The organism is Streptomyces sp. NPDC015220, from assembly GCF_043079345.1.
Taxonomy (GTDB): Bacteria; Actinomycetota; Actinomycetes; order Streptomycetales; family Streptomycetaceae; genus Streptomyces.
Genome location: NZ_JBIBUK010000012.1, coordinates 1 through 55,888, shown reverse-complemented (window position 1 = coordinate 55,888; position 55,888 = coordinate 1). Strand labels below are relative to the sequence as shown.

Sequence of the window (55,888 nt, the reverse complement as noted above, 5' to 3'; positions counted from 1 at the left end):
TCACCCGGCACGGACTGACCACGGCCCTGCCCACCGCGCTGGACCGCGGTGAGTTCTTCATCGAGTACCAGCCGCTGGTGCGTCTCGGCGACGGCAGCGTGCGCGGCGCCGAGGCGCTGGTGCGCTGGCTGCACCCGCAGCACGGCGTGCTCGGCCCCGACCGGTTCATCCCGCTCGCCGAGCACACCGGACTGATCGTTCCGCTGGGCCGCTGGGTCATGGAGCAGTCGGTGCGCCAGGCCCGCCGCTGGCGGGAACTGCACGGCGACGGGGCCGCGGGGCCGCTGCGCATCAACGTCAACCTCTCGCCGTGCCAGCTCCACCACCCCGGTCTCGTCCAGGACACCGTCGAGATTCTGGAACGCTCGGGCGTGACACCCGACGCGCTGTGCCTGGAGGTGACCGAGTCGGCGCTGATCGGCGCGGACGACGACCTCCTCAAACCGCTGCGCCGGCTGGCCGAGATGGGCGTCGACATCGCCCTGGACGACTTCGGCACCGGATACTCCAACCTGGCCAATCTGCGCCGGCTGCCGGTGAGCGTGCTGAAGCTGGACCGTTCCTTCACCCAGGGCATGCAGCAGTTCCCGGCCGACCCGGTCGACCTCAAGATCGTCGAGGGGATCGTGGCGCTGGCCCACAGCCTCGACCTCGCGGTCACCGTGGAGGGCGTGGAGACCGGCGCCCAGGCCGAGCAACTGCGCATCCTGGGCTGCGACACGGCCCAGGGCTGGTACTACGCCCGCCCGGGCCCCCCGGAGCGCCTGCACGAACTGGCCCTGGCGGACGCGACGGGCTGAGCCTCCCGGCCCCACGCCCCGCCCCCGGCAAGGTGCGCCCGCGCGCCCCTTGCCCGGCCGCGCCTTGCACGCCCGCGCGTTGCCTGCCCGCGTCTCGCCCGCCGCGGGCTCCTCGCCCGCGCGTGTCCTGCCCGGCCGTGTCCTGCCCGGCCGTGTCCTGCCCGGCAGTGTCCTGCCCGGCCGGGTCCGTCAGGGGGCGGCCGCCGAGGTCGTACCGGCCGCGGCCTTGCCGTCCGCCTGTTCGCGCAAGCTCTCGGCCACCCGGGCGGCGGCCCGGACGAGCGCTGCCGTGGCCGTCGAGCGGGACTGCTGCGGCCAGGCGATCGCCAGGACGGCGGGCGGCGCGTCGGCGACGGAGCGGTAGACGACGCCGGGGCGCGGATAGCGGTCGGCGACCGAGGCCGGGAGCAGGCTGACCGCGTCGCCCAGCGCGACGAGGGTCAGCAGCTGGGCGAGGTCCCGGCCGGCCGCGCGGGACGGCCCGCCACGGAGGCGGTGGAGCTCTCCCGGAGGCAGCGGGAGGTCGTCCAGCGCGAGTCGGTCGCGAGCGGCGAGCGGGTCGTCGGCGGCCAGGGCGGCCACGCGCGGCTCGACGGTCAGCGTCTCGCTGTCCAGGCCGGTGCGGTCGAACGGCTCGTGCACCAGGGCCGCGTCGGCCTCGCCCCGGCGCAGCAGCCGCGGCTGCTCCTGCCAGCCGCACAGGCGGACCGAGACCGGGACGTGGGCGGGTTCGGCCGCGTAACGCGCCAGGATCGGTTCCAGCAGCCCGGCGTCGCCGTCGGCCTTCACCGCCAGCACCAGTCGCGGCCGCGCGGCGGCCGCGCGCCGCGTCCGGTGCCCGGCCGCCGCCAGGGCGTCCAGCGCGATCCGCGCCTCCCCGAGCAGGACCTCACCGGCCGGGGTCAGGGTCACGCTGTGGGTGGTCCGCTCGAACAGGGTCACACCGAGGTCCGACTCCAGTTGGCGGATCGCGCGGGACAGCGGCGGCGGGGACATGCCCAGCCGCCCGGCGGCCCGGGCGAAGTTGAGCTCCTCGGCGACGGCGACGAAGTAACGCAGCGGACGGGACTCCATGGCTTCCCCCTCCCATCGGTATTGCCGTCAAGGTAACAACCGTGAGCGGACCGGTCCTTCAGTCGGGCGGACCGGAGCGGCAGGATCGATGACGCGCCGGGGGTCCGGGTCCCCGCCCCGGCGCCTCTCGCCGACAAGGCGTCCCACCGCTTTCGCTCCTGGAGTATCACGTGATCGTTGTGACCACGCCGACCGGTCAGATCGGCCGGCAGCTTCTCGACCGCCTCCTCGACGCCCCCGGGGCCGCGGGGCGGATCCGCGTCATCGTCCGCGACCCGGCGCGCCTGACCCCTCGGGCACGGGAGGCCGCGGAGGTGTTCCGGGGCTCGCACGCCGACCCCGGCGTCCTGGCCGCGGCCTGCGAGGGCGCCGACCGCGTGTTCTGGCTGGTCCCCCCGGCGTTCCGCGCCGACAGCGTCGAGGGACACTTCGCCGCCTTCACCGACCCGTTGTGCGAGGTGATCGCCTCCCGGGGCGTGCGGCGCGTGGTCGCCGTCTCCACCCTGGGCCGGGGCGTGGCCAAGGACGCGGGGCAGATCTCGGCGTCGCTGGCCATGGACGACCGGATCGCGGCCACGGGCGTGCACTACCGCGCGCTGTGCCCGCCCTTCCTGATGGAGAACCTGCTCAGGCAGCTCGCGTCCATCCGTGACCGGGGAGAAATCTCCCTGGCCGTCACCGAGGACCGGGTCCTGCGCACCTGCGCGACCAGTGACATCGCCGCCACGGCCGCCCGGCTGCTCCTCGACGGCTCCTGGACCGGGCAGGGCGACGTGCCCGTGGTGGGACCCGACGAGCTGAGCACCGAGGGGATGGCGAAGGTCCTCTCCGAGGTGCTGGGGCGCACCGTCCGGGTGCGGCGGACCGGCGTCGCGGAGTACGCGGCGGCCATGCGCGCAGCCGGGGCGTCCGAGGCCTCGGCGCAGGGCCTGGCCGACATGGTGCGGGCGCTGGACGAGCAGGGCTTCTACGGCATCGACGCGCAGAGCACCCCGGACACCGCGCCCACCGGGTTCCGCCAGTGGTGCGAGGAGGTACTGAAGCCGGCCGCTCTGGCCGGCTGACCAGGAAGCCGCATCCTCCGCGTCCCTCGGGGGCGTGGGGAACCCCGCACCCAGCCCCACGGTGAACCCGCACGCCCACCTCCAGGGGTGCCGGGATCCGCGGGGCCGGTCACGGTGAACCCGCACTCGAAAACGTCGCGAAGCCTCCCCTCGGGGGCGCTGGGGACCGCACGCCCGGCCGGAGCGAACCCGCATCCGACCGCGACCACACCCCCGGGAGGGCCACCGGGCCCTCCGGGAGGGCCACCGGGTCCTCCGGGAGGGCCACCGGGTCCTCCGGGAGGGCCACCGGGTCCTCCGGGAGACCCACCGGGTCCTCCGGGAGAACCTCCGGGGCCCACCCGGAGCCCCCCGGAGGGCCCCTCAGCGCTCCAGCAGCATCCGCTGGAGCTCCCTGGCCGCCCGCGGCGGCGCCACGTCGCTGCGGTGGGCCAGGGCGATGGTGCGGTGCAGACCGGGGCGGGCCAGCGCGGTGACGCGCAGGCCGTGGCCGGAGCGGGTGGCGACCATGCGCGGGACGACCGCGACGCCGAGGCCCGCCCGGACGAACCCGAGGACCGCGTCCATCTCGCCGCCCTCGACCGCGAGATCCGGCTCGAAACCCTCGGCGCGGCAGGCGGCGACCGTCAGCTCCCTGAGGTCGTAGCCGTGCCGGAACATCACCAGCCGCTCGCCCTCCAGGTCCGCGACGGACACCGCGTGCCGCCCCGGACCGCCGGGCGCGGGCGCCTCCGGCGAGGAGACCACCACCAGGTCCTCGCGCAGCAGCTCCACCGTGGTCAGCGCGGGGGAGGGGGTGGGCAGCGGCAGCACCACCAGGGCGAGGTCGAGGGCGCCGCGCGCCAGCTCCCGCACGAGGTCGTGCGAGCCGCCCTCCTCGACCAGCAGCCGGATGCCGGGATAGCGGTCGTGGAAGGCGCGCAGCACGTCCGGCAGCAGACCGGTGCACAGGCTCGGGGTCGCTCCGAGCCGCACCCGGCCCCGGCGGAGCTGCGCCAGCTCCTGCACCTCGTGCCGGGCGGTGTCGGCGTCGGCGAGGATCCGCCGGGCCAGCGGGAGCAGCGCCTCCCCGGCGTCGGTGAGCGTGATGTTGCCACGCGCCCGCTGGAACAGATCCGCGCCCAGCTCCCGCTCCAGCGCCTTGATCTGCTGGGACAGCGACGGCTGCGCCACATGGACCAGATCGGCGGCCCGGGTGAAGTGCCGGGTCTCGGCGACCGCCACGAAGTACTGGAGCTGCTGGAACTGCATGGGCCCCATGATAGGCAGTCCCTATCGAAACAAGGCAGACCATGTCTTGGACCGATCGGGCCGTTCGGCCCTAGCGTCATCGGCATGGCTCTGGCAACGCGGACGGACCGACGGCCGTCCATGGCGCGTACCGTGTGGCACTCGACCGTCGGCAAGAAGACCGTGATGGCGGTCAGCGGTGTGATCATGCTGCTGTACCTGGTCGCCCACATGATCGGAAACCTGAAGATCTACTTCGGGGCGGGCGAGTTCAACCACTACGCCCACTGGCTGCGCACCGTGGGCGAGCCGTTCATGCACTACGAGTGGACGCTCTGGATCGTCCGGGTCGTCCTCGTGGTCGCCGTGGTCGCGCACGCCGTCTCCGCGTACCAGCTCAGCCGCCGCGACATCCGGGCGCGTCCGACCAGGTACGTGCACTCCCGGCCGCGGGCGACCTACGCGACCCGCACCATGCGCTGGGGCGGGATCATCCTCGGCCTGTTCGTCGTCTGGCACATCCTGGACCTGACCACCGGCACCGTGCACTCCGGCGGGTTCCAGGAGGGCCACCCGTACCAGAACGTGGTGGACACCTTCTCCACCTGGTACGGCGACGTGATCTACATCGTCGCGATGCTCGCGCTCGGCCTGCACATCCGGCACGGCTTCTGGAGCGCCGCCCAGACCCTCGGCGTCGGCAGCCGCACCCGCGACCGCGCCCTGAAGACCGTCGCCAACGTCCTCGCAGTGCTGCTCACGGCCGGCTTCATCGCCGTGCCGGTGGGCGTCATGACCGGAGTGGTGAGCTGACATGACCTCCTACGCCGCATACACGACCGGTGACCCGGTCGCCGACACCAAGGCGCCGGCCGGCCCGATCAACGAGCGCTGGGACAAGCGCCGCTTCGAGGCCAAGCTGGTCAACCCGGCCAACCGCCGCAAGCAGACGGTCATCGTCGTGGGCACCGGACTGGCCGGCGGCTCCGCGGGCGCGACCCTCGCCGAACAGGGCTACCGCGTGGTGCAGTTCTGCTACCAGGACTCCCCGCGCCGCGCCCACTCCATCGCCGCGCAGGGCGGCATCAACGCGGCCAAGAACTACCGCAACGACGGCGACTCGATCCACCGGCTGTTCTACGACACGGTCAAGGGCGGCGACTTCCGCTCCCGCGAGTCCAACGTCCGCCGCCTGGCGCAGATCTCCGTGGAGATCATCGACCAGTGCGTGGCGCAGGGCGTGCCGTTCGCCCGCGAGTACGGCGGCCTGCTCGACACCCGCTCCTTCGGCGGCGTCCAGGTCTCCCGCACCTTCTACGCCCGCGGCCAGACGGGCCAGCAGCTCCTGCTCGGCGCCTACCAGGCGCTGTCCCGGCAGATCGCCGCCGGCAACATCGAGATGCACCCGCGCACCGAGATGCTCGACCTGATCGTCGTCGACGGCCGGGCCCGCGGCATCGTGGCCCGCGACCTGATCACCGGCAGGATCGACACGTACTTCGCCGACGCCGTCGTCCTCGCCTCCGGCGGCTACGGCAACGTCTTCTACCTGTCGACCAACGCCATGAACTCCAACGCGACCGCCGTGTGGCGGGCGCACCGGCGCGGCGCCCACTTCGCCAACCCCTGCTTCACCCAGATCCACCCCACCTGCATCCCGCGCACCGGCGACCACCAGTCCAAGCTGACCCTGATGAGCGAGTCGCTGCGCAACGACGGCCGCATCTGGGTGCCGAAGGCCAAGGGCGACACCCGCCCGCCGAACGAGATCCCCGAGGACGAGCGCGACTACTACCTGGAGCGCATCTACCCCTCCTTCGGCAACCTCGTCCCGCGCGACATCGCCTCCCGTGCCGCGAAGAACGTCTGCGACGAGGGCCGCGGCGTCGGCCCCGGCGGCCAGGGCGTCTACCTCGACTTCGCCGACGCCATCGCGCGGATGGGCCGGAAGAAGGTCGAGGAGAAGTACGGCAACCTCTTCGACATGTACGAGCGGATCACCGCGGAGAACCCCTACGAGGTGCCCATGCGGATCTACCCCGCCGTGCACTACACGATGGGCGGACTGTGGGTCGACTACGACCTCCAGACCACCGTCCCCGGCCTGTTCGCGATCGGCGAGGCCAACTTCTCCGACCACGGCGCCAACCGCCTCGGCGCCTCGGCGCTGATGCAGGGCCTGGCCGACGGCTACTTCGTCCTCCCGGCCACCATCAACGACTACCTGGCCCGCAACCCGCACAAGTCCCCCGACGACGACCTCACCGCCGGCCACCCGGCCGTGCAGGAGGTGCTCGCCGAGACCGAGGACCGCCTCAACCTGCTGCTGGCCGTCGACGGCGACCGCACCCCGGACTCCTTCCACCGCGAACTGGGCGAACTCATGTGGGAGTTCTGCGGCATGGCCCGCACCGAGACCGGACTGCGCAAGGCGCTGGAGCGCATCCCGCAGATCCGCGAGGAGTTCTGGCGGCGCATCAAGGTCCCCGGCACCGGCGAGGAGTTCAACCAGTCGCTGGAGAAGGCCAACCGCGTCGTCGACTACCTGGAGCTCGCCGAGCTCATGTGCCTCGACGCGCTGCACCGCGCCGAGTCCTGCGGCGGCCACTTCCGCGAGGAGTCCCAGACCCCCGACGGCGAGGCGGCCCGCAAGGACGACGAGTTCGGCTACACGGCCGCCTGGGAGTTCACGGGCACGGGGGAGGCCCCCACCCTGCACAAGGAAGACCTGGTCTTCGAGTACGTCCACCCCACCCAGCGGAGCTACGCATGAAGCTCACCCTGCGCGTCTGGCGGCAGAAGAACGCCGACGCCGACGGCGCCATGTCCACCTACGAGGTGGACGGCATCTCGCCCGACATGTCCTTCCTGGAGATGCTGGACGTCCTCAACGAACAGCTCATCCTCTCCGGCGAGGACCCCGTCGCCTTCGACCACGACTGCCGCGAGGGCATCTGCGGCGCGTGCAGCCTGGTCATCAACGGCGACGCGCACGGCCCCGAGCGCACCACCACCTGCCAGCTGCACATGCGGTCCTTCCGGGACGGCGACACCATCGACGTCGAGCCGTGGCGGGCGGCGGCCTTCCCGGTGGTCAAGGACCTGGTGGTGGACCGCTCGGCGTTCGACCGGATCATCCAGGCCGGCGGCTACATCACCGCCCCCACCGGCTCCGCGCCCGAGGCCCACGCCACCCCCGTGCCCAAGCCGGACGCAGACTTCGCCTTCGAGCACGCCGAGTGCATCGGCTGCGGCGCGTGCGTGGCGGCCTGCCCCAACGGCGCGGCGATGCTCTTCACCTCCGCCAAGATCAACCACCTCAACGTGCTGCCGCAGGGCGCGCCCGAGCGCGAGACCCGCGTCCTGGACATGGTGGCCCGGATGGACGAGGAGGGCTTCGGCGGCTGCACCCTGACCGGCGAGTGCGCCACCGCCTGCCCCAAGGGCATCCCCCTCGTCTCGATCACCAGCATGAACAAGGAGTGGCTGCGCGCGACCCGGAAGGCGGCCAAGCGGTAGCCGCGCCGTCCGTGCGATGGACGTTCGCCGAGACGGCGGACGGGCGGGGCCGGGAGTGGTGCTCATTCCCCGGCCCCGCCTCGTACTTCCTCCAGACGACGGCCGCTGCCGTACCCCGGCGGCCTTCGCGCCTGATCTTCGGGCGCGAAGGGAAGGGCGAGGTTCTCCGGCGCCGGCCTCCGGGCCGCCGTTCCCGAGCAGGGCGCCGACCGGCCGCGGCGGAGCGCCCGGCGGCGGCGGTGCCTGTCGCGGCACCAGCCCGCCGGCCCGGGCCGCGGGCGGCCGGCCGGCCCGCGGCCCGCGCCGTTCAACAACCCCACATCCGCTCTCCCGGCACCGGTCACGCGGACGCCAACCGGCCTCGGAAGAACAGGGACGACGGGCCGCGCCCGCCGCCCGTTCGCCTCTTCCGCAACCGGCCCATGACCAGGAGAGAGCCATGACCGGCGCCACCACCCTCGAAAGCCCCCCGCTGCCCACCGCACCCACCCGCTACACCGTCGGCCTGGCCCGCGACGAGGCGGACGTACGGGCCGCGCAGCGGCTGCGGCACGACGTGTTCGCCGGCGAGATGGGAGCCCTGCTGGCCGGCCCGGAGCCGGGGTACGACATCGACGCCTTCGACGCGTACTGCGACCACCTGCTCGTGCGCGACACCGTCACCGGGCAGGTCGTCGGCACCTACCGGCTGCTGCCGCCGCAGCGCGCCGCCGTCGCCGGACGCCTCTACGCGGAGAGCGAGTTCGACCTCACCGCCCTGGACGCCATCCGGCCCGGCCTGGTCGAGGTCGGCCGCTCCTGCGTGCACCCCGACCACCGCGACGGCACGGTGATCGGACTGATCTGGGCCGGCATAGCGCGCTACATGGTGGCGGGCGGCCACGAATGGCTGGCCGGCTGCTGCTCGATCCCGCTCGCCGACGGCGGCGCCCTCGCCTCCGCCGCCTGGGAGCGGGTCGGCGCCAAGCACCTGGCGCCGCCGGAGTACCGCGTGCGGCCGCTGCTGCCGTGGATCCCGCGGGCCGCCCCCGCCGTCCCGGCCCCGCCCGCCGCCCGCTCCGAACTGCCCGCCCTGCTGCGCGGCTACCTCCGCCTGGGCGCCTGGGTGTGCGGCGAACCCGCCCACGACCCGGACTTCGGCGTCGCCGACCTGTACGTGCTGCTGTCGATGCGCCGGGTCAACCCGCGCTATCTGCGGCACTTCCTCTCGCTCGTCCCGGCCTGATGAGCGCCTGGCTGCCCAGCGCGCCCTGCACCCCGGGGACGTGCGTGCGGGCGACGGCGTCGGCGGCCGCCGTGCCGCGCGCCGTGCTGCGGCTCACGGCGGTCACGGCCCTGCTGCTCGCCGGCATCGTCCTCGTACCGCTCGGCCGGGGGTGCTCCCGCTCACGCGGGAGGATCCCCGCCGCCTGGGTCGCGCGCTGGTGCCGGGCGCTCGTACGGGCCTGCGGGGTGCGGGTCCGGATCACCGGCGCCGCCGCGCCCACCGGCGGGGTGCTGCTGGTGGCCAACCACGTCTCCTGGCTCGACGTACCCCTGCTGGCCGCGGTGCGCCCGGCCCGGATGCTCGCCAAGACCGAGATCCGCCGGTGGCCGGTGGCGGGCGCGCTCGCGGCCCGCGGGGGCGTGCTCTTCATCGAACGGGACCGGCTGCGCGCCCTGCCGCGGACCGTCGCGCGGATCGCCGCGGCGCTGCGGGCCGGCACCGCGGTCGCCGCCTTCCCCGAGGGCAGCACCTGGTGCGGCCGGGCCCAGGGGCGCTTCCGCCGGGCGGTCTTCCAGGCCGCCCTGGACGCCGGCGTACCGGTCCAGCCGGTCCGCATCCGCTACCGCCTGGCCGACGGCGCGGCGGACGGCACCGCCGCGGCCTTCGTCGGCGACGACTCCCTGCTCGCCTCGCTGTGGCGGGTGGCGTCGGCACGCGGCCTGACGGCCCAGGTGGACGTACTGCCCGCCATCGGACCGGGCGCCCACCCGGACCGCCGCGCCCTGGCCCGCGCCGCCCAGCCGGACGGCGCGGGCGGACCGGTCCGGACGCACCCGGTCCCGCCGGGGCGGCCCCGGCCGCCGAGGGATTCCCGGCGGCCGCGGGCTTCCCGGCGGCCGGGGAGGGACGGCGTCTCAGACGCGGCGCACGGTGTGCAGCGACTTGGCGTAGGTGCCCGTGCCGTCCAGGAGGGAGGCGCCGCCCAGGTCGGACATGGTGGGTCCGTCGACCGTCTTGCGGCTGGACAGGAAGCGCCGCTTGCCGGCCGCGTCCGGCCCCAGGTAGATCCCGACGTGATCGACCGTGACGGTCGTGGTGTCGTCCCCGGAGTCGGCGTTGAACAGCACCAGGTCCCCGGGCTGGAGCAGCGCCGCGGCCGGCGGGTTGACGCCGTCGGTGCGGTCGATCAGCACACCGGGCGCGTAGTTCGCGATGTCCCGTGACTTGCGCGGTATCCGCTCCCCGGTGGTGTCAGCGCCCGCCGCCATCGGCACGCCCATGTGGTAGCCGTAGACCATGCGGGTGTAGCCCGAGCAGTCGAGGTTGCCGACCTGCTTGCTGGACGGCCCGGTGTACAGGCCGTCGTCGAAGGTCCAGCCGACGTTCATGTACTCGTGGAAGTCTGCGCCCTCGTAGCGGTAGCCGTGCGGGTCCAGGTAGCCGTACCCGGCCTCGCCCAGCACCTGCCTGCCCTGCGCCGGTCCGGCCCCGGCGGTGACGGCGGGGGCGCCGGCGAGGAACATCGCCGCGAAGGCGAGCACGTCCGGCACGGTGGAGCCGGCCCAGCCGCGGATCGTCTGCTCCAGCTCCGTCGTCCAGGTGCCGTCGAAGGGCCTGGGCAGCACGCGCACCCAGTCGCCGTGGGTGACGCTCGGCGGCGTCTCCCAGTTGGCGGCGTCCACCTCGAAGCGGCTCACCGACAGCTTGACCGGCAGGTTGGTGCAGCCCTTGTTGGCGAGGGCGCGCAGCCCCACCCGGCCCGCGCCGAAGGTCGGGTCGCTCACGTCCACCGCCCACGCCGACGGCTCGGCCGAGGCCGAGCGCCAGGCCTTCGCCCGGATCCGGGCGCCCTCGCGGCGCACCCGGATCGTCCAGTCGGTGCCGGCCGCGTTGGCCGTGGCCAGGGTGAGCGCCGGGGCGAGCTGGGTGACCGTGTCGTCGACCTCCTTCTCCACGCGCAGTTCGACCGCGCCGGTGGTCAGGAAGGACAGCCGGGCCCGGTAGTTGTTGTGGGTGTCCTGGTAGCCGAAGGACAGCGCGTGGGAACAGGCCTGGCCGGCGGGCACCTTGTCGAAACGGGCCACGCAGCGCACGTCGACGTCGGTGATCGCGCCGTCGCGCAGACTCGCGTGCCGGCTGGCGTAGTCGGTGCTCAGCGTGATGACCCCGGCGCCGGGCACGACCGAGTAGTCGGTGTCGTCCGGGCCGAGCGTGGACCAGCTCCCGCCGCCCGGGGACGTTCCCCAGTAGGCGCGGTCGGCGGCTGGCAGCGAGGTGTCCGGCAGCGTGCGCCCGAAGTCGTCCACGAAGGGCCGCTTGTTCTCGGCGAACGTTCTTCGCGGGCCCGGCAGCAGCACGGTGCGCGCGCCGTGGGTGAGCAGCGCCACCCGTCTGCCGCCGGAGGTGACCTCCGTACGGGCCGGAGTGCCGGGCAGCACGGTGGCGGTGAGCGGGGCGGTCAGCGTCACCGGCGTGAAGTAGGAGGCGTCCAGCGCGGGCAGGGTCACCGAGGAACGGGCCGAGGTCAGTCCGGACGGCGCCGGCAGGGGATCCACGGTCACGGGGGCGGCGTCGGCGGCCCGGGCCGGGGCCGCGGCCAGGCCCCCGAGCGACGCGGAGGCGGCGGAGGCGGCGAAGGCGGCCAGCAGGCCGCGACGAGAGGTACGCATCATGGCAGCCATGATCCAGTGCCGCCCGGCGGGGCGGGGTGGCGGGCCGTCAGAACTCGCCGACCACCGGGGCGGACGCGGGCCCCGCACCCCGACGCGGTCCCGGACACCCTCGCAACACCGTTGCACGGCATGGCCGTTGGGAAGCGCATCCCGGCACGCCCGCCGGGACGGCGTGGCCCGCGCGGTCGGACCGGTCGGCCGGTTGGTCCGGTCAGTCCGGTCAGTCCGATACGGGCCCCGTGCCGTCCGGCCGGACCGCCCGGGCCAGATAGGGCGCCGTGGCGCTCCCCTCCGTCCGCGCCACCTCGGCCGGAGTGCCCGCGGCCACGATCCGGCCTCCCGCGTCACCGCCGCCCGGCCCCAGGTCGATCACCCAGTCGGCTCCCGCGACGACGGACATGTCGTGCTCGACGACGACCACGGTGTGCCCGGCGTCGACCAGCCCGTGCAACTGCCGCATCAGCACCTCGACATCGGCCGGGTGCAGACCGGTCGTCGGCTCGTCCAGGAGGTAGAGCGTGTGGCCGCGCCGCCCGCGCTGGAGCTCACTGGCCAGCTTGATGCGCTGCGCCTCACCGCCGGACAGCTCCGTCGCCGGCTGCCCCAGACGGAGGTAGCCGAGGCCCACCTCCAGAAGGGCGCCCAGGCTGCGGGCCACGGGCGGGGTGTCCGCGAAGAACTCCGCCGCGCCCTCCACGGTCAGGTCGAGCACCTGGGCGATGTTGCGCCCGCGGTAGGTCACTTCCAGCGTCTCGGGGTTGTACCGGGCGCCGCCGCACTCCGGGCACGGGGCGTAGGTGCTCGGCAGGAACAGCAGCTCCACGCTCACGAACCCCTCGCCCTGACAGGTCTCGCACCGCCCCCCGGCCACGTTGAAGGAGAACCGGCCGACGCCGTACCCGCGGGCGCGCGCCTCGTCCGTGTCCGCGAACACCTTCCGCACGGTGTCGAACAGGCCGGTGTAGGTGGCCAGGTTGGAGCGCGGGGTGCGGCCGATCGGCCTCTGGTCGACGGAGACCAGCCGCCCGACCCCCGGCAGGACCCCGGTGATCTCACCGATCAGCGTCGACTTGCCCGAACCCGACACGCCCGTGACCGCGGTGAGCACACCGAGCGGGAACCGCGCCGTCACCCCGCGCAGGTTGTGCCGGGTCACCGGCCCGACCGTCACCTCCCCGCGGGCCCGCCGGACCTCGCGCACCGGTCCGGCCGCCCGGCCGAACAGGAACCGGGCCGTGGCCGACCCGGCGACCTCGGCCAGCTCGGCGACGGGCCCGCTGTGCAGCACCCGGCCCCCGTGCTCCCCGGCGTGCGGGCCCACGTCCACGACCCAGTCGGCGCCGCGTACGACGTCCAGGTGGTGCTCCACCACGAACACGGAGTTGCCGGCCGCCTTCAGCCGCCGCAGCATCGTCAGCAGAGCCTCGGTGTCCGCCGGGTGCAGCCCCGCCGACGGCTCGTCCAGGACGTACACCACCCCGAACAGCCCGGACCGCAGCTGGGTGGCGAGCCGCAGCCGCTGGAGCTCACCGGCCGACAGGGTGGGCGCGGCCCGGTCCAGGCTCAGATAGCCGAGTCCGAGCTCCACGACGGGCGCGATACGGGACCTCAGATCGTCGGTGAGGACGCGGGCGGCCTCGGACGTGCCCGGCGGGCACGCGGCCAGTTCGCTCAGCGGCAGCGCGGCCAGTTCGGCGATGGTGCGCCCGGCGAAGGTGACGGCCAGCGCCTCGGGCCGCAGCCTGCCGCCGCCGCAGAGCGGGCACGGCTCGGCGGTCAGGAACCCCTCGGCCCTGGCCCGCAGGGCCGGGCTCTTCGAATCGGCGAACGTCTTCATCACGTACCGCCGGGCGCTCATGTACGTTCCCTGGTAGGGCCGTTGGATCCGGTCGGCGTCCCGCACCGGGTGCACGGTCACCACCGGCTGCTCGTCCGTGAACAGGATCCACTCCCGCTGCCCGGCGGGCAGTTCGCGCCAGGGCCGGTCGACGTCGTGACCGAGAGCGTCGAGGATGTCCCGCAGGTTCTTGCCCTGCCAGGCGCCCGGCCACGCGGCGATCGCGCCCTCGCGGATCGACAGCGAGGGATCGGGCACCAGCAGTTCCTCGCTCGTGCGGTGCACCCGCCCCAGCCCGTGGCACTCCGGGCAGGCCCCGGCCGCCGTGTTCGGCGAGAAGGCGTCCGAGTCGAGCCGTTCGGCGCCCGGCGGGTAGTCCCCGGCCCGGGAGAACAGCATCCGCAGCGAGTTGGACAGGTTCGTCACCGTCCCGACGGACGACCGGGCCGTCGGCGCCGCCCGCCGCTGCTGGAGCGAGACCGCGGGCGGCAACCCGCTGATCTCCCCGACCTTCGGCGCCCCCACCTGGTGGATCAGCCTCCGGGCGTACGGCGCCACCGACTCGAAGTACCGCCGCTGCGCCTCCGCGTAGACCGTCCCGAACGCCAGCGACGACTTCCCCGACCCCGACACCCCCGTGAACACGACCAGCGCGTCCCGCGGGATGTCCACGTCCACCCCGCGAAGGTTGTGCTCGCGGGCACCGCGGACACGGACGTACGGGTCGTGGGGGGTGTGCATGGCGTGACTCCGGGACGGGAGGGGCTCGGACGGGCGGGCAGGACGCGGACACGAGGACGGGCAAACCCCGCGATTCTACGCGAACACCGCTTCGGTCAGCCGGTCAGCCCACCCGCGGCGAGCCGGTCGCTCGGATACGGCGTGCGTCGAGCCGGTGTTCCGAGCCGACGGCATGACAGCGGGCTCGCTCACATCACCCCAAGTGACGTGAGCGAGCCCGTTGTGCCGCTCGGAAGCCGTGCGCGGCCCTACTCCACCGTGAGCGCCACGAACGCCGCCCACTCGTCCCGGCCGACCCGCAGCACCGGTCCACCGCCCGCGCCCTTCGTGTCCCGTACGTACACGGCGTCCAGGCCGGCGGCCACCTCGACGCAGTCGCCACCGTTCGTCCCGCTGTAGCTGCTCTTGAACCAGTCCAGTTCAGCGGTCCGAGAGGTGTACCGATCGGTGCTCATAGCTGCCCTGCCATGCGCTCGATGAGACGAGAGGACTCCTCGGCGTTGAGGGCCTGCGCGCGCAGCATCCCATACCGCCTCGGTCTGCAACAGCCCAGAGATGAGCAGGGGATCGTAGGAGAACCTGCTCAGCGCCTCGGCCAGCTGGGCGGTGCCGGACTGCCAGTGAATCCACTCTGTAGCCCCGCCCTTGGCGGTGATCTTCCCGCGCTTGTGGTCTGCCGCAGTGAATCCGGTATTTACTGCGATGAAGCCCCGGAAGGGTGGGCGTCACAGATTGCATCGGTGATTACCGACAGTTGCTTGTCGGGGGTGACGGCTCATGGCGAACAACAGAGCCGATCCGGCTGCCTGATGGCACCACCCTCCCTTTCCCCTCGCGGATTGAGTGGAAGAGTTCGCCCAGGTCGCCGCGAGTGCGACGTCGGGTGTCGGCCTTCTACGGCCGAGTGCGTGGGCGAGCTCCGTTCAGTACGGAGTCGAGCAGGCCGGGGAACAACGCGTCCAGGTCGTCACGACGAAGCCGCACCAGCCGGGATCGGCCCTTGACGGTGGTCCAGGTGACCCCCGCCTCGCGCAGCACCCGGTAGTGGTGGGACAGCGTCGTCTGGTGAACGTCCAGGTCGCCGCCGATGGCGTTGCAGCTCTCCTCACCGGTCACGGCGAGACGCTGGATGATCTCCAGTCGCACCGGATCGGCCAGCGCACGCAGCACCTCCACCATCCGGATCGCCTCGGTCGCCGGCTGGGACACCTCACGCATCGCTTCCCTCCATCCGTGCCAGGACCTGAGCTTATCCACTCATTGATTCATGGACAAGCATCCATGTATTGCTTACAGTGCCGATCACCTACCTACGCGGCACCCCGGAAAGGCGGAACGATCCTTGTTGAAACGACTCCTTCCCCTGGCCCTGGCGACGTTCGCCGTCGGCACCGACGGCTACGTCATCGCGGGCTTGCTCCCTTCCATCGCTGCCGACCTTGCAGTGTCCACCCCGGCGGCCGGTCAGCTGGTGACGGTCTTCGCCTTGACGCTGGCGTTGTCGGCGCCGGTGATGGGAGCGCTCACCAGTGCCCTGGATCGGCGGTCGGCATTGCTGATTGCATTGGGTGTGTTCGTGATCGGCAACGCTGTCACCGCCTTGGGCACCAGTTACGAGGTGGTGATGGCGGCCCGGATCGTCACCGCCGTGGGAGCGGGCATCATCATCTCCGCTGCCTCCAGCACCGCGGCGGCCATCGCTCCGCCGGAACGCCGTGGCCGGGCCCTGGCCTTCGTGTTGGGCGGCCTGACCTCGGCGACCGCGCTGGGACTGCCGCTCGGCACGCTGATCGGCCGCACCGACTGGCACATCACCCTGTGGGCCGTCGCCGGGATCGGCCTGCTGGCGATCGTCGGCATCATCGTCGGCCTCCCCAGCGTGATGCTCCCCGCCGCCTCGCTGCCTGACCGCCTGCGTCCGCTCCAGCAGGGCCGCGTACTGGCACTGCTGGCGGTCACCTCCCTCGCTTTCCTCGGTGCCTACACCCTCTACACCTACATCGCCCCGGCGCTGCGGGACGCCACCGGCGGCAACGAGTCGCTACTGACCCTGATCCTGCTGGCCTGGGGCGTCGGCACCCTGGCCGGGAACATCACCGCCGGACGCCTGGTCGACCGTCACGACTCCGCCCGCGTCCTCACCGGCTCCCTCGCCCTCGCGGCTCTCGCCCTGGCACTGACCCCGCTGGCGACACGCGCCCTCGCGCCCACCCTGGTCTGGGCGGCGGTCTGGGGCGTGAGTGTCGGCGTCATCGTCGTCCCGCAGCAGCACCGGCTCATCGCCCTCAGCCCCGCCGCCGCGCCGGTCCTGCTCGGTCTCAACTCCTCCGCGCTCTACATCGGCGTCGCCCTCGGCGGCGGTTTCGGCGGGCTGGCACAGGAGTCGTTCGGGCTTGCCCCGGCAAAACTTGGGCCAGTGGCTGCCGGCGTCACCGTCCTCACCCTCCTCTGGCACCTCGGGACCACGCGTCGCCCCGTCGCGCCCGTCCCCGTGACGCCAGCGCCGACCTCGGCCGGCCCGGAGAGGTCCAAGGCGTGACCGGTCCCTCCTCATGGTGCCCCGTCCTCGGGGGCGATCTCCCAACACTCCTCCAGGAGCTGGCGGACGATTTCGGCGATGTCCAGGGCGTTGTGGAAGATCACCGCGTTCGCGAGCAGAGAGCTGAACTTCACCGCCTTCTCCTGCTCGACCAGCCCGCCGGACAGGATCACCCCCGCCCGCGTCCGCCGGGACTTTCGGCACATCCGTCCAGCGACCGCCTGCCCGGCCCAGGCACCGAAACCCTCCCGGCCCGGCCCCGGACGACCACCGGGCCGAAGGAACACCCTGCCCGCACCCCGCCACGACGTGCACACACCCCGCAAAACACAGCGGGCGCAACGGCGAACGAAGAAGTCGACTACTCCACGCCCCCGCCGCACAGGTTGAAGATCAAGCTAGGGCGTGTATCGAAAGTTCTGGTCACCGGCGTGACACCGCCTAAAATGGCATGCGCTCTTCGTCCGGTCGTGCTGGGATCAATCGCTATGAATGATCATTTCTTTGACGAAGCCGACTTGACGAACAGGATGGAACGGAACCTGGCGGAACACGCCTGTCATCTGCACCGGAGTATGTCTGGCGCGATCGTCACGGAGGCTGGTGACCTCCTGGTCGCGGACAGTGGCCTGGACGACGACACGTTCAACATCGTTGCCACGGCCCGCTTCACCGCCGCCAGCGCCGCGGCCCGCATCACCGAGACCGCCGGGACGCTGGCCGGCACCGGCCGTCGTTTCTCCTGGTGGGTGGGGCCTGCCTCGACGCCGCTGGACCTCACCGCCCGCCTGACGGCGGCCGGTCTGCCGGTGTCCGAACGCGAGACGGCGATGTGGGCCGAACTGGACGACACCCTGCCGCCTCCCGCAGTCCCGGGACTGGACATCCGGAAGGTGACCACACCCAAGCAGCTCGCCGACTACGCCACGGTCCTCGCCGCGAACTGGAACCCGCCCGCCGAAACCGTCCGCGACTTCTTCGCTCGAGCCGCCCCGCAGGCACTGGCCGCGGCCTGCCCGGCCCGATACCTGGTGGGCTACGTGGAAAACCGTCCGGTCTGCTCCGCCGAGGTGTTCCACCACGCGGGAGTCGCCGGCATCTACAACATCTCCACCCTGGCCGCCCACCGCCGGCGCGGCTACGGCGGTGCCATCACGCTCGCGGCACTCAGCACGGCCCGCGAGCGAGACCACCGCATCGCGGTCTTGCAGGCGTCGGCCGACGGCGAGCCCGTCTACCGCCGCCTGGGGTTCCGCTCCTGCGGCCAGTTCGTCGAACATGCCATCAACACCTGAACCGCCAAGACGCCACAAGCTGTCCGTCCGCCATCCCTGAATGGGCCGGTCACAGCCACTCATTGATGGCCGCTGGCGTTGTCGAAGCGCCGCAGGTAAGCCTGCCAGAGCCGGTCAGCGTCGGCGGGAGTTGCGTCGACGCCTGACCACCACAGCCAGACCGCAGGGGCACGGTGGCCAGGGCCCGTCGCAGCCGGTCCGCATCCACCCGGCCGCGGGCCAACGCCGCGTAAAGCCCTCCGTGGCCACGGCGGTGTTCGCCCACCAGTGACAGCTCGGCCAGTGACCTGACCGGCCCGTCGCTGCGTAGAACAGCATCAGTCAGCTCGAACAACACGTCCGAACGAGCGGCGAGACAGGAGTAGAACTCGCGTCGAGAGCACGACAGTTGCGTCAAGGCCTCTTGCCGGTTGTCGCGGTGTAGCAGACTCGTCCTCACGGCCTTCGTGCTGGACGTGTGTGTTCCTTGGTCGGAGCACATGTTCAGACGAAGGCCGCTTCCGCGTCCGCCCGATACCGAACCGAGTGATCAAGTTCGAGCCGCCATTCGACGCCGGACGTTAAAGATCAGGTTAGTGAACGCCCTGGCCAATCAGTCTCGTTGAGGGGGCAGGACTGAAGTCACGGACGTAGCCGGTCTCATTTCGGGCCGCCCCGGGACGCGCGTCGTCTGGAGATGCTGACCTTCGAGGAAGCCCACGATCTGTTCCGCCTGCTCCAGCTCATCGCGGGCGAGGGCCTGGAGGAGCTGTCTGCGGAAGCGGAGATCGCCGCGCGCATTCCTTCGGAGAACTGACTTGGTCTGCTGGCGACGGCTACTGTCACGTCGTCAGATGCCGCCAAGGCCAGGAAGGTCCGTGCGCCGACATGCAGGTTGAATCAGCCAAGCTTTGGCGCAGCGTCTGGAACCGCTGACACACGCGCAGCGTTCTTCACATACTGACATGGTGAGCAGGTGACGCCGGGGGGACATATGGGCACTACAGCGAACGCCGATCCACCTGCCCAGCCCCCGAGTGGGGACGGAACACCTGCCCCCGCTGGTCGTCGGCTGGGCGAGGTCGCCGCAGCGGTGTCAGCGGTCGCAGCGGTGCTCGGTGTCGTTGTGGGCTTTCTCGGGTTACCTGCCGTGCTTCGGTCGCCGACTTCGAAGGAGCCGGTGATTGTGAAGGTCACCGTGACGGCTACGGCTACCGCCTCGGCTGAGGGGGATTCTGCTGAGACAGCGCCTGCGCCGTCGGGCAAAGCCGGCCCATCGGGCACGGGTTCACCCTCGCCCAGCTCGGCGGAATCGGCTGAGTTCGACCTGGTCCAGGGGTATGGCTTCGACCTCGATGCCTCTCCCATCCGTCCGGCAAAGCTGGAGGCCGGTAAGGGTTACGACTTCTACTGGAGCGATGACCAGGCTGTGCTGGTGGCCCGCGATGGCCAGATGATCGACGCTGGTGAGAGCACGCTCAAAGGGTGTCTTGGTTCCACCAGGTACAGCATGTTCCTGGATACTTACGCTGTCGCTGTCGGACAGACAGTATGCGTGATCACCGGCAGTCGTGTCGGGCTCATCGAGTTCACGAAGATCGATGCCGCAGAGCCCACCTACATCTCGATGAAAGTCACAGCCTGGCCCAAGCCCTGACTATCAGAGGCGACATTGTCAAGCCGACGGGCTGGGGGCAGTCCTGGGTCTGGCCGGACGCGCCGTCTCAGGCTCTCCGCATGATGGAGCAAGCCCAAGCCCTGGACCTCGCCCTCACGTTCATGGAGCAGAGCCAGCGCGAGGACGAACCATCTCTCGCCGTGGATACCGGGCGAGTCCGCGAGCAACGGCTTGCTGATCGTGCCCTACAACTCCGTTCAGTACCTTGCCTCGCGGGATGTGCGGGACCAGTTGCTGGACTGCTGGCCGATCCTGGTCGACCTCAACACCGGAGACGTCCGGTTCGACGCCGATACCCGTCTTGTCGTCGTGGTCGGACGGCCGCTCGCCGGGAACCGCAACGACTGCAAGGCATGGGAGGAGTCCGGCACCAAGGCCGCCGTCGGCAACACCCTCACCATCGCCGACGGCGGCTACCCGGGCACCGGACTCGTCATCCCTCACCGCCGCAAGCACGGCCAGAGCGAACTCCCGGACTGGAAAGAGGAACACAACAAGTCCCACAAGCAGGTCCGGGCCCGCGTCGAGCACGTCTTCGCCCGCATGTAGACCTGGAAGATCCTCCGCGACTGCCGCCTCGAAGGCGACGGCGTCCACCACGCCATGCTCGGCATCGCCCGGATGCACGACCTCGCCGTCGCCGGATAGGTAAGCGTGCCGCACGGCGGCCCGCTTGCCCGAGGCGACTTCAAGATCTTTGCGGGACAGCCCTTAGTCGTCCAGCCGGACCGGCATCAGCAGCGAGAACGCATGCTCGTCGTCGGGGCGGCGGATCACGAGGGGCGCGGTGGGGGCGCCGAACTCCAGGAGCAGTTCCTCCCGGGCGCCCGCCTCGAGTGCCTGGAGCAGGAACTCGCGGTTGAAGGCCATGCGGGTCCCCTCGTCGTCGCCGTCCTCGCGGACGGTCACGGTGCCGTCGTCCGAGACGGCGAGCACGCTGAGGTCGTAGGGCGCCTGGTCCTGCGCACGGACCTCGCTCGCCCGGACGGGACCGGTCAGGAGCATCTTCCGGAAGGCCGCCGTGTCGACCGGCACACGGCGCCCGGCCGGCAGGCCGACGAGGCGGCGGTAGTCGGGGAAGTCGTGGTCGAGGCACCGGCCGGCCGTCTGCCGGTCCCCGGCCTCAAGCGTCACGCGGCCACCGTCGACGGCGAGCCGGACGAGTTCCCCACCGCTCAGCAGCGCCCGCATCGCCTCCGCGAGCGGCAGGGGCACGACGACCTGCGCACGGGGGCCGTCGTGCCCGCTGGTGCGTGCCCGCGCCACGGCCATCCGGTATCGGTCGGTGGCCACGGCTCGCAGTTCGTCGCCCTCGATGTCGAGCAGGACTCCGGCGAGCATCGGCAGCTCCGGGTCGGCACTGGCCGCGAAACGGACCGCGTCCAGTGCGGCGGCCAGCTCCGGCGCCGGGACGGACAGCCGGGCGGCGGAGGTACGGAGCGAGGTCATCGGGTTCTCCCTTGTGTCGAGTAGTGCGCGGAGCGCGGAGAACTCGTCGCGGGCACCGGACAGTCCGAGTTCGAGACGGCGCAGGTGCGCGTCGAGCAGCCCGCGCACCAGCTCCGTGTCCGGGCCGGACCAGCCGGCCAGCACCAGCCGGATGTCCGCCAGCGGCATGCCGGCCCGGCGCAGCCGGGCCAGCAACCGGGCCTCGTCGCACTGCTCGGGGCCGTACCAGCGGTAGCCGCTGACCGGGTCCACCCAGGCGGGGACCAGCACACCGGCACGGTCGTAGAAGCGCAGCGCGCTCACGCCCAGGCCGCTGTCCCGCGCCATTTCCCCGATGCTGCGCATGTCGTTCTCCACACCCGGGACTCTGGGCCCTCGACCAGGTCGAGGGTCAAGCCCGGTCGGCACGGGACCTGTCCGGCGTCAGGCGGGGCACTGGTCCAGGGAGTCGGCCGTGCCCGAGCGGATCATCAGATAGCCGGAGCCGCCGATCTCCGCCACGGCGTAGCGGTGGTACGGCCAGTTCGCGCTCGCCTCCCGCTCGGCGACGAGCGCGCGGCAGGCCTCGCCCGCGGCCATGGCCGCCCAGGTCTCGACCTGTTCCTGGTCCCACCGCACATAGTCCGACCACACGTACATCGCCGAGTTCGCCGGGTCGAAGCCCACTTTGATCTCCTGGTTGCCGAGCACCTGATCGGTGCCGAGCGTGCCGCGCATCGCGTTGGCCCGGTCGATGACCTTCCTGGCGGCGCGGTCCGCGACCCGGATCTCGGCGCTGTCGGTGCTGGGGGTCATCGCCCGGCCGAGACCGTCGTCGTCCGGCTGCCAGTCCTGGCCGGTGTCGCTGCCGGTGCTGGTGCCGGCGTCCTGGCCGGTGCCGTCGTCGGCGGCCGACTCGCACCGTGTGTTGGTGATGAAGTCGTCCTGCCACGTCACCTGCGGGTCGCGGCCCGTCTCCTCCTTGACCATGACGTACGTGCGGTACGGCAGGTCCGGGTGCAGACGGAGGACGACGTCCCTCAGCGTCTGGCACATCAGCCCGGCGACCTGCGTCTCCGCGTACATCGTCCCGTCCTCGTCGGAGGCCAGCCGGTAGGAGAAGTAGACCTCACGGCGCGACTGGTGGAACCGTACGCCGCCCGGTGAGAAGTCCACGTTGTCGCCGAGTTCCTGGACCAGGGTCCCCTGGTCGTGCAGGACCGCGCGCGCCACGTCGTGCTCGCCCGCGCCCTGCGCCGTGCGCGCCTGCGCCCAGCTCTGGGCGGTCGCAGGGCCGTCGTTCGCGGTCTGCCGCTGCGACGCCGCCTTGCCGCTCCGCACGGTTTTCGCGGGCGGCCGCGCGGTCGCGGTCGAGGGGGAGGCGGAGGAAGCCGCGGCCGCGGACGCGTGCCCGCCGGCGCCGACGGAGCCGGGGCGCAGGGCCATCACACCACCGGTCAGGCCGCCGACGACCACCGCCGCGAGGACCACGGCGCCCACCAGCCGCTTCCTGGAACGGCCGGCGGGCAGAGGCCATGCCGGATCGTGCAGCGCCGGCACGTCCCAGACGGCGCTGACCAGGTCCCCGGCCACGGCGGTTGGGGCATCGGCGCCCACCACCTGGGTCACCTGCGAGGCCAGCAGCTCCCCGCACGCCCGGGCGGCTTCGTCGGCCGGCGGACGCTCGCCCGGATCCTTCGCCAGTGCCCTCTCCACGACGCCGCGGAGGGGGCCGGGGACGCCGTCCAGGTCGGGCTCGCCCGACATCACGCGGAACGCGACCACGTCGGGCGCCCCGGTTCCGAACGGCAGCCTGCCGGTGGCCGCGTAGGCCACGAGCGCCCCCCAGGCGAACACGTCGCTCGCGGGGCCGGTCGCCCCCGTGCGGTACTGCTCCGGACTGATCCAGCCCGGTGTCCCGGTCATGACGCCGGTGCGGGTGACACTGGTGCCGTCGGCGGCGTGCGCGATGCCGAAGTCCAGGACGCGGGGGCCGGAGGGCGTGAGGATGACGTTCTGCGGTTTCACGTCACGGTGCACCACACCGGCCGAGTGGACCGCCGACAGTGCCTGCGCGGTGGCCGCCGCGAGGGCGTGCAGGCTTCCGCCGGTGAGCGGCCCGTGCGTGAGGACGTGCTCGTTCAGGGTCGGGCCGGGGACGTAGGCGGTGGCCAGCCACGGCGTGTCCGCGTCCGGGTCGGCGGCGAGCAGGGGGACCAGATGAGGGCCGCCGACGCGCGAGGACAGTTCCACCTCACGCTTGAACCGCGCCCGGAACTCCGGTTCCTGAGCCTGCTGCGGGTGGATCACCTTCACGGCCACGCGTGCTCCGTCAGGGGCGAGTGCCGCGTGGACGGTGCCCATGCCCCCTGCGCCGAGGCGGCCGATGACGCGGTACGGGCCTATGCGGGAGGGGTCGCCGGGACGAGCCGGCTGGACTCTGCCGCCGGATCCGTTGTCGCTCACAGATGGTTCCTTGTCGCACAAAGGGGAGGTGACGTACGGATACTCGCATGCCTCCCACCCGGCCCTCCTCCGGCCCACCTCGTACGAGAGGGGGCGGGCCAGTGGGAGGGCGGGGCGGCGGGGACCGCCGGTCCGATCGGTGGTTCGGTACGGGAGGAGTGCCTCCTGGATCGATGCGCTGTCAGGCCGTCCGGGTCCCCGTCCCCCCCGGTTCCCCCAATGGGTGTGCTGCACAGCCCGCCTGCGACGTCCCGGCCGCCATCGACTCCCACGAGTTCGCCTTCGTCGACGCCAACCCGCGCGCGCCGCACGGAGCGAGGCTTTCGCGTCCGTGCCCGGCCTGAGTCTCTGGCACTGGGCACGGGACCCGTCCGCGCACGCCCACTCGCGCCGGCACGCGAAACTCGCGGTCGCCGACCGCCGCACCCTCTTCCTGGGCAGCGCCGACCTGACCGAGTCCGCGGCACGGCGCGACATCGAGGCCGGTGTCCTGGTGCACGGCGGTGAGGCACCCCGACGGGCGGCGGAGCACGTCCTGGAGTTGCAGCGGCTCGGGATACTCCGGCCTATGCCGTGAAGATCCGAGCCAGCCGCCGATAGGAGTCCACCAGGGCCTCGCGGTCGTACGTACTGGTGGTGACCAGCACCTCCTGTGCGCCCGTCTCCTTCAGGACCGTCTCCAGCGCGTCCCGCACCTGCTCCTCGGTACCGGAGATGTGACCGGTCAGGCCGGACTCGTACAGGCCGCGCTCCTTGCCGGACATCGGCAGGGCCGCTACGCGTTCGGCCGGTGGCAGCGGGGGGAACGTGCCGCGGGTTCGGGCGTGGGCCATCGACCAGGCCTCCGGGAGCAGGATGCGGCGGGCCTCCTCGGGGGCGGCGGCCACCGCGATCGTGCCGGAGACCACGACGTACGGCTCCGGCGCCCACGGGGAGGGCCGGAAGGCGGCGCGGTACCGGTCGACGCCGCGCAGCAGCTTCTCCCGGTCGCGCAGATCACCGATGACCATGGGCAGACCCGCGCGGGCGGCGATCGCGGCGCCCTCGCCCATCGCCAGGACGAACGGCGGCACGCGCAACCCTTCGGAGGGCCGGGCGTGCGCGCCCGTCGGCGACGTCCCCTCGAACCAGCCGAGCAGCTCCGCCAGCTGCGCCTCGAAGTCCTCGGCGTTCTCCCTGTCGCGGCCCAGGGCCCGGCGCACGCCGTCCGTGAAGCCGACGGAACGGCCGAGCCCCATGTCGATGCGGCCCGGGTACAACGCCTCCAGTACGCCGAACTGCTCGGCCACGACCAGGGGCTGGTGGTTGGGCAGCATCACCCCGCCCGTGCCGACCCGGATCGTGCGGGTCGCGGCGGCCACGGCCGCGGCGAGCACGGTCGGCGCGGAACCGGCCACCCCGGGCACGCCGTGGTGTTCCGACACCCAGAAGCGGTGGTAGCCCAGCCCCTCAGCCTCCCGCGCCAGCCGCACGGTGTCCCGCAGCGCCTCGGCGACGGGGTGCCCCTCGCGGACGCGGGAGCGGTCGAGCACGGAGAAACGGGTGGACGCGATCAGGGAACTCACAACGGGTTCAACGCGGTGGCGCGCCGGGGATTCCCGAATCGGCGCGCCGGGGGCTCGCCTCGGCGCGCCACGGGTTCCAGGACCTGCGCGCCGGGGACTTCCGACCTCGCCCGCTCGCCCGCTCGCCCGCTCGCCCGCTCGCCCGCTCGCCCGCGCACGCCGCCTCCCGGCCTCCGCTTCAGGGGCTTCAGGGGCGGCTTCGGGGCGGCGGTCAGTGCGTGGTGTCGTCGGTCTCGGGGCCCCAGTACTCCGGTCCGCCCCCGCGCCAGTCGATCAGCGGGGAGACCGAGACCTCCACGGGATCCACCTCCAGGCCGGCCCGGCGCAGGAACTCGGCGACGTCCGTGACGCTGTAGGCCAGCCCCAGGATCTCGCCGTTCACACGGACGCGCCGGCCACCCGTCGGGGAGGGCGGGTGCACGGTGACGGGCAGTGATCCGGACATGTTCCCAGCATCGGATGCCGGGCCCGGGCCCGCATCCGGACGGCCCGGCCCGGCCGGGGCCGTCCGGGCAACCCGGGGCCCGGAACACCTAGGCTGTGCGGTGTGACGGAGAGCAGCATGCGGCCCCTCGCCGTGTTCGACCTGGACAACACACTCGCCGACACGGCGCACCGGCAGCGGTTCCTGGAGCGGCGGCCCCGGGACTGGGACGCCTTCTTCGCCGCCGCGCCCGAGGACCCGCCGATCGCACAGGGTGTGCGCCTGGTCCTGGACAGTGCGCGCGAGTGCGACATCGTCTACCTCACCGGGCGGCCCGAGCGGTGCCGCCGGGACACGCTCGACTGGCTCGCCGCCCACGGGCTGCCCGAAGGGCCTGTCCACATGCGGCGCGACGCCGACCGTCGCCCGGCCCGCCGCACCAAGCTGGAGATCCTGCGCCGGCTCGCCCGGGAGCGTGAGGTGCGTGTCCTCGTCGACGACGACGAGCTGGTGTGCGCGGACGCCGAACGGGCGGGCTTCCGCGTCCTGCGGGCCCGCTGGGCGGCTCCGTCCGCGGAGCTGGAGGCCGCCCAGGAGAGTGAGGGGCGGACCTGACCCGGTCCGCCCCGGCGGGGTGTCTTCAGCCCGCGTCCTCGATGCGGAAGCCGACCTTCAGGCCCACCTGGTAATGCTCGATCCGCCCGTTCTCGATCTGGCCCCTGACCTGGGTCACCTCGAACCAGTCCAGGTTGCGCACGGTCTGCGAGGCGCGGGTGATGGCGTTGCGGATGGCCTCGTCGACGCCCTCGTGCGAACTGCCGACGATCTCGGTGACCCGGTAGATGTGGTCGGTCATGGGGGAGCTCCTCTCGGCGGATGGCGCCGGTGACGCCGGTGGCGGGGACGGCACGTCCGTCGGTGCCACACGTGTCACACGTCACTCCACCGTGCCGTATCCCGGGGCGGAACGCGAGATGTGCGGACTGTGACCGATACGTGACTTGACCTCCGCATTGGTCCATACCAAAATCCCAGCACGCCCGTGCGAGCCCCCGCTCGACCCCCCACGTCGGGATCTTCCCCCCTGTCCCCCGACAGAAATACAGGACCCTTCGTGAGACCTCGCCTCCTTGCCCTCGTCTGTGCGTCCGCCTCCCTGGTCAGTGCCTGCGGTGCGCTGCCGGGCGGCGCGGGCGGCCGGCACACCGTCACCGTGTGGCTGATGAAGGACAGCGCGTCGCAGGACTTCCTGCGCCGCTTCACCGAGGACTTCGAACGCACCCACAGCGACCTGCGCCTCGACATCCGCATCCAGCAATGGACCGGGATCGGCCCGAAGGTGCAGGCCGCGCTCAGCGGGAAGTCCGACGACGGCCCCGACGTCATCGAGGTCGGCAACACCCAGGTCGCGCAGTACGTCGAGGGCGGCCGGCTGACCAACCTGACCCTGGAGTCGATGCGGGACTGGCACATGCAGGACTGGCTGCCCGGCCTGGCCGAGCCGGGGCAGGACAACTCCGCGCAGTACGGCATCCCCTGGTACGCCGCCAACCGCGTCGTGATCTACCGCAAGGACCTGTTCGAGAAGGCGGGCATCACCTCCCCGCCCCGCACCCGGGACGAGTGGCTCACCGACACCGAGAAGCTGAACTCGGACGGCAACCAGGGCATCTACCTGGCCGGGCAGGACTGGTACACGCTCTCCGGCTTCATCTGGGACGAGGGCGGCGAGCTCGCCAAGCAGAGCGCCGACCTCTGGAAGGGCACCCTGGACACCCCGGCCGCCCTGCGGGGCATGGACTTCTACAAGCGGCTGCAGGCGCTCGGCGACGGCCCTGTCGGCGCCGACGAGGAACACCCCCCGCAGTCCGGCGTGTTCGCCGCCGGGAAGGTCGCGCAGATCCTCGCCACCCCCGGACTGGCCCAGGCCATCGTGCAGAAGAACCCGGCGCTCAAGGACCAGCTCGGCTTCTTCCCGGTGCCGGGCAAGACCGCCGAACGCCCCGGCTCCGTCTTCACCGGCGGTTCCGACCTCATCGTGCCCAGGAACACCGACGACCGGGACGCGGCCGTCGCCGTCGTGGCGGCCCTCACCGGCGCCAAGTGGGACACCGAACTGGCCCGCACCATGAACTACGTCCCCAACAAGACGAGCCTCGCCTCGGCGGTCGCCGACGAGGAGGGCGTCGCGGCCATGGCGGCGGGGGCCGCGCACGGCCGGGCGACCCCCAGCACGCCCCTGTGGGCGGCCGTCGAGGCCGACAACCCGATCAAGGCGTACATGACGAAGGTGCTGTCCGGCGGCGACCCGCTGACCGCCGCGCGCCGCGCCTCCCAGCAGATCACCGAGGAACTCGCGCCCGGCCTCGGCTGACCGCGCCCGGGAAGCGACCGCCCGCGGACGGACTCGGGCTGTCGGGGGAGACCGCCGTCCCCGGGGGAGACGGCGGCCCGGACCCGCGCCGGGGAAGGTGACGACCGCCGCCCGTCCCGGAGCGGCCGCACCGGCCAGGGGCAGTCGCCCGACGAGGGGCCCGAAGCGGGGCCCGGCGCGGGGCCCGCGCCGGGCCCCGCCAGGACGGGCAGCCGCCGCCCGGACCGGGCGCGGTGCACCGGTAACGGGGACAGTCGCCCGGTCGGGCTGCCGCCCGGTCGAGCCACTGCCCGGTCGGGCCGCCGCCCCTTCAGGTCACCGCCCCTACAGTCACTGCCCGTTCAGGCCGCAGCCCGGGTCAGGGCAGTCGCCGGGTCGGGGGTGCCGCCCCGACGCCGGGCGGCGCCCTCCCCTCTCACCGCGCCACGCTCACCGCACCACGCTCAGCGACAGCGCGAAGCGGTTCTCGCGGTCGGTCCACCAGCGGGCCAGCTCCAGGCCGGCGGAGGCGAGCTCACTCGCCACCCGGTCCTCGCGGAACTTGGCCGACACCTCGGTGCGCACTTCCTCGCCCGCCTCGAAGTGGACCGCGAGATCGAGAGCGGGCACCTTCACGGTCTGGGCGGCGCGGGAGCGCAGCCGCATCTCGATCCACTCCTCGTCGGCGTTCCAGAGCGCCACGTGCTCGAAGGAGTCAGGGTCGAAATCGGCGCCCAGTTCACGGTTGACGACGGCCAGGACGTTCTTGTTGAACGCGGCCGTCACCCCCGCCGCGTCGTCGTAGGCCCGCACCAGCACGTCCTCGTCCTTGACGAGGTCCGTGCCGAGCAGCAGCGCGTCGCCGGGGGAGAGCAGGGCGCGCACCGCCGTCAGGAACGCGGCGCGCTCGGCCGGCAGGAGGTTGCCGATGGTGCCGCCGAGGAACGCCAGCAGCCGCGGGCCGGGGGTGTCGGGCAGCGCCAGCCCGGCCGTGAAGTCGGCGACGAGCGCGTGCACCTCGGTCCCCGGCCGCTCGGCGGCCAGCGCCTGCCCGGCCTGGCGCAGCGCGCTCTCGCTGACGTCCACGGGAAGGTAACTGCGCAGGCCGGTGAGCGAGTCGAGCAGGTACCGGGTCTTCTCCGAGGAGCCGGAGCCCAGCTCGACCAGGGTGCGGGCGGGCAGCGCGGCGGCGATCTCGCCGGACCGGTCGGCGAGGATCTCCCGCTCGGCGCGGGTCGGGTAGTACTCGGGCAACTCGGTGATCCGCTCGAACAGTTCGCTGCCGTGCGCGTCGTAGAACCACTTCGGCGGCAGTGTCTTGGGGTCGGCGGTCAGGCCCTCGCGGACGTCGGCGCGCAGCGCGGCGGCCGTGGCGTCCTCGGGCAGGATGCGGGTGAGACGGAACGGGCTCAACGGGTGGGCTCCTCGGATGGTGCGGATGCCAGGTCCTCGGTGAGGTCCTTCAGTGGGGTCAGCAGGACGTCGGTGCGGCTCGCCGCGAGCAGCGTGCGGTCGGGGACCTGGAGCCAGTGCGGATCGTCGTCGTAGGGTTCGGAGGCCACCACCACCGTGCGGCGGCCGGGCTCGGCGAGGTACCACAGCGTGTCGCCCCAGGCGGTCGCGGTGATCGTCTCGCCGTCGGTGAGCAGCAGGTTGAGCCGGGAGCCGGGGGCCGCCGCGGCGACCTCCAGCACGGTGTCGCCGAGCGCCTGCCCCGCCTCGTCGCCGCCGCGCAGCCGGGCCAGCACCAGCGCCCACACCAGCGCGGAGTCGTTGCGGGCCTCCAGCGTCAGCAGGTCCTCGGGCGGCAGGGCCCGGGCCGTCGCGGCGAGCGTGCCCGGCCAGCCGGTCACGACGCCGTTGTGGCTGAACAGCCAGCGGTCCGCGGCGAACGGCGCCGCCGCGGCCTCCGCGTCCGCCCCCGACAGGGTCGCGTCCCGCACCGCGGCGAGCAGCGCGCCGGTGCGCACGACCCGGGCCAGGTCGGTGAAGGACAGGTCCGCCCAGATCGGCCCGGCCCGGCGGTAGCGGGCCGGCACCGGGTCGCCGGCGGCGTACCAGCCGACCCCGAAACCATCGGCGTTGACCGTCCCGTGCCGCTGCCGCCGGGGCGCCCACGACTGCCGGTACAGGCCGTGCGGCGGATCCACGAGGAGCCGGCCGAACGGCTCCTCGGGCCCCAGGTACGCGAGGTGACGGCACATCAGAGGGCCGTCCCGGAGCGCGCCGTGCGGAATCCGGAGAAGATCTGCCGCCGGATCGGGTAGTCCCAGTTGCGGAACGTGCCCCGGCAGGCCACCGGGTCCACGGCGAACGAACCGCCGCGCAGCACCTTGTACTCGGGGCCGAAGAACACCTCCGAGTACTCCTTGTACGGGAACGCGACGAAGCCCGGATAGGGCAGGAAGTCGCTCGCCGTCCACTCCCACACGTCGCCGATCAACTGCCGCACGCCCAGCGGCGACTCACCGGCCGGATAGCTGCCGGCCGGGGCCGGGCGAAGGTGCCGCTGGCCGAGGTTGGCGTGGTCCGGGGACGGTTCGGCGTCGCCCCACGGGTAGCGCCTGCAGCGGCCGGTCGCGGGGTCGTGGCGTGCCGCCTTCTCCCACTCGGCCTCGGTCGGCAGCCGGCGCCCGGCCCAGCGGGCGTAGGCGTCGGCCTCGTACCAGCACACGTGCATCACCGGTTCGTCGGCCGGCACCACCTCGGTCACACCGAACCGGCGGCGCAGCCACTGCCCGCCGTCACGGCGCCAGAACAGCGGCGCGGTGATCCCGTGCCGCCGTATGTGGTCCCAGCCGTCCGGCGCCCACCAGCGGGGATCGGTGTAGCCGCCGTCCTCGACGAAGGCCCGGTACGCGCCGTTGGTCACCGGTGTGGTGTCGATCCAGAACGGCGCCACCTCGCGCACGTGCGCGGGTTTCTCGTTGTCCAGCGCCCACGGCTCGCCGCTGGTGCCCATGGTGAACGGGCCGCCGGGGACGAGGACCTCGGCCGGGCCGGTGTGCAGCGGGGCCGGGTCCGGGTCCGGCGCGGAGAGCGCGGGCGGGCCGGTGCGGAGCTGATGGGTTATCAGCATGGTCTCGTCGTGCTGCTGCTCGTGCTGCGCGATCATGCCGAAGGCGAAACCCGCCTCGGTCAGCCGGCTCCCGTGGAACGCGGTGGACTCCAGCAGGTCCAGCACCCGTCCGCGCACCTCCGCCGCGTACCCGCGGGCCTCGTCAGGGGCGAGCAGCGGCAGCGAGGGCCGTTCGGCGCGCGGGTGCTCGAAGGCGTCGTAGAGGCTGTCGATCTCGGGGCGCATCGCCTCCCGGCCGGCGACCGCCCGCAGCAGCCACAGCTCCTCCTGGTTGCCGATGTGCGCCAGGTCCCACACCAGCGGCGACATCAACGGGGAGTGCTGGGCGGTGAGGTCGGGCTCCTCGACGCAGGTGGTCAGCAGCGTGGTGCGGTCCCGGGCGGTGGTGAGCGAACCCAGGGCGCGCTCGCGCAGCGCGTCGGCGTCGGGAGCGGACAGGGCGTCGGGTGCGGAGCCGGATACGGCGTCGGGTGCCCGGTCGGTCATGTCCGGTCGTCCTTCCCGTGGTCGGTGGGGGCGCCCCCGGTCGGGCGAAGGCGGGACCGGGAGGAGTCCGGGCCGCCCAGTCGGTCGAGCAGGTCGTCGGCGGGACAGCGGCCCCTGAGCACGTAGCGGTCCAGATAGGTCCGCACGGCGTGCGTGACCTGGGCGGTGGCGCCGAGCCGGGGCAACGCCTCCAGGGCGGCCATGAAGCAGGCGATCGCCGCCTCGTGCAGTTCCGGGTCGGCCAGCCCGGTCCGGGCGGCCTCGGTCCACAGCGGGTTGTGCGGCGCGGGCCGCGCGAGGGTCCGCTCGGCGAGCGGCTTCACCGCCCGGTAGGCGCTCTCGGCGGCCGCCGGATCGTCGAACAGCGCCGCCGTCACCGCGAGCGGCACGATCCACCCGTCGTCGCCGGGCTGCGCGTCGATCATGCGCAGCTCCAGATGACCCCGCGGCCGGACCGGCGGGAACAACGTGGTGAGGTGGTAGTCGAGGTCCTCCTTCGTCGGCGGCCTCGGCGCGCCCGTCCGGATCCACTCGCGGAACGTCAGCCCGTCGGGCACCTCCCACGGCCCCTCGGCACGCCGTACGCACATCACCGGCGCGTCCAGCACGTGCCGGGCCCAGGCGGTGCGCGGATCGCCGTCGAGCGGGGGAGCGCCCGCACGGCCGGGGCCGATCTCGGTCCACAGCAGCTGCCGGGTGGAGACCCAGCCGGTGGGGCGGTGTCCGACCAGCGGCGAGTTGGCGAACGCGGCCACCAGCACCGGGCCGAGCTGGTGGGCGAGCCACCAGCGACGTCCGTGACCCAGGGGGCCGGGTTCCTCGTGACCGGCGTCCAGGGACACCTGCACGGAGGCCGAGGTGCACATCATGTGACGCCCGGCCGGGCCGCCGCGGTCCAGGCATGCCTCCAGGGCGTCGTAGCGCCGCTCGCGCAGGAACCTGCGGGGGGCGTGCCAGGGGTCGTGACCGAGGCCGACGAGGCGCAGCCCCTGGTCGGCCAGTACGGCACGGACGGCGTCGAGGTCGGCGGAGACGGTGCCGACGCACTCCATCAGGGAGGCGGCGGGCGGCGAGCTCAGTTCGAGCTGGCCGCCGGGCTCGACGGTGAGAGCCGAGTCCAGGGGCACGGTCCGCAGCGCGGCGTAGGCCGCTTCGAGACGTTCGGGTGTCACGGGGAGCCGCGGTGTGCGCAGCTCGTGGACGAGCCATTCCACTTCGACGCCGAGGGTGCGGGGCGGTCCGGTCTTGAAGCAGATGCCGCTGACCAGAGCCTCGACCTCGGCTTCCGTCAAGGCCGTACGGTGCTCCGTACAGCCGCTTGCCGAATCGGACATGTCGGGATCCTCCTGAGAGTCCACCATGCCACCGGCCCCGGTTCGATGGGCGGGACCGGCGACGCACCGTCCCACCCAAAACCCTTCGACCGATCCGCACAAGGGTGCAGAACGGGACAATACTGCCTCGGATTCTGCGTTTCCGCGATGTTTCCCACCGCTTCACAGGACTCCGGGGGTGTTTCGGCGAGGGCTCGGCAGGTCCCCCGAAGGGCTCCGGCCGGACTCGCGCGCGGCGCGGTGCGCCGCGTTCACCGTCGGCGCCGCAAGCGGGCGCCGGACGCGGCTGCCGGGAACGGCTGCCGGGAGTGGCCGCGGGAGCGGGGAAACTCCGTTGCGCCACGGTGCCGGAATCGATCACGATGCGTCCATGAGTACGACGGAGGAGGCGGCGCTGGCCGCGCTCATGGCGCCCACGGGGGTGGCGCCATGAGCGCCCGCCTGCGTGGCATCGCGCAGCAGACCGAGCAGATCGTCATGGCGGGGTCCTATCGTGCCGCCGACGGGCGCGAGGTGCCGGTGGCGGCGGCGGTCGAGGCCGCCCGGAACGGCACGCGCGTGTACGGCCCGGGCCCGGTGCCGGTACCCCGGTGGACTCCGGCCGGGACGACGGCCGTCGAGGTCACGGGGGAGAGCAGCCTGGAGGCGGCCCGGCGGCTCACCGGCCCGGTGGCCGTGCTGAACTTCGCCTCCGCCCGCAACCCGGGCGGCGGCTACCTCAACGGCGCGCAGGCCCAGGAGGAGGCCCTGTGCCGCGCCGCCGCGCTGTACACCTGTCTGCTCCGGGCCCGGGAGTTCTACGACCACCACCGGGCCCACCGCGATCCGTTCTACTCCGACCGGGTGATTCACTCGCCGGCCGTACCGGTCTTCCGCGACGACCGCGGGCGGCTGCTGGACGAGCCGTACACCGCCGGCTTCCTGACCGCCGCCGCGCCGAACGCCGGAGTGGTCCTGCGCGACGCGCCGGAGCGCGCCGCCGGACTGCCGCGCGCCCTGGCGATCCGCGCCGAGCGGGTCCTGGAGACGGCCGCCGCGCACGGCTACCGGCGGCTGGTGCTGGGCGCGTGGGGCTGCGGAGTCTTCCGCAACGACCCGGCGCAGGTGGCGGAGGCCTTCCGGGCGCCGCTCGCCCCCGGCGGGCGGTTCGCGGACGCCTTCGAACACGTGGTGTTCGGGGTGCTGGACCGCACGCCGGGCAACGCCGTCCGTGCGGCGTTCATACGAGCGTTCGCTTGATCGCAGCGGCAGCGGCAGCCGCAGTCACCTTGGCTGCTGCGACAGGCGCCGTGGCCGCCGCGGGGCCGGTCAGCTCCAGCCGTACCGTTCCCGCAGCCGGTGCACGACCGCGTTGAACCGCATCCGGTCCAGCGCGCACGCCTCGCGTCGCATGCCGTCCTCGTGCAGCCGCAGCACCCGGTCGACGGCCACCCACGAGTCACGTCCCGTCCGGTCCCACGGGCCGTTGCCTATCGGCACCCATTCCCGGTCGCCGTCGTGCGCCTTGCTGGAGAGCTGGACGGCGAGGAGCGTGCCGGCGGCCTCGCGGGCGACCACGAGCACCGGACGGTCCTTGCCCCGCCCGTCGTTCTCCTCGAAGGGCACCCAGGTCCAGACGATCTCGCCGGGGTCGGGGTCGCCGTCGTGGGCGGGCGCGTACTCGGTGCGCACCCTGCCGACCTCGCGCGGGTCGGCCTCGGTGGTGGCGCCGGGGCCGAATCGGCCGGGGACGTTCTCGTCGGTGAAGGTAGTCACGGGAGGAACCCTAGCGAGGCGGTTTCGTACGGATCCGTCGGCCGTCGGTCCGGGTGTGCCGGCTCGACCATGTGGCCAGCACCCCTTGGGCGGTTCGTCCTGTGCGCCGGCTGCTGTCGTGACGCGCGAAGGGCGGATCGTGTTCGCGGCGAGCGGCGGCCGTGCCTTCGCGGGAGAGGGGCGGAGAGGCGCTCTCGGCTGGAAAAGCCTGTCCCAGCCGCCCGTTCGGAGGGGCACGCACCGGTGCGGCGGTAACGGGCGTGCCGGAACCGGTGGTTGGGGGACACCGGCGTGATGTGCTGAGCGGTTGGTCTGATGCGTCTGCCCAGCCGGTGGTCAGTGCTGCCGCCCACGCGTCCGGCAGTGCCATGGCCTGGACCGATGGCCGGAACGAGTGCTCGCACCCGCCTGGAACGCCCGACCCGCCGGGCTCCGCACCGACCCTCCTCGCACGGGCGGGCAGCCCCGGCCCTCCGATCGAGGAGCCACGGAGGACCGTGCTCGGGCCCCGGTCCTTCGCCGGCGGACCCACCGCCCGGAACCTCGCTTCCCCGGCTCCCGCCGGGCGGTCACCGCCCGGCGGCCGACCGCGGACCACCCGCCCGGCCGGGGCTGCCCGACGGCTACTGGCCGAAATTGTTTGGTCCAGACCATTGCTCTTCGGTCCGGCTGTGAAGGAAGCTGCTCACCAAGCACCGGACCATCACGACCGGAGCGCTCGCCACCGGAACAGGAAGGCAGCAACACACCCATGCGCAAAGCGATTTCGACCCTGAGTCTGACCGGAGTGCTGGCCGCAGCCGCCCTGCTGCTCGCCCCGTCCGCCCAGGCCGCCGGTCTCGTCTACGTCGGCATGTACCCGAGCGCCGCCGCCTGCGACGCGGCCGGCAAGGAGTACGTGGCCCGCGGTCAGGCGGTCAGCTACTTCTGTGACGTCGCCCCCACCACCGCCCGCCTGTCCATCTGGGCCTGACCGGCCTCACCGCCGGGCGCCGACACGCTCGGCGCTGAACCGGCCCGGCGGCCATCCGGCCTCCGGCCCGGCGGCCATCCGGCCTCCGGCCCGGCGGCCATCCGGCCTCCGGGTCGACGGCCCCTTCCCTCCGTACGCCGTCGACCGCCCGGAGGGAAGGGCGTCCGTCGAGCGCGCCCGATGTTCCGGTCGACCTTCCGCCGCCCTGGACCGCCGTCCGGCGCGCCCGGCCGCCGGGCATGCGATCCCCGACGCCCCGCGCAAGCCCGGGCGGTCCGTCCGGCACTCGACCGCCGCACACCGCGCACAGCACGTGCACGGCGCACGTCCGCGCCGGCGCCCGCACCGTCCGTCAGGAGACCGTGCCGTGCGGCCGGATCCACATGCCGGGACGGCGTCGGTGCACGGTCAGGTAGGTGAGGCCGTCCGTGCCCGCGGTGATGCTGCGGGTGGAGCCGTGCGGCAGCCAGACCGTGGCGCCCTCGGCCAGCGGCCGGGGCTCGTCCGCCGTACCGGCGCCGAGTACGCCGCCTCCGGAGACGACGAGCAGCAGCACGTCGAGGTCCGGCTCGGCATGGGGTGCCACGCGCCCGCCCGGTGCGATCCGCACGAGGTTCGCGTCGAGCTGGCGTCCGGCCTCCGCCAGCTTCCACAGCACGCCGCCCGGGATCGGCGGATCGGCGGCCAGCTCCCGGGCGTCGCACAGGACGCGCGGCTCCGGTTCCACGGGAAGGGTCGGCCCTTCCTGTTCCACCTGTTCCGCGTGTTCCGCCGCCGGACCGGCGGGCCCGGCTGGTTCCGCCGGTCCGGCCGGTCCGGTGTCGTGTCCGGAGGACGACGCCATGGTGCACCCCTCTTCCGTTCGGCTCCGCTGGCTCGCCTACTATTATTCCAGTAGGGATTCGGAAAAAATCTCCGCAGGCCAGAAGGGGTGAGCGGGTGTGGCCGACGCACGGGAGAGCCCCCGTCGGCGCGAAGTGCTTGAGGTGCTGCGCGCCGCGGCCGGACCGCTGGGCGTCGTGGAGACGGCCGAGCGGATCGGCGTCCACCCGAACACCGTGCGCTTCCACCTGGACGCCCTGGTGGCCGAGGGGCTGGTCGAGCGGCGGGCGGAGGAGCCCTCGGGGGCGGCCCGGCCCCGCCCTGGGCCAGGCCGTCCCCGGACCGTGTACTCCCCGCGGCCGGGCATGGACCGCGGCGGCACTCGGAGTTACCGGCTGCTGGCGCGGATGCTGCTCAGCCAGCTGGCGTCCCGGGGACCCGAGGCGCGGACGGCCGCGCAGGAGGCGGGCCGGGAGTGGGGGCGGTTCCTGATCGACCCGCTGCCGACCTCTTGGCGGCCGACGGCCGAGGAGTCGGCGGCCCGTCTGGTCACCCTCCTGGACGACCTGGGCTTCGACCCGGCGCCCGAGGCGGAGGGTACCGGCCGGCCACCGCGGCACATCCGGTTGCGCCACTGCCCGTTTCTCGAACTGGCAGAGGAATATGGCGAGTTGGTGTGCCCACTCCATCTGGGGCTGATGCAGGGAGCACTGGCGGAACTCCGGGCCCCGCTGACCGCGACCGGCCTGGAACCGTTCGCCGAACGCGATTCCTGTCTGGCGCACCTGGCCCGGTCGGACGGGGCGCCCCACCCCGTCCAGGCGCCCGCCGAATGACGTGAACAGGCCGGGGGGCGCTCACCGCGCCCCGGCCCGGCAGAAAGGCAATCCATCGATGAACACCACGTCGGCCGCCACGGCGAGCGCGGTCACCTTCGTCTGGCTCGGCATGGTGTTGGCCATCTCCTTCCTGGAGGCTCCGCTGAAGTTCCGCGCCCCCGGCGTGACCATCCCGATCGGCCTGGGCATCGGCCGGTTGGTCTTCCGGGCGCTGAACCTGGTGGAGAGCGTCCTGGCGGTGGTGGTGATCGTCGCGGTCGCCGCGGGCGGCGCACCGGCCCTGGTCGTCGCCCTGACCGCGGCCGTGGCCGTGCTGCTCCTGGCGCAGCTCGTCTTCGTCCGCCCCCGGCTCAACCGCAGGTCCGACCGGGTCCTGGCCGGCGAGGAGGGACCCCGCTCGCGCGGCCATCTGGTCTACGTGGCCCTGGAGTTCGCCAAGGTTGCCGCACTGATCGCCCTGGGGATCGGCCTGCTGACGGTGTGAACCGGCGACCGAGGTACCGGGGGTTCAGCCGCCGCGGTGGCTGAACCCCCGGACGCGCCCGGGCGAGCGCCGGAGCGGTTCTCACCCTTCGTCGCGGTCCAACGGCACCTTCTGCGCGGTGGGAGCCGAGGGCGGCACGGTCCCGGCCAGGGCGGGTGAAGCGCCGCCGCGCTCCGGGGAACCCGTCCCCGGGAGGGCGGAGCCGGGTCCACCGCGGACCTGCCCGTCCCGGCCCGGGTCCCCCTGGCTCCGGTCATCCCGGCTCAGTTCGCCCTGGCTCCGGCCTTCGTGGTCCCGGCCGTCCTGGTTCGTCGACGCCAGAAGCCGGCGGGCCAGGCCCAGACCGGTGCCGCCCATGGTCAGCGCCTTGGCGAACAGGTCGGTCATGCCGTCGGCGCCGTTGAGCAGCACCATGTTGTCCACGTTGCCGAAGGCCGAGGCGCCCGCCTGGACGATCTCCGGCCAGTTCTCGGCCAGTTGCTGGGCGACGACGGCCTCCTGGTTCTCGGCGAGGGCCGCCGCCCGGGCCTTGATGGCCTCCGCCCGCGCCAGTCCATCGGCCCTGGCCGCCTCGGCGTTCGCCAGACCCCTGGCCTGCGCGGCGGCCGCCTCGGCCTCCCCGGTGGCACGGGTGGCCGCCGCCGTCGCGGCGCCCCGGGCCCTGGTGGCCTCCGCCTCGGCGCCCGCGGCCGTCTTGACCCGGGTCGCCTCGGCCGCCGCCGCGAGTTCGGTCTCCTTGGCCTTCGCCTGGGCCGCGGAGATCCGCGCGTCCCGCTCGGCCTCGGCCAGCGTGCGCTTCTCGTACGCCGTGGCGTCCGCCGGTTTGCGCACGTCCGCCTGGAGTTGCTGCTCGCGCCGGTGCGCCTCCAGTTCGGCGACCCGCGTCTCCTGGACGACGACCTCCTGCCGGGCGGCCGCGTCCGCGAGCGGCCCGGCCTGCTTGGCCTTCGCCGCCGCCTTGTCCCGCTCGGCCTGGTAACCGGCCTGAAGGATCTCGCTGTCCCGGGTGGCCTCGGCCATCCGCGCGAACGACTGCTGTTCCGCCTCCGTGGCGAGGCGGTTGGCCTCGGCCTGCGCGATGCGCGCGTCCCGCTGCACGGCCGCCGCGTGCGGCATCGCCAGGTTCTGGATGTATCCCGTCGGGTCCTCGATCTCGTGGATCTGCAACGAGTCCACGATCAGACCGAGCTTCTCCATCTCCGTGCCGCAGGCCGCGCGGGTCTGCCCGGTCAGCTTCTCCCGGTCGCGGATCATGTCCTCCACCGTCAACCCGCCCACGATCGAGCGCAGATGCCCGGCGAAGACGTTGTGCACCCGCTCCGACACCAGCTTCTGCTGGTCCAGGAAACGGCGAGCGGCGTTCGCGATCGACACGAAGTCGTCGCCCACCTTGAAGATGACCACGCCCCGCACCTTCAGCGGAATCCCCTGGTGGGTCACGCAGTCCACGTGCAGCTCGGTCTCGTTCAGGTCGAGCGAGAGCTTGCGCACCGCCTGCACACCGGGCAGCACCAGCGTGCCGCGCCCGGTGACGATGCGGAAGCCCATGCCCTCCTCGAGGCCCTCGGTACGGTGCTTGGAACCAGAGATGATCAGTGCCTCGTTGGGCTCGGCGACCCGCCACATCATCTTGAACAGACCGATCAGAACCAGTACGGCGACGACCGCCGCCCCCGCCACGACGCCGACGACCATCGGCATGCGCCCCCTTTGGGTTGGTGCCCGTTCGGCACCGAACGAGGGGAGTGTGCTCCTCGCCGGGCCCGCGGTGAAGACACCGGCGGGTCCTTGTTGCAATCCTGACGCGTACGGCCCGCCCCCGTGCGGAGCCGGGCTCAACCGCCGTACACCGCCTCGACGTAGACGGTCCTGGGCGGCAGGTGTTCCACCACCATCACCACCGTGCCCCGCTCGATCCGGCCCTTCCCGTCCGCCGCGTAGGCGAGGAAGTGCTCGGCGCCGCCGCGCACCCGGACGATCACCTCGCCCACGAGCCCCGGTCCGATCGCTCCGGTGACCCGCCCCACGAGCCCGACCAACGACGCATCGTCCATGGCGACAGCGTACGGGCGGAAGCCCGTCACGGGGCCCGACTGGCCCGGGCGGGTCCGCCATGCCGCGGGAGGCCCGCCGCCGCGGCGCCCCGAAGAGCCGCCGCGGTCTCATCCGTCCTGCTCCGGGCGGTTCGTGGGGGCCTCGCCGCCGTCGGGGCGGGCCCCGTCGTCCCCGTCGTCCCCGTGTGCTCCGGAGGACCCGTTCAGCAACGGCGAGCGCGACAGCACCATGACGGCCGCCGCGGCGGCCGCCGCGGCCAGGACGGCCAGCACGATGAACAGGCCCCCGCGCACCTGTTCGTGGAAGACCAGTACCCCCCACAGGATGCCGATCACCGGATCGGCCATGGTCAGGCCGGGCTGGGTGGCCAGCAGACGGCCCGCCTGCATCGCCGACTGGAGCAGGAACATCGCACAGGCCCCGACGGCGATCATGGCCCACAGTCGCCAGCCGGCGAACACCGCGGCCAGCCCCTGTGAGTAGGTGTCGGTCACGCCCTTGATCAGGGCGGCGGTCAGGCCGAAGGCGCACCCGGTCGTCGCGCCCAGGAGTGCCGCCCGGCGGGTGCCCGTGGCCCGCCTCGCCCACAGGACACCGGCCGCGATCAGCAGCACGTTGGCCGTGCCCCCGATCAGCCAGCCCTGCCAGGAGGCGAACGAGGAGGCGCCTCCGCTCGGCCCGAGCGCGAAGAGCAGCCCGGCCACGCCCGCCGCCATGACCGCCGAGGCGCCCCACTCCCGCCGGCCCACGTCGCTGCCCAGGAGGAACCCGGAGAGGACCAGCGCGATCGGCAGGTCCAGGGCGAGCAACGGCTGGACCAGCGAGATCTGCCCGAAGCCCAGGGCGACGGCCTGCAGCAGGAAACCGCTGATCAGCGACAGGACGCCGGCCAGCCACACCGGGCGGTGCAGGAGGTGCCACACCAGGCGCAGACTCAGGTTCTCCTCCGCGGGTTCTTCCCGCGCGGCCTTGCGCTGCAGCGCCGACGCCAGGGCATTGGCCACGGCCGCGAGCACCGCCAGAAGGGGGCTGAGCAAGGCAGGGCTCCTCGGTTCCGGTCAGGAAGAAACGCACGCTCCTTTGCTAACCCCTTCACCGGCCGATGGTGATGTCTTCGGCCCGGATGCCAGAAAAATCAGGCGATAGTACGAAGGGGGTCGGTGGGAAGTGCGTGGCTCCGCGAGAGGGAGGGGGACGCGCGAACGGCGGGCCGCCGCCGTTTGCCCGGGGCCGCCGGAGGAAACCCGGACCGCCGTGAGCCTCAATCCCAAGATCAAGAACCGTGAGAGCCCCACCGCTCCGGCCGGCCGTCGCAAGGGCGCCTGGCAGACCGTCCTGGAGAAGGGCGCCGGGCTCCTCCAGACGACCGCGCCGCTGAAGGACTTCGACGTCTACGTGGTCGGCTTCCACTGCGCCAAGGGGGAGCCGGACTTCCAGATGGAGGCCCACCATTTCTGCAGGATGGTCAACGGCGACCTGTTGCAGTGCGTGCTCTTCGACGGCAACACCCCCGACGCCAACCTCATCGGCATCGAATACATCATCTCCGAACACCTCTTCGACACCCTTCCGGCGGATGAACGGCCCTACTGGCATCCGCACAACTGCGAGGTCCTGTCCGGGCAGCTCGTGGCTCCCGGACTGCCCGAGAAGGCCGAGAAGGCGTTCATGAAGCAGCTCGTCAACTCGTACGGCAAGACCTGGCACACCTGGCACACCACCAGCCACGGCCGGCCCGGGATGGACCTGCCCTACGGCGATCCCAAGCTGATGTGGTCGTTCAACCGGGACGGGGAGTGCGACGAGAGCCTGATCGAGGACCGCGACCGGGCCATGGACCTGGACACCGCGGCCCGCCGCGCCGACCGGCAGAGCCTCGTCGAACGGGCCCGCCCGCAGCACGGCGTCGACGACATGAAGGACGACTTCCCCGGCAGTACCCCCGTCCCCGGCGTCCGGGACGTGCGCGGCGGCCCGCGTCCTTGACGGCCGGGCGCGGCGCCGCCCGACCGGCGTGCCCGGCCGCCCCCGGGGGTCCCGCCCGCGCCGCCCGACCGGCGTGCCCGGCCGCCGGTCTCCTCAGCGGGCCGGCAGCCTGCGCAGCCAGTCCAGGCGGGCCCGCGCCGCGGACCGCGTCAGCGCGGCCCGCGGGGCGAGGCCGTCGAAGCCGTGGCACCCGCCCGGCCAGACGTGGAGTTCGGCGACACCGCCGGCCTGCCAGATGCGGGAGGCGTAGGCGACGACCTCGTCGCGGAAGGTCTCGGCCGAGCCCACGTCGAGGAAGGCCGGAGGCAGCCCGGACAGGTCCTCGGCCCGGGCCGGCGCGGCGTAGGGGGACACGTCCGGGGCGCCGCGCCGGTCGCCGAGCAGCGCGGTCCACGCGGTCTCGTTGGCCCTGCGGTCCCAGACGTCGACTCCCGCCATCTGGCGGGCGGACGGCGTGTCGTTGCGGTCGTCGAGCATCGGGGACATCAGCATCTGCGCCATCGGCCGCGGCCCCTTCCGGTCCCGCAGCAGCAGCGCGAGCGCCGCGGCGAGGCCGCCGCCCGCGCTCGCGCCGACGAGGACGATCCGCCCCGGGTCGGCGCCGAGCTCGCCCGCGTGCTCCGCCGTCCACAGCAGGCCCGCGTACACGTCCTCGACCGGCGCGGGGTGCGGGTGCTCCGGCGCCAGCCGGTACTCCACCGACACAACGACCGCGTCCAGCTCCTTGGCCCAGGCCAGGGCCGTGTTCACGCCGAGCCTGTTGCACCCGAGGACCATGCCCCCGCCGTGCACGTGGTACAGGACGGGCCGCCGGGCGCCGGCGGTCCGCGCGGTGGGTCGGCAGACCAGCAGGGCGACGCCGGGCGTGCCCCGAGGGCCGGGCGCCGTCCGGTCGGTCACCTCGAAGGCGCCGTCCATGGTCAGGTCCAGCAGTTCCGGCAGCCGGGCGGCATCGCTGTCCCGGGCGGCCGTGACGTCCGCCAGGGTGGTCAGGCCCGGCCGCAGCAGGTCCCCGGCCTCCTCCAGAGCGGCGGCGAGCTCCGGGTCGAACGGGGGCGGGACCGGCGTCATGGCGTCTCCTCGGGTGCGGATGGCGGTGCGCGACGGCTCGTACGACCGGCTCGTCCGGTGCCTCGTACGACGGTTCGCGGGGCGCGCCCTGTGCGGCCATGGTCGCGCCTACCCGCTGGGAGCGCCGACGCCGCCACCGGGTCGGCACGCGGGCCCCCGGGCACGGAACCGGCCGGCTAGACCGCCGCCGCGCCGCCGCGCCGCCGCCGGGCCGGGCCGGCGGACCCGGACGCCGAGAAGGGGTCGGAGCCGTGTGGGCTCCGACCCCTTCGGCCGGCCGGGTGGAAGTCGCCCCGGGGCGACGTCGCCGGATCAGGCGGCGACGGTCTCGCCGGCGTGGCCGTGCAGGCGGGCGACGACCTCGGTCAGCTGGGCGGCGACCTCGGCGTCGTCGACCGGGTGGGTCTCGGCGAAGCGGGTCACGGAACCGGGGATGGACAGCTTGATGTCCTCGATCACCTTGCCGCCGGCGATGCCCACGGCCTTGCGGGTGTCGTCCTGCGCCCAGACGCCGCCGTACTGGCCGAAGGCGGTGCCCACGACCGCGACGGGCTTGCCGCCGAAGGCGCCGGCGCCGTAGGGGCGGGACAGCCAGTCGATGGCGTTCTTCAGCACGGCCGGGATGGTGCCGTTGTACTCGGGCGAGAAGAGGAGGAAGGCGTCGGCGGCCTGGGCGGCGGCACGCAGCCGGGCGGCGGCCGCGGGCACGGTGCCCTCGACGTCGACGTCCTCGTTGTAGAACGGAACGTCGGCCAGGCCCTCGAACACCTCCACCTCGGCACCCTCGGGGGCGAGCTTGACCGCGGCCTCGGCGAGCTGACGGTTGTGGGAACCGGCGCGAAGGCTGCCGACGAGCGCGAGGATGCGAACAGACATGGGGGACTCCAAGCGATGGAATGTGAGTACGCCAGCGGCGACGCTGCCGCTACGATCCGGACCGAAGTCCGTTTTAACTTTCTACCATCCTAAGCGGACCACGGTCCAGTTCTGTTCCCGATGCTTTACGCTGTCTTCATGTCCAGCTCCCTGCCGCCGTTCCCCCTGCCCGAGGGGCCCGTCGAGACGAAGCCGGTGCTGCTCGAGATCGGCGGCGGCGCGGACGAGCCCGGTCTGCGCGCCGACGCCGCGCGCAATCGCGCCCGGCTGCTGGACGCGGCCGCCCGCCTGGTCGCGGAGCACGGCGCGGCCGGCGTCACGATGGAGGCGGTGGCCGCGGCGGCCAAGGTGGGCAAGGGCACGGTCTTCCGCCGCTTCGGCGACCGCACCGGCCTGCTGACGGCGCTGCTGGACCATTCCGAGAAGAAGTTCCAGGCCTCGTTCCTCAGCGGCCCGCCCCCGCTGGGCCCCGGAGCCCCGCCCGGGCAGCGGCTGCGGGCGTTCGGCTGCGCCGCGCTGCGCCGTGCCGCCGACGACCTGGAGTTGCAGCTCGCGGCCGAGGCGTGCCCGGACCGCCGTTTCCTCGTGCCCGCCCGCCGGGTCCGCCACGGTCATGTGGTGATGCTGCTGCGGCAGGTCGTCCCCGACGCGGACGTCGAACTCCTCGCGCAGACGCTGATGGGCTATCTGGAGCCCGCCCTCATCCACCATCTGACCCGGCAGTGCCGCATGCCGATGGAGCGGGTGCAGTCGGGTTGGTCCGACCTGGTCGAGCGCCTGACCGCCGGTCCGTCCGCCCGCTGAGTCCCGGGCCGCCGGAGCCGGCTGACGCGCGGTCACTCGTGGCCGGCGAACATCTCCAGCAGCCCCCGCGGCGCGTCCTCGCCGAAGAGCGGCGTGGCACCGCGGGCCCACTGTGCCGCCGCCTCGCTGCGCGGGGACATCCTCTCCTCGTACGCCGTCAGCGCGGTCTCGACGTCATCAGGCCGGGCGGCGGGGCAGCGGGCCGGTTCGGCTCCGTCGAGCATGGCGAGGTCGGCGCCCTCGCCGGCGAACGGGGACATCAGGTGCGCGGCGTCGCCCACCGGCGTGACGCCGGAAACGCGGTCCCAGCGGTGGCCGGCCGGCAGCGCGTGGCGAACGAGTTCGGCCGACACGGGTTCCCGCATGGCATCCGAGCGGCTTCCCCCGCCCTAAACGCCCGCCCCCGCTTTCTGCCAAGATGCGGTACGTCATGGTGCAGATACCGAAACCCGCCGCGCCCGCGTCGACCGCACCGCACTCCGTCCCCACGAGTGCCGATGTGGCCCGACTGGCCGGCGTCTCGCGCGCGACCGTCTCCTACGTCCTGAACAACACCGGCGCCGTACGGATCAGCGAGCCGACCCGCCGCCGGGTCCGCGAGGCCGCCGAGGAACTCGGCTACGTACCGCACGCCGCCGCGCGCAGCCTGCGCGCCGGGCACAGCCGCATGGTCCTGATGCCTGCCCCGTCCGTCCCGGTCGGCCCGCTCTACGGCCGCTTCATCAACGAACTCCAGTGGGCGCTCGGCCGGCTGGACTACACCGTCGTGCAGCACGGCGGAGTGGACCTGCACGGCGTCGACGCCGCCCGCGCCTGGGCCGAGTTACGTCCGGTCGCCGTCCTGGTTCCCGGATCGGCGATCGGCCCCGACGGGGTCGCGGTGCTGAGGCGCTCGGGCGCCCGCGCCGTCGTCACCCTGGGCCCCGAACCCGTCGACGGCGCCCATGCCCTGCTGATGGACCACGAGAGCGTCGGCCACCGGGCCGGCGCCCACCTGCACGCCCGGGGCCGCCGCCGGATCGGCGTGGTGGTGCCCGAGGAACGCGGCCTCGACGTGTTCTCGCGGCCCCGCCTGGCCGGCGTACGGCGCGCCCTGGACGGCACCGGCGGGACGGTGGCCGAACTGCCCCTGCGCTACGACGAGCGGTCCGCGGCCCGCCTCGCCGCGCGCTGGAGCGACCTCGGCCTGGACGCGGTGTTCGCCTACAACGACGAGTACGCCATGCTCCTGATGCGCGCCCTTCAGGACGAGGGCGTCCGCATCCCGGAGGAGACGGCCGTGCTCGGCGCCGACGACCTGATGCTCGGCCGGTTGCTGCGGCCCAGGCTGAGCACCGTGCGCATCGACCTGCCGGCCAGCCGCGACCTCGCCGAACTCGTCGACCGCGCCGTGCGCGACCCCGCGGCCGAACCGGAGCGGCACACCGTGCGGGCCGCCACGGTCGTCCACCGCGAGTCGAGCTGACCCGGGCCCGCGCACGAAGGACGGGGTCCCTTCCGGATCGGAAGGGACCCCGTTCGATGTCGGACCGGCGGCAGGACGGAACCTGATCAAGACCGGTGACAAGCCGGAACCCGAGCACCCTGGTGGCCGCTCACCGGCTGAGCGCCGGTCGGCCACCGTCGGGTCACTGACCGTTCTGCTCCGACTGGGCCTGCTGCTCGGCGACCGCCTTGCGGACCTCGTCCATGTCCAGCTCGCGGGCCTGCCCGATCACATCGGCCAGGGCCGCCTCGGGCAGCGCGCCGGGCTGCGCGAACACGGCGACCTGGTCACGCACGATCATCAGCGTCGGAATGGACTGGATGCCGAAGGCGGCCGCCAGCTCCGGCTGCGCCTCGGTGTCCACCTTGCCGAACACCAGGTCCGGGTTGTCCGCGGCGGCCTTCTCGTAGACCGGGGCGAACGAACGGCACGGCCCGCACCAGGACGCCCAGAAGTCGATGAGGACGAACCCGTTGTCCGTCACCGTCTGGTCGAAGTTCTCCTTGGTGAGCTCCACGGTGCTGCTCATTGCGTGTTCCCTCTTCCTGATGTCGGGTTGAGCCGTCCGCACAACACGGCCGGTCCACGGACTATTCCGTGCGCGCAAGGGGCTGTTCCGCGCGCGTACCCGTGTGGCCGACGCGTACGCCACCCACCAGACTGACCCCATGACGGAAACGGAAAACATCGCGTACGACGTCGTGGTGCTCGGTGCCGGGCCCGTGGGGGAGAACGTGGCCGGCCGCACCCGCGCCGCCGGCCTGTCCACCGCGGTCGTGGAGAGCGAACTCGTCGGCGGCGAGTGCTCGTACTGGGCCTGCATGCCCAGCAAAGCCCTGCTGCGCCCGGTCATCGCCCGCGCCGACGCCCGCCGCCTGCCCGGTCTGAGCGAGGCCGTGCGGGGTCCCCTCGACGCGGCCGCGGTCCTCGCCCGCCGCGACGGGTTCGCCTCCCACTGGCACGACGACGGGCAGGTCGGCTGGCTCGACAGCATCGGCGCCGACCTCTACCGCGGACACGGCCGCCTGGCCGGTCCGCGCACGGTCACGGTCACCGGCCCGGACGGCGAGCGCCGGACGCTGACCGCCCGGCACGCGGTCGCGGTCTGCACCGGCACCCGCGCCCAGCTGCCCGGCCTGCCGGGCCTCGACGCCGTCCGGCCGTGGACCAGCCGCGAGGCCACCAGCGCCCAGGAGGTGCCGGGGCGGCTGCTCGTGGTGGGCGGCGGCGTGGTCGCCACCGAGATGGCCACTGCCTTCCAGGCGCTCGGCTCCCAGGTCACCGTCCTGGTCCGCGGCAAGGGGCTGCTCTCCCGCATGGAACCCTTCGCCGGCGAGCTGGTCGCCGACGCCCTCACCGAGGCGGGCGCGGACATCCGCACCGGCACCTCGGTGGAATCGGTGACCCGGGAGAACGGCGTCGTCGTGGCCGTCACCGGCGCGGGCGACCGCTTCGAGGCCGACGAGATCCTGTTCGCCACCGGACGCGCCCCGCGCACCGACGACATCGGCCTGGAGACCGTCGGCCTGGAGCCGGGCTCATGGCTGCGGGTCGACGACACGCTGCGCGTCGAGGGCACCGACTGGCTGTACGCCTGCGGTGACGTCAACCACCGCGCACTCCTCACCCACCAGGGCAAGTACCAGGCCCGGATCGCGGGCGACACCATCGGCGCCCGGGCCGCGGGCACGACCGGGCCGGCGACGGACCCGTGGGGCGCGCACGCGGCCACCGCCGACCACCACGCCGTCCCCCAGGTCGTCTTCACCGACCCGGAGGCCGCCGCGGTCGGCCTGTCGCTGGCGGAGGCCGAAGAGGCCGGCCACCGGGTCCGCGCCGTCGACGTGGACCTCTCCTCGGTCGCCGGTGCGGGACTCTACGGCGACGGCTACCGGGGCCGCGCCCGAATGGTCGTCGACCTCGACGAGCGGATCCTGCGCGGCGTCACCTTCGTCGGTCCCGGCGTCGGCGAACTGCTGCACTCGGCGACCGTCGCCGTCGCCGGACAGGTCCCGGTCGACCGGCTGTGGCACGCGGTCCCGTCCTACCCGACGATCAGCGAGGTCTGGCTGCGGCTGCTGGAGGCGTACCGGGGTTAGGCCGGCTGTCCCGGGCGTCGCGGGAGCTCGAAGCCGAGGGCGCGTGCGGCCTCGTCGGGCGTGGGCTGGTTCCAGCGCGTCCCCATGGCCTCGCGCGAGGACAGCGAGCGCAGCTCGGCGCGGTCGAGGTAGAGGGTGCCGCCCAGGTGATCGGTCTCGTGCTGCACGATGCGGGCCGGCCAGCCGGTGAACACCTCGTCCACCGCCCGGCCGAGCTCGTCCCGCGCGCGCAGGCGCACCGCGGCGTGCCGCGCCACCACCGCCTGCCACCCAGGCACGCTCAGACAGCCCTCGTAGAACGCGGCCCGTTCCGCGCCGACCGGCTCGTACGAGGGATTGACCAGCACGCGGAACGGCTGCGGCACCCGCCCGCGCACGAGCCGCACCTCCTCGGGCACCGGCGCCGGGTCCTCGATCACCGCGATCCGCAACCCGACGCCGACCTGCGGCGCGGCCAGTCCCACACCCGGCGCGGCGCGCATCGTGACGCGCAGCGCCTCGACGAACCGGGCCAGCAGCGCGGGCGCCAACTGACCGTCGAACGGTTCGGCGGCGCGCCGCAGCACCGGATCACCGGCCGCGACGATGGGCAGCGGGCCGTCCACGGCGAGGAGTTCCTCGACCCGCTCGACAAGGGGGGTACGCGCGTTCGGAGAAGCCATCGCGCCAGCATGCCACGGTCCGCCGCCGGGCCCGGGGGAGAACGCAGCCCGTCGGGGCGCCCGCCGACGACCGTGCCGTCGGCGAGGAGGACCCGCCCCGGGAAGCGGACGGCATACGCCGCCCCGGGGCGCCCGGAGCGGCGTACCGCCGGGTGCGACGGCGTACGGTCGTGCCGTCGGCGTGAAGTAGCGTGGTGCGACACGCCGACGCCGGAGGGAGAGACGGACATGGTGACGCAACACCGGCGCGCCCGGCGCGGACAGGGGGAACTGGAGGGCCAGGTCCTCGGCGCGCTGCGCGAGGCGGACGCCCCGGTCACCGCCGCGTGGGTGCAGGAGCGGCTCGGCGGCGACCTCGCCTACACCACCGTCGTCACCATCCTGACCCGGCTGCTCGCCAAGGACGTGGTCTCCCGGGAACGCCGGGGCCGCTCCTTCGTGTGGACGCCGACCGCGGACGTCGCCCGTCTCGCGGCCCTGCGGATGCGCCGGCTGCTGGACGGCGAGCGGGACCGCGAGGCGGTCCTGGCCAGCTTCGTCACCGCGCTGCCGCCCGGTGACGAACAGGTCCTGCGCGCCCTCCTCGAGGCGGCGGACGACGCGGACGACCGGCGCGGGACCGCCGACGAGGGCGTCGACGACCGGGCAGGGGAGGGCCGGTGACCGGCAGGAGCCCGGGCACGCCGCCCGCGCCGGGCGGCGGTACGGAGGACTGACACGGCATGGGAGTCTTCGTGTTCCTGCCGCTGGTGCTGCCCCTGTCCGCCTGGCCCGTCGCACGGCTGGCCGAACTGCACCTGCACCCGCGTACCGCCACCCGGCTGCTGACCGCGGTGGCCTGCGTCATGTCCGTGTGCAGCACGCTGTGCCTCGCCCTGCTCATGGTCGTCGGCACGGCGCAGCTTCCCGGCAACCCGCTCCCGGACGGCTGGTCCGATCCCGAGGTCAGGGCCGCCGTCCCGCAGGACGGCATCGCGGGGCGCGTGGCGATCCCCGCCCTGGGAGCGGTGGCGGCGGCCTGCGGCCGCACACTGTGGCGCCACGGCCGGGTCACCCGGCGCGCCCGGCGGGCCCTGACCGGTGTGCGCGGTTCCACGGTCGTGGTGCTGCCCGACGGCACGCCGTACGCGTACGCGCTGCCCGGGAGTCCCGGGCGGATCGTCGTCACCACCGCGCTGCTCGACGGTCTCTCCCCGGCCGAGCGGCGCGCCCTGTTCGCGCACGAGCGCGCCCATCTGGCCGCCCGCCACCACCGGCACCTGCTCGCCGTCCACCTGGCCGCCCGGGCCAACCCGTTCCTGCGCCCGCTGCGCTCCGCCGTGGCCTACACCGCCGAGCGGTGGGCCGACGAGGAGGCGGCCCGCGTGGTCGGGGACCGGCGCGTGGTGGCCCGGGCGATCGGCAAGGCAGCGCTGCTGTCGCCCGCCGCGCCCGCGCCCACACTGGCCGCGCTGGCCGCCGCCGGGCCGGTGCCGCGCCGGGTCGCGGCCCTGCTGGCGCCCGCGCCCGCCGTGCGGCGCTGGCCGCCGCTGTCCACGGCGGTCGGCGCCGCCGCGTGGGGCGCCGCCGCCGGCGCGGTGGTGTCGGCGATGTCCTCGGCGAACTCCGCGGTCACCCTCTTCCTGGTCCTCCAGGCCGCGACACCCCTCTAGCCGGCGCCCCGGGGAGGGCCGCGCACCCTCCGGGGGGTGCCGCGCCGGCTCCGGGAGCGCGGGCGCCCGCCCCGGGGCGGGCGCACACCGCCTCGGAGCGGGCTGTACCGCCCTGGGGCGGGTCACGCCTCGAACTCGCCGGTGAACGCCGACGCGATACGCAGGTGCGTGGCCGCCTCCTCGTGCCGCCCCTGCCGCTGGAGCGTGCGGCCCAGCATCAGCCGGGCGTAGTGCTCCACCGGGTCGCGCTCCACGATCACGCGCAACTCCGCCTCCGCGCGCCGCAGCTGGGCCGAGTGGTAGTAGGAACGCGCCAGCAGCAGCCGCGGGCCGGTCTGCTCCGGCACCTCCTCCACCAGCCCGTCCAGCACCCGCGCGGCACCGGCGTAGTCCCTGGCGTCGAAGAACAGCCGCGCGCGCTCCCAGCGCTCCGCCGCGGTCCCGTGGTCGTAGTACGTCGTCTCCACTCTGACCTCCTTCGACGCCGTCAACCGAACCAGTTAGTTGAATATTCCACTAATCTTGGACGGGTGACCGACGCTCGCGCCCACCCGGGGAACACGCCTGCCGGCCCCGACTCGGCCGGACGCGCTGACGGGAGCGGTCGCGCGGGACTAGGTTGGGCGGCATGAGCAACCTTGATCGCCAGGCGGTTCCCGCGGTGTGCGGCGGCCGGGGGTTCGTGGTGGCGGAGCCCGTGCGCGAACTCCTCAGCCCGCGCCGCGTCCCGCTCGGCGAGTCCACCGAAGTCCGCCGGCTGCTGCCCAACCTGGGCCGCCGCATGGTGGGGGCCTGGTGCTTCGTCGATCACTACGGTCCCGACGACATCGCCGAGGAGCCCGGCATGCAGGTGCCCCCGCACCCGCACATGGGACTGCAGACGGTGAGCTGGCTGCACGAGGGCGAGGTGCTGCACCGCGACTCGACCGGGAGCCGGCAGCTGATCCGCCCCGGGAAGCTGGGCCTGATGACCTCCGGCCGGGCCATCAGCCACTCGGAGGAGAGTCCCCGGTCGCACGCCCGCTTCCTGCACGGCGCCCAGCTCTGGGTCGCCCTCCCGGACACCCACCGCCACACCGACCCGCGCTTCGAACACCACGCCGACCTGCCGACCGTCACCGCGCCGGGTCTCACGGCCACGCTGATCCTGGGCGACCTCGACGGCGCGACCTCACCCGGCACCGCCTACACCCCGATCGTCGGCGCCGACCTGTCCCTGACCCGCGGCGCGGACGTACGCCTGCCCCTGGAACCGGACTTCGAGTACGCCGTGCTGTCCATGTCCGGCGAGGCCCACGTCGACGGCGTACCGGTCCTGCCCGGCTCGATGCTCTACCTCGGCTGCGGCCGAGCCGAACTCCCGCTGCGCGCCGAGTCGGACGCGGCCCTGATGCTCCTGGGCGGAGAACCGTTCGAGGAGGAGCTGATCATGTTCTGGAACTGGATCGGCCGGACGCAGGAGGAGATCGCCCAGGCCCGCCGGGACTGGACGGAAGGGACACGCTTCGGTGAGGTCAAGGGGTACGACGGGGCTCCGCTGCCCGCGCCGTCGCTGCCGGCGTTGCCGTTGAAGCCGCGGGGGAGGACGCACTGACCCGCGGTATGCGTCGGTTCCGCTGACCGCTGGGGCATCGGCGGTCAGCACTTCTCACCGCGTTCGGTCCGCCGTCGCGACGGGGGCTGTTCGCGAAGTAGTGGGACGACGAAGCCCGGCCTGAGCGCTCCGGTGGGGCTTCGTCGTGAAGTCGTCTGCGCCGGCCTGCACGATGCGGTTGGCGCCTCGTGTGAACGTGTTTGCGCGGTGCCTTCGCCGGCGCGCTTGATGTGTGATCGCGCGCGTTGGACGGGATCCGTGATCCAGGAGCACGATCTTGAACGTCCTGCGTGATCCCTACGCGGAGAGAAGGCGCTGCGGCCCGCCCGTAAAGCCTGACAAGCCTGACGGACCGCCGCGGGCGGGAGCTCCGTCGTGTGTCCCGATGCCGAGCGCGAACGCGAAAGGGCTCCTCCGGTCGGCCCGAGGAGCCCTTGCGTGGTGCGGTGTCCGGTCGCGAGGTCAGCGCGTCGACTGCTGCTCCAGCGTCTCCTTCATGACCTGGGAGCCCCGGACGACGCGGAGCCGGACCTGCTCGGCCATGTCGTGAGGCAGGACATCGGTGGTCCAGACGAGCCGGCAGCGGTCGGCGCCCTCGGGGATGACCTGGAACGACGCGTGGTGATGGGTGAGCGGGATCTTGAACCCCTCGGCCGCCGAGTACGCGAGGCGACGCAGGTCGTCGTCGATGCTGACGATCAGTTCGCGGATGACCGCGTCACCGGGCACGGTCAGGTACCGGGTGTCGCCGTCCATGCGGGCGTCGAGGACGTAGCCGGGAATGAGGCGCTTGTGCACCGCCTCCACATCCCGGACCGCGTCCCAGACGTCCTCGGCGCTGGATTCGATCACGATGTCCTGAACGATGGTTGCGATGGCCGTTCTCCCTCGTCTGTCTGGTTCTGTGAGAATCCGGAGTGACATCCGCCGGGCCGGGCGCTCGGGTGTCGGATGACACGGCGTCACCCTAGCCGATTCCTCCACCGCCTCAGGGGGGATGACGCCGGGGCAGCCGATCCATGTGGCCGGGTTGACGGTTCAACAAGAATGGACGGGCCGGCAATTCACGATCCTGTGGCGTGACACACCGTGCCCGAGTCGGCACTCTGTGGATCACTTGCCGAGAGTGCTCGCTTGCCCGGCAGAGTCTCGCCTATGATGCGAGCGTCAGGTCGGGGGTTCAGCGCTGGGGAGATTCTGGATCCTGACGGGGGAACTGATTAGGGGGATTCCGTTTTGCATGTCTGCAACGGAAACGGGGGGCGCGAAATCATGTGTCGCGCCTGGCAGACCATTCCTGTGCGCCTGACGGCGTACTGATCCTCAAGACGTACTGATTCTGTCGTCTGTGCATTCTGTGAACGCGTCGGTCTGACGCGAGAACAGCGACATGCGAAAAGGGCGGGTCCGCGCCGAAGCGTCGTCCGCTCCTGCAAGCAATTGCTTACTAAGGATGCCGTCATGCGTCCCTGCCACCAGGCTTGGCCAGCGGCACTCCTCGGTTCTGAGGGGGACCAGACCCGTTATGGACGAGCTTCTCGGCAGGCTGTTGTGGCGTCAGTTGGTCGCGGTGGGCTGGTTCGAGGGCGGGGTGGGGGACTTCTCCGCCGTGACCGCCCGTGTCCGTCCGGCGCGGCACGTGGCGCGGTGGCTGGAGGCCAGCCTGGTGATGCTCGACGAGCTCGGTGTGGTCCGCTTCTCGGACGGGAGGTGCACCGGCCGGGTCGAGGACGCCGACGCCCTGTGGGCGGAATGGGACCGCACGAAGGAGACGTGGTTCGCCGACGCCAGCGTGCGGCCGCGCCTCGTCATCGCCGAGGCCATGCTGCGGGCCCTGCCCGAGGTCCTGCGCAGTGAGAAGCTCCCCACCGACATCATCTTCCCCGGCGGCTCGGTGGATCAGGTCCGCGCCGTCTACCAGGGCAACCCCCTCGCGGACTTCTTCAACACGTGGACGACCGACGTCGTCGTCGCCTACGTCCAGGAACGCCTGGAGGCGGAGCCCGGTGCGCGACTGCGTCTGCTGGAGGTCGGTGCGGGCACCGGTTCCACCAGCGTCGAGGTGTTCCGCAAGCTGAGGCCCTATCAGCACGCCATCGCCGAGTACTGCTACACCGACCTCTCCCGCGCCTTCCTGAACCACGCCGAGGCCGTCTACGGCCCGGACACTCCCTACCTCTCGTACCGGCTGCTCGACATCGAGCGCAGCCCAGAGGAGCAGGGCTTCGACCTCGGCTCCTACGACCTGGTGCTCGCGGCCAACGTGCTGCACGCGACCCGTCGGATCGGGGTCACGGTCGACAACGTCAAGACCCTGATGCGACCGCAGGCCCTGCTCGTCCTCAACGAGATGGCGGGCATCAACCTCCTGACACACGCCGCGTTCGGCCTGCTGGAGGGCTGGTGGCTGCACGAGGACCCCGAGCTGCGGATCGCCGGCAGCCCGGCGATCGAATCGGAGGTCTGGCAGGCCGTCCTGGAGAGGGCGGGTTTCCGCTCGGTGTTCTTCCCGGTCCGGGAGTCGCACCATCTCGGTGGCCAAGTCGTCGTGGCGGAGAGCGACGGTGTGTTCTCCGGCGGACCGTCCGTGTCGGCGCCGGCCCCCGTGCGTGCCGAACCGGTACGCGAGGCGGAGCTCGAGCCCGAGTCGCCCGCGAGTGCGGAGACCACGGCCGACGACGTGCACGACCGGCTGCGGGCGGAGCTCGCCGAGGCGCTGAAGATGCCGGTGGCCGGCATCAACGGGGACACCGCCTTCCGTGACTACGGGCTGGACTCGATCCTGGGAATCCAGTTCGTGCAGCGGGTGAACAAGGTGCTGGGCACCGATCTGGCGACGACGGTGCTGTTCGAGCACGGCGCGTTGAATCAACTCGCCGCATACATCACATCGTTGGGCCTTCCACCACGAGCGGCAGAGGTGACGGCGCCGATCGCGGCCAAGGTCGCGGAGCCGGTGACGACCGTCGCGCCGGTTCAGGTGGCATCGGTCGCGGTCGCGGTGGCGCCGGAAGAGGTCGCGGCAGAGACCGGCGGCGACGCCCTGGAGCCCATCGCGATCGTCGGTCTGAGCGGCCGGTTCGCCGGTTCCCGGACGGTCGACGAGCTGTGGGAGCATCTGGCCGCGGGCACCGACCTCGTCGGCGAGGTCACCAGGTGGCCGCTGGACCAGTACCTCGGAGCCGAGGCGGCCGCGGGCCTGCGCGGCAGTTTCCTCGACGGGTTCGACGAGTTCGATCCGTTGTTCTTCGGTGTGTCCGGGCTGGAGGCGGAGTTCATGGACCCGCAGCAGCGGGTCTTCCTGGAGGAGTCCTGGACCGCTCTGGAGAACGCGGGTTATGCCGGGGCGGGCATCCGGGGCAGCCGCTGCGGCGTCTACGCGGGCTTCTCCGGCGGCGACTACCACACGCTGTACCCGAACGGCATGAACTCGCCGCAGGCCATGCTCGGCCGGGCCGGTTCGATTCTGTCGGCGCGGATTGCGTACATGTTGGATCTGCGGGGTCCGGCGGTGACGGTGGACACGGCGTGTTCGAGTTCGCTGGTGGCGGTGCATCTGGCGTGTGAGGCGTTGCGTTCGGGTGGGTTGGACATGGCGTTGGCGGGTGGGGTGTTCGTGTTGAGCACTCCGGAGTTCTATGCGTCGGCGCAGGCGGCGGGGATGTTGTCGTCGTCGGGGAGGTGTGCCGCGTTTGATGCGGGGGCGGATGGGTTTGTGCCGGGTGAGGGTGCCGGTGTGGTGGTGTTGCGTCGGTTGCGGGATGCGTTGGCGGATGGTGATTTCGTCCATGGGGTGATTCGTGGGTCGGGTGTGAATCAGGACGGTGCGAGCAATGGGATCACGGCGCCGAGTGTGGGGGCGCAGGAGGCGTTGTTGGGGGAGGTGTGGGACCGGTTCGGGATCGATGCGGGTTCGATCGGTCTGGTGGAGGCGCATGGGACGGGGACCTCGTTGGGGGA

General features: G+C 73.0%; 51 protein-coding genes and 5 pseudogenes (1 of these 56 cut by a window edge). 27 read left to right on the top strand and 29 right to left on the bottom strand.

The annotated features are described in order from the left end of the window. Positions 1-800: the 3' portion of a putative bifunctional diguanylate cyclase/phosphodiesterase gene (locus ACF061_RS23260; protein ID WP_392268860.1), read on the top strand. The gene continues 1,342 nt to the left of window position 1, outside the view; only the last 800 of its 2,142 coding nucleotides appear in the window; its start codon lies beyond the left edge, outside the window; it ends in the stop codon at positions 798-800. Between the two features lie 189 nt (positions 801-989). On the opposite strand, the gene ACF061_RS23255 is transcribed toward ACF061_RS23260, so the two are convergent. Further along, positions 990-1,874: a LysR family transcriptional regulator gene (locus tag ACF061_RS23255; protein ID WP_392268859.1), complete on the bottom strand. Its 885-nt coding sequence runs from the start codon at positions 1,872-1,874 to the stop codon at positions 990-992. A 170-nt stretch (positions 1,875-2,044) separates the two neighbouring features. On the opposite strand from ACF061_RS23255, the gene ACF061_RS23250 reads away from it, so the two are divergent. Beyond that, entirely contained in the window at positions 2,045-2,938 is an 894-nt protein-coding gene (locus tag ACF061_RS23250) for an NAD(P)H-binding protein (RefSeq protein WP_392268858.1), read from the top strand. Between the two features lie 363 nt (positions 2,939-3,301). Here the strand turns inward: ACF061_RS23250 and ACF061_RS23245 are convergent, their stop codons facing one another. Then, on the bottom strand, positions 3,302-4,189 hold the full coding sequence (locus ACF061_RS23245; RefSeq protein WP_392268857.1) for a LysR family transcriptional regulator: 888 nt from the start codon (positions 4,187-4,189) through the stop codon (positions 3,302-3,304). Between the two features lie 120 nt (positions 4,190-4,309). On the opposite strand from ACF061_RS23245, the gene ACF061_RS23240 reads away from it, so the two are divergent. From ACF061_RS23240 to ACF061_RS23220, 5 genes and pseudogenes are all read left to right on the top strand, one after another. Further along, positions 4,310-4,981, top strand: a complete 672-nt coding sequence (locus tag ACF061_RS23240; protein WP_392268976.1) for a succinate dehydrogenase — start codon at positions 4,310-4,312, stop codon at positions 4,979-4,981. 1 nt (position 4,982) lies between these two features. Beyond that, positions 4,983-6,941: a fumarate reductase/succinate dehydrogenase flavoprotein subunit gene (locus ACF061_RS23235; RefSeq protein WP_392268856.1), complete on the top strand. Its 1,959-nt coding sequence runs from the start codon at positions 4,983-4,985 to the stop codon at positions 6,939-6,941. Beyond that, the gene (locus tag ACF061_RS23230) at positions 6,938-7,687 is read left to right on the top strand and encodes a succinate dehydrogenase/fumarate reductase iron-sulfur subunit (protein ID WP_392268855.1); all 750 of its coding nucleotides are present in this window, start codon (positions 6,938-6,940) and stop codon (positions 7,685-7,687) included. Before ACF061_RS23235 ends, ACF061_RS23230 begins: the two co-directional genes overlap by 4 nt. Positions 7,688-8,126: 439 nt before the next feature. After that, on the top strand, positions 8,127-8,912 hold the full coding sequence (locus ACF061_RS23225) for a GNAT family N-acetyltransferase (protein WP_392268854.1): 786 nt from the start codon (positions 8,127-8,129) through the stop codon (positions 8,910-8,912). After that, positions 8,912-9,706, top strand: a pseudogene (locus tag ACF061_RS23220) (lysophospholipid acyltransferase family protein); the annotation flags it as partial. The gene ACF061_RS23225 and the pseudogene ACF061_RS23220, both read left to right, overlap by 1 nt. Before the next feature lie 102 nt (positions 9,707-9,808). Here ACF061_RS23220 and ACF061_RS23215 read toward each other — a convergent pair. From ACF061_RS23215 to ACF061_RS23200, 4 genes are all read right to left on the bottom strand, one after another. Then, on the bottom strand, positions 9,809-11,566 hold the full coding sequence (locus ACF061_RS23215; protein WP_392268853.1) for an NlpC/P60 family protein: 1,758 nt from the start codon (positions 11,564-11,566) through the stop codon (positions 9,809-9,811). A gap of 220 nt (positions 11,567-11,786) precedes the next feature. Continuing rightward, positions 11,787-14,144, bottom strand: a complete 2,358-nt coding sequence (locus ACF061_RS23210; RefSeq protein WP_392268852.1) for an ATP-binding cassette domain-containing protein — start codon at positions 14,142-14,144, stop codon at positions 11,787-11,789. Between the two features lie 248 nt (positions 14,145-14,392). After that, positions 14,393-14,599 carry a DUF397 domain-containing protein gene (locus ACF061_RS23205; protein WP_392268851.1) on the bottom strand — a complete coding sequence of 69 codons (207 nt, stop codon included), beginning with the start codon at positions 14,597-14,599 and terminating at the stop codon, positions 14,393-14,395. A 439-nt stretch (positions 14,600-15,038) separates the two neighbouring features. Next, positions 15,039-15,362 (bottom strand): helix-turn-helix transcriptional regulator, encoded by a 324-nt coding sequence (locus ACF061_RS23200; RefSeq protein ID WP_137981170.1) that lies wholly within the window; start codon positions 15,360-15,362, stop codon positions 15,039-15,041. Positions 15,363-15,486: 124 nt separating this feature from the next. Between ACF061_RS23200 and ACF061_RS23195 the strand changes: the two genes are divergently transcribed. Further along, positions 15,487-16,683, top strand: a complete 1,197-nt coding sequence (locus ACF061_RS23195) for an MFS transporter (protein ID WP_392268850.1) — start codon at positions 15,487-15,489, stop codon at positions 16,681-16,683. 11 nt (positions 16,684-16,694) lie between these two features. Here ACF061_RS23195 and ACF061_RS23190 read toward each other — a convergent pair whose 3' ends face one another. After that, entirely contained in the window at positions 16,695-16,889 is a 195-nt protein-coding gene (locus tag ACF061_RS23190; protein ID WP_392268985.1) for a Tn3 family transposase, read from the bottom strand. On the opposite strand from ACF061_RS23190, the pseudogene ACF061_RS23185 reads away from it, so the two are divergent. Both ACF061_RS23185 and ACF061_RS23180 read left to right on the top strand, forming a co-directional pair. After that, positions 16,837-17,073: pseudogene (locus ACF061_RS23185) on the top strand (transposase); the annotation flags it as partial. The gene ACF061_RS23190 and the pseudogene ACF061_RS23185 overlap by 53 nt on opposite strands. Positions 17,074-17,213: 140 nt before the next feature. After that, positions 17,214-17,978 (top strand): GNAT family N-acetyltransferase, encoded by a 765-nt coding sequence (locus ACF061_RS23180; protein WP_392268975.1) that lies wholly within the window; start codon positions 17,214-17,216, stop codon positions 17,976-17,978. A 142-nt stretch (positions 17,979-18,120) separates the two neighbouring features. On the opposite strand, the pseudogene ACF061_RS23175 reads toward ACF061_RS23180, so the two are convergent. Beyond that, positions 18,121-18,459 (bottom strand): annotated as a pseudogene (locus ACF061_RS23175) (transposase); the annotation flags it as partial. A gap of 684 nt (positions 18,460-19,143) precedes the next feature. On the opposite strand from ACF061_RS23175, the gene ACF061_RS23170 reads away from it, so the two are divergent. Then, positions 19,144-19,614 (top strand): hypothetical protein, encoded by a 471-nt coding sequence (locus ACF061_RS23170; RefSeq protein WP_392268849.1) that lies wholly within the window; start codon positions 19,144-19,146, stop codon positions 19,612-19,614. A 297-nt stretch (positions 19,615-19,911) separates the two neighbouring features. After that, positions 19,912-20,283 (top strand): annotated as a pseudogene (locus ACF061_RS23165) (transposase); the annotation flags it as partial. Between the two features lie 63 nt (positions 20,284-20,346). On the opposite strand, the gene ACF061_RS23160 reads toward ACF061_RS23165, so the two are convergent. Continuing rightward, entirely contained in the window at positions 20,347-21,429 is a 1,083-nt protein-coding gene (locus ACF061_RS23160; RefSeq protein WP_392268848.1) for a MerR family transcriptional regulator, read from the bottom strand. A 78-nt stretch (positions 21,430-21,507) separates the two neighbouring features. After that, positions 21,508-23,529: a serine/threonine-protein kinase gene (locus ACF061_RS23155; RefSeq protein ID WP_392268847.1), complete on the bottom strand. Its 2,022-nt coding sequence runs from the start codon at positions 23,527-23,529 to the stop codon at positions 21,508-21,510. 331 nt (positions 23,530-23,860) lie between these two features. Here ACF061_RS23155 and ACF061_RS23150 point away from each other — a divergent pair, with 331 nt between their 5' ends. Beyond that, complete coding sequence (locus ACF061_RS23150; RefSeq protein ID WP_392268846.1) at positions 23,861-24,106, top strand: phospholipase D-like domain-containing protein; 246 nt, start codon at positions 23,861-23,863, stop codon at positions 24,104-24,106. Here the strand turns inward: ACF061_RS23150 and ACF061_RS23145 are convergent. Next, positions 24,096-25,094 (bottom strand): LLM class flavin-dependent oxidoreductase, encoded by a 999-nt coding sequence (locus tag ACF061_RS23145; RefSeq protein WP_392268845.1) that lies wholly within the window; start codon positions 25,092-25,094, stop codon positions 24,096-24,098. The two genes, ACF061_RS23150 and ACF061_RS23145, sit on opposite strands and share 11 nt — an antisense overlap. A gap of 211 nt (positions 25,095-25,305) precedes the next feature. Next, a complete protein-coding gene (locus ACF061_RS23140) occupies positions 25,306-25,539 on the bottom strand; it encodes a hypothetical protein (protein WP_392268844.1) in 234 nt (77 codons plus the stop codon). A 102-nt stretch (positions 25,540-25,641) separates the two neighbouring features. Here ACF061_RS23140 and ACF061_RS23135 point away from each other — a divergent pair, with 102 nt between their 5' ends. After that, positions 25,642-26,133 carry a hypothetical protein gene (locus tag ACF061_RS23135; RefSeq protein WP_392268843.1) on the top strand — a complete coding sequence of 164 codons (492 nt, stop codon included), beginning with the start codon at positions 25,642-25,644 and terminating at the stop codon, positions 26,131-26,133. Between the two features lie 25 nt (positions 26,134-26,158). Here ACF061_RS23135 and ACF061_RS23130 read toward each other — a convergent pair whose 3' ends face one another. Continuing rightward, positions 26,159-26,374: a dodecin gene (locus tag ACF061_RS23130; RefSeq protein WP_392268842.1), complete on the bottom strand. Its 216-nt coding sequence runs from the start codon at positions 26,372-26,374 to the stop codon at positions 26,159-26,161. Positions 26,375-26,632: 258 nt separating this feature from the next. On the opposite strand from ACF061_RS23130, the gene ACF061_RS23125 reads away from it, so the two are divergent. Beyond that, positions 26,633-27,892, top strand: a complete 1,260-nt coding sequence (locus ACF061_RS23125; protein WP_392268841.1) for an extracellular solute-binding protein — start codon at positions 26,633-26,635, stop codon at positions 27,890-27,892. A gap of 429 nt (positions 27,893-28,321) precedes the next feature. On the opposite strand, the gene egtD is transcribed toward ACF061_RS23125, so the two are convergent. From egtD to egtA, 4 genes are read right to left on the bottom strand one after another with little or no spacing between them, the layout of a single operon-like run. Beyond that, on the bottom strand, positions 28,322-29,284 hold the full coding sequence (egtD, locus tag ACF061_RS23120; protein ID WP_392268840.1) for an L-histidine N(alpha)-methyltransferase: 963 nt from the start codon (positions 29,282-29,284) through the stop codon (positions 28,322-28,324). Next, positions 29,281-30,075, bottom strand: coding sequence for an ergothioneine biosynthesis protein EgtC (gene egtC / locus ACF061_RS23115; protein ID WP_392268839.1), 795 nt, complete (start codon positions 30,073-30,075; stop codon positions 29,281-29,283). Before egtC ends, egtD begins: the two co-directional genes overlap by 4 nt. Further along, on the bottom strand, positions 30,075-31,436 hold the full coding sequence (egtB, locus tag ACF061_RS23110; RefSeq protein WP_392268838.1) for an ergothioneine biosynthesis protein EgtB: 1,362 nt from the start codon (positions 31,434-31,436) through the stop codon (positions 30,075-30,077). The genes egtC and egtB overlap by 1 nt, the downstream gene beginning before the upstream one ends. Further along, entirely contained in the window at positions 31,433-32,770 is a 1,338-nt protein-coding gene (gene egtA / locus ACF061_RS23105; protein WP_392268837.1) for an ergothioneine biosynthesis glutamate--cysteine ligase EgtA, read from the bottom strand. Before egtA ends, egtB begins: the two co-directional genes overlap by 4 nt. Before the next feature lie 429 nt (positions 32,771-33,199). Between egtA and ACF061_RS23100 the strand changes: the two genes are divergently transcribed. Further along, a complete protein-coding gene (locus ACF061_RS23100; RefSeq protein WP_392268836.1) occupies positions 33,200-34,009 on the top strand; it encodes a TIGR02452 family protein in 810 nt (269 codons plus the stop codon). 69 nt (positions 34,010-34,078) lie between these two features. Here the strand turns inward: ACF061_RS23100 and ACF061_RS23095 are convergent, their stop codons facing one another. Further along, the gene (locus tag ACF061_RS23095) at positions 34,079-34,525 is read right to left on the bottom strand and encodes a type II toxin-antitoxin system PemK/MazF family toxin (RefSeq protein WP_392268835.1); all 447 of its coding nucleotides are present in this window, start codon (positions 34,523-34,525) and stop codon (positions 34,079-34,081) included. 751 nt (positions 34,526-35,276) lie between these two features. Between ACF061_RS23095 and ACF061_RS23090 the strand changes: the two genes are divergently transcribed. Next, on the top strand, positions 35,277-35,498 hold the full coding sequence (locus tag ACF061_RS23090) for a hypothetical protein (protein ID WP_392268834.1): 222 nt from the start codon (positions 35,277-35,279) through the stop codon (positions 35,496-35,498). A 352-nt stretch (positions 35,499-35,850) separates the two neighbouring features. Here ACF061_RS23090 and ACF061_RS23085 read toward each other — a convergent pair whose 3' ends face one another. Further along, a complete protein-coding gene (locus ACF061_RS23085) occupies positions 35,851-36,225 on the bottom strand; it encodes a cupin domain-containing protein (RefSeq protein WP_392268833.1) in 375 nt (124 codons plus the stop codon). A gap of 214 nt (positions 36,226-36,439) precedes the next feature. Here ACF061_RS23085 and ACF061_RS23080 point away from each other — a divergent pair, with 214 nt between their 5' ends. Beyond that, positions 36,440-37,156, top strand: a complete 717-nt coding sequence (locus ACF061_RS23080; RefSeq protein ID WP_392268832.1) for a helix-turn-helix transcriptional regulator — start codon at positions 36,440-36,442, stop codon at positions 37,154-37,156. A 58-nt stretch (positions 37,157-37,214) separates the two neighbouring features. Then, entirely contained in the window at positions 37,215-37,643 is a 429-nt protein-coding gene (locus ACF061_RS23075; protein WP_392268831.1) for a hypothetical protein, read from the top strand. Between the two features lie 81 nt (positions 37,644-37,724). On the opposite strand, the gene ACF061_RS23070 is transcribed toward ACF061_RS23075, so the two are convergent. The 3 genes from ACF061_RS23070 to ACF061_RS23060 form a co-directional block, all read right to left on the bottom strand. Then, entirely contained in the window at positions 37,725-39,344 is a 1,620-nt protein-coding gene (locus tag ACF061_RS23070; RefSeq protein ID WP_392268830.1) for an SPFH domain-containing protein, read from the bottom strand. Positions 39,345-39,478: 134 nt separating this feature from the next. Continuing rightward, complete coding sequence (locus ACF061_RS23065; RefSeq protein WP_392268829.1) at positions 39,479-39,697, bottom strand: hypothetical protein; 219 nt, start codon at positions 39,695-39,697, stop codon at positions 39,479-39,481. Between the two features lie 108 nt (positions 39,698-39,805). Further along, entirely contained in the window at positions 39,806-40,735 is a 930-nt protein-coding gene (locus ACF061_RS23060; protein WP_392268828.1) for a DMT family transporter, read from the bottom strand. Positions 40,736-40,952: 217 nt separating this feature from the next. On the opposite strand from ACF061_RS23060, the gene ACF061_RS23055 reads away from it, so the two are divergent. After that, the gene (locus ACF061_RS23055) at positions 40,953-41,684 is read left to right on the top strand and encodes an OBAP family protein (protein WP_392268827.1); all 732 of its coding nucleotides are present in this window, start codon (positions 40,953-40,955) and stop codon (positions 41,682-41,684) included. A gap of 93 nt (positions 41,685-41,777) precedes the next feature. On the opposite strand, the gene ACF061_RS23050 is transcribed toward ACF061_RS23055, so the two are convergent. After that, complete coding sequence (locus ACF061_RS23050; protein WP_392268826.1) at positions 41,778-42,755, bottom strand: alpha/beta hydrolase; 978 nt, start codon at positions 42,753-42,755, stop codon at positions 41,778-41,780. A 312-nt stretch (positions 42,756-43,067) separates the two neighbouring features. Next, the gene (locus tag ACF061_RS23045) at positions 43,068-43,631 is read right to left on the bottom strand and encodes an NAD(P)H-dependent oxidoreductase (RefSeq protein WP_392268825.1); all 564 of its coding nucleotides are present in this window, start codon (positions 43,629-43,631) and stop codon (positions 43,068-43,070) included. Between the two features lie 120 nt (positions 43,632-43,751). Here ACF061_RS23045 and ACF061_RS23040 point away from each other — a divergent pair, with 120 nt between their 5' ends. Continuing rightward, the gene (locus ACF061_RS23040; RefSeq protein WP_392268824.1) at positions 43,752-44,435 is read left to right on the top strand and encodes a TetR/AcrR family transcriptional regulator; all 684 of its coding nucleotides are present in this window, start codon (positions 43,752-43,754) and stop codon (positions 44,433-44,435) included. A gap of 32 nt (positions 44,436-44,467) precedes the next feature. Here the strand turns inward: ACF061_RS23040 and ACF061_RS23035 are convergent. Next, a pseudogene (locus tag ACF061_RS23035) lies at positions 44,468-44,767 on the bottom strand (FAD-dependent oxidoreductase); the annotation flags it as partial. Positions 44,768-44,865: 98 nt separating this feature from the next. On the opposite strand from ACF061_RS23035, the gene ACF061_RS23030 reads away from it, so the two are divergent. Then, positions 44,866-45,900: a LacI family DNA-binding transcriptional regulator gene (locus tag ACF061_RS23030; protein ID WP_392268823.1), complete on the top strand. Its 1,035-nt coding sequence runs from the start codon at positions 44,866-44,868 to the stop codon at positions 45,898-45,900. Between the two features lie 163 nt (positions 45,901-46,063). Here ACF061_RS23030 and trxA read toward each other — a convergent pair whose 3' ends face one another. Continuing rightward, entirely contained in the window at positions 46,064-46,450 is a 387-nt protein-coding gene (trxA, locus tag ACF061_RS23025; protein ID WP_392268822.1) for a thioredoxin, read from the bottom strand. A gap of 139 nt (positions 46,451-46,589) precedes the next feature. Between trxA and ACF061_RS23020 the strand changes: the two genes are divergently transcribed. Beyond that, positions 46,590-48,020: a dihydrolipoyl dehydrogenase family protein gene (locus tag ACF061_RS23020; protein ID WP_392268821.1), complete on the top strand. Its 1,431-nt coding sequence runs from the start codon at positions 46,590-46,592 to the stop codon at positions 48,018-48,020. On the opposite strand, the gene ACF061_RS23015 is transcribed toward ACF061_RS23020, so the two are convergent. Then, entirely contained in the window at positions 48,017-48,682 is a 666-nt protein-coding gene (locus tag ACF061_RS23015; protein WP_392268820.1) for a peptide deformylase, read from the bottom strand. The two genes, ACF061_RS23020 and ACF061_RS23015, sit on opposite strands and share 4 nt — an antisense overlap. A 228-nt stretch (positions 48,683-48,910) precedes the next feature. Between ACF061_RS23015 and ACF061_RS23010 the strand changes: the two genes are divergently transcribed. Then, complete coding sequence (locus ACF061_RS23010; RefSeq protein WP_392268819.1) at positions 48,911-49,345, top strand: BlaI/MecI/CopY family transcriptional regulator; 435 nt, start codon at positions 48,911-48,913, stop codon at positions 49,343-49,345. A 59-nt stretch (positions 49,346-49,404) separates the two neighbouring features. Continuing rightward, complete coding sequence (locus ACF061_RS23005; protein WP_392268818.1) at positions 49,405-50,334, top strand: M56 family metallopeptidase; 930 nt, start codon at positions 49,405-49,407, stop codon at positions 50,332-50,334. Positions 50,335-50,456: 122 nt separating this feature from the next. Here ACF061_RS23005 and ACF061_RS23000 read toward each other — a convergent pair whose 3' ends face one another. Then, positions 50,457-50,801 carry a tetratricopeptide repeat protein gene (locus ACF061_RS23000; protein WP_392268817.1) on the bottom strand — a complete coding sequence of 115 codons (345 nt, stop codon included), beginning with the start codon at positions 50,799-50,801 and terminating at the stop codon, positions 50,457-50,459. A 161-nt stretch (positions 50,802-50,962) separates the two neighbouring features. On the opposite strand from ACF061_RS23000, the gene ACF061_RS22995 reads away from it, so the two are divergent. Then, positions 50,963-51,928, top strand: coding sequence for a pirin family protein (locus tag ACF061_RS22995; protein WP_392268816.1), 966 nt, complete (start codon positions 50,963-50,965; stop codon positions 51,926-51,928). Positions 51,929-52,390: 462 nt separating this feature from the next. On the opposite strand, the gene ACF061_RS22990 is transcribed toward ACF061_RS22995, so the two are convergent. Next, positions 52,391-52,852, bottom strand: coding sequence for an SRPBCC family protein (locus ACF061_RS22990; RefSeq protein ID WP_392268815.1), 462 nt, complete (start codon positions 52,850-52,852; stop codon positions 52,391-52,393). Between the two features lie 745 nt (positions 52,853-53,597). On the opposite strand from ACF061_RS22990, the gene ACF061_RS22985 reads away from it, so the two are divergent. Next, positions 53,598-55,888, top strand: a 2,291-nt coding sequence (locus tag ACF061_RS22985) for a beta-ketoacyl synthase N-terminal-like domain-containing protein (protein WP_392268814.1), incomplete at its 3' end; no start/stop codon positions are given.

What these genes read in the sequence shown, in the direction of transcription:
- ACF061_RS23045 (WP_392268825.1), bottom strand. Translation starts at nt 43,631, where the DNA reads ATGTCTGTTCGCATCCTCGCGCTCGTCGGCAGCCTTCGCGCCGGTTCC.
- ACF061_RS22990 (WP_392268815.1), bottom strand. Translation starts at nt 52,852, where the DNA reads ATGTCACTCCGGATTCTCACAGAACCAGACAGACGAGGGAGAACGGCC.
- ACF061_RS23240 (WP_392268976.1), top strand. Translation starts at nt 4,310, where the DNA reads ATGGCGCGTACCGTGTGGCACTCGACCGTCGGCAAGAAGACCGTGATG.
- ACF061_RS23065 (WP_392268829.1), bottom strand. Translation starts at nt 39,697, where the DNA reads ATGGACGATGCGTCGTTGGTCGGGCTCGTGGGGCGGGTCACCGGAGCG.
- ACF061_RS23180 (WP_392268975.1), top strand. Translation starts at nt 17,214, where the DNA reads ATGGAACGGAACCTGGCGGAACACGCCTGTCATCTGCACCGGAGTATG.
- ACF061_RS23100 (WP_392268836.1), top strand. Translation starts at nt 33,200, where the DNA reads ATGAGCGCCCGCCTGCGTGGCATCGCGCAGCAGACCGAGCAGATCGTC.
- egtA (WP_392268837.1), bottom strand. Translation starts at nt 32,770, where the DNA reads ATGTCCGATTCGGCAAGCGGCTGTACGGAGCACCGTACGGCCTTGACG.
- ACF061_RS23030 (WP_392268823.1), top strand. Translation starts at nt 44,866, where the DNA reads ATGGTGCAGATACCGAAACCCGCCGCGCCCGCGTCGACCGCACCGCAC.
- ACF061_RS23160 (WP_392268848.1), bottom strand. Translation starts at nt 21,429, where the DNA reads ATGCGCAGCATCGGGGAAATGGCGCGGGACAGCGGCCTGGGCGTGAGC.
- ACF061_RS23210 (WP_392268852.1), bottom strand. Translation starts at nt 14,144, where the DNA reads ATGCACACCCCCCACGACCCGTACGTCCGTGTCCGCGGTGCCCGCGAG.
- ACF061_RS23235 (WP_392268856.1), top strand. Translation starts at nt 4,983, where the DNA reads ATGACCTCCTACGCCGCATACACGACCGGTGACCCGGTCGCCGACACC.
- ACF061_RS23070 (WP_392268830.1), bottom strand. Translation starts at nt 39,344, where the DNA reads ATGCCGATGGTCGTCGGCGTCGTGGCGGGGGCGGCGGTCGTCGCCGTA.
- egtC (WP_392268839.1), bottom strand. Translation starts at nt 30,075, where the DNA reads ATGTGCCGTCACCTCGCGTACCTGGGGCCCGAGGAGCCGTTCGGCCGG.
- ACF061_RS23190 (WP_392268985.1), bottom strand. Translation starts at nt 16,889, where the DNA reads ATGTGCCGAAAGTCCCGGCGGACGCGGGCGGGGGTGATCCTGTCCGGC.
- ACF061_RS23090 (WP_392268834.1), top strand. Translation starts at nt 35,277, where the DNA reads ATGCGCAAAGCGATTTCGACCCTGAGTCTGACCGGAGTGCTGGCCGCA.
- ACF061_RS23075 (WP_392268831.1), top strand. Translation starts at nt 37,215, where the DNA reads ATGAACACCACGTCGGCCGCCACGGCGAGCGCGGTCACCTTCGTCTGG.
- ACF061_RS23205 (WP_392268851.1), bottom strand. Translation starts at nt 14,599, where the DNA reads ATGAGCACCGATCGGTACACCTCTCGGACCGCTGAACTGGACTGGTTC.
- ACF061_RS23245 (WP_392268857.1), bottom strand. Translation starts at nt 4,189, where the DNA reads ATGCAGTTCCAGCAGCTCCAGTACTTCGTGGCGGTCGCCGAGACCCGG.
- ACF061_RS23255 (WP_392268859.1), bottom strand. Translation starts at nt 1,874, where the DNA reads ATGGAGTCCCGTCCGCTGCGTTACTTCGTCGCCGTCGCCGAGGAGCTC.
- ACF061_RS23215 (WP_392268853.1), bottom strand. Translation starts at nt 11,566, where the DNA reads ATGATGCGTACCTCTCGTCGCGGCCTGCTGGCCGCCTTCGCCGCCTCC.
- ACF061_RS23015 (WP_392268820.1), bottom strand. Translation starts at nt 48,682, where the DNA reads ATGGCTTCTCCGAACGCGCGTACCCCCCTTGTCGAGCGGGTCGAGGAA.
- egtB (WP_392268838.1), bottom strand. Translation starts at nt 31,436, where the DNA reads ATGACCGACCGGGCACCCGACGCCGTATCCGGCTCCGCACCCGACGCC.
- trxA (WP_392268822.1), bottom strand. Translation starts at nt 46,450, where the DNA reads ATGAGCAGCACCGTGGAGCTCACCAAGGAGAACTTCGACCAGACGGTG.
- ACF061_RS23010 (WP_392268819.1), top strand. Translation starts at nt 48,911, where the DNA reads ATGGTGACGCAACACCGGCGCGCCCGGCGCGGACAGGGGGAACTGGAG.
- ACF061_RS23225 (WP_392268854.1), top strand. Translation starts at nt 8,127, where the DNA reads ATGACCGGCGCCACCACCCTCGAAAGCCCCCCGCTGCCCACCGCACCC.
- ACF061_RS23005 (WP_392268818.1), top strand. Translation starts at nt 49,405, where the DNA reads ATGGGAGTCTTCGTGTTCCTGCCGCTGGTGCTGCCCCTGTCCGCCTGG.
- ACF061_RS23020 (WP_392268821.1), top strand. Translation starts at nt 46,590, where the DNA reads ATGACGGAAACGGAAAACATCGCGTACGACGTCGTGGTGCTCGGTGCC.
- ACF061_RS23200 (WP_137981170.1), bottom strand. Translation starts at nt 15,362, where the DNA reads ATGCGTGAGGTGTCCCAGCCGGCGACCGAGGCGATCCGGATGGTGGAG.
- ACF061_RS23130 (WP_392268842.1), bottom strand. Translation starts at nt 26,374, where the DNA reads ATGACCGACCACATCTACCGGGTCACCGAGATCGTCGGCAGTTCGCAC.
- ACF061_RS23230 (WP_392268855.1), top strand. Translation starts at nt 6,938, where the DNA reads ATGAAGCTCACCCTGCGCGTCTGGCGGCAGAAGAACGCCGACGCCGAC.
- ACF061_RS23140 (WP_392268844.1), bottom strand. Translation starts at nt 25,539, where the DNA reads ATGTCCGGATCACTGCCCGTCACCGTGCACCCGCCCTCCCCGACGGGT.
- ACF061_RS23040 (WP_392268824.1), top strand. Translation starts at nt 43,752, where the DNA reads ATGCTTTACGCTGTCTTCATGTCCAGCTCCCTGCCGCCGTTCCCCCTG.
- ACF061_RS23050 (WP_392268826.1), bottom strand. Translation starts at nt 42,755, where the DNA reads ATGACGCCGGTCCCGCCCCCGTTCGACCCGGAGCTCGCCGCCGCTCTG.
- ACF061_RS22995 (WP_392268816.1), top strand. Translation starts at nt 50,963, where the DNA reads ATGAGCAACCTTGATCGCCAGGCGGTTCCCGCGGTGTGCGGCGGCCGG.